Annotated in this window: 54 protein-coding genes and 1 tRNA gene (2 of these 55 cut by a window edge); 35 read left to right on the top strand and 20 right to left on the bottom strand. The window is 61.5% G+C overall.

Annotated elements, in window-relative coordinates; genetic code table 11:
- From EGJ68_RS13935 to EGJ68_RS13925, 3 genes are all read left to right on the top strand, one after another.
- Positions 1–87 carry the final stretch of an efflux RND transporter permease subunit gene (locus EGJ68_RS13935; protein WP_123035168.1) on the top strand. 3,090 nt of this gene lie to the left of the window's left edge, so 87 of the gene's 3,177 nt are visible here — the last part of the coding sequence; its start codon lies off the left edge, out of view; its stop codon occupies positions 85–87.
- Position 88: 1 nt separating this feature from the next.
- Positions 89–1,105, top strand: a complete 1,017-nt coding sequence (locus EGJ68_RS13930; RefSeq protein ID WP_123035167.1) for an amidoligase family protein — start codon at positions 89–91, stop codon at positions 1,103–1,105.
- An 84-nt stretch (positions 1,106–1,189) separates the two neighbouring features.
- Positions 1,190–1,462 carry a DUF3144 domain-containing protein gene (locus EGJ68_RS13925; RefSeq protein WP_233248828.1) on the top strand — a complete coding sequence of 91 codons (273 nt, stop codon included), beginning with the start codon at positions 1,190–1,192 and terminating at the stop codon, positions 1,460–1,462.
- A 52-nt stretch (positions 1,463–1,514) separates the two neighbouring features.
- On the opposite strand, the gene EGJ68_RS13920 is transcribed toward EGJ68_RS13925, so the two are convergent.
- The 4 genes from EGJ68_RS13920 to EGJ68_RS13905 all read right to left on the bottom strand — a co-directional run bounded on the left by EGJ68_RS13920 (position 1,515) and on the right by EGJ68_RS13905 (position 6,776).
- Positions 1,515–3,830, bottom strand: a complete 2,316-nt coding sequence (locus tag EGJ68_RS13920) for a putative bifunctional diguanylate cyclase/phosphodiesterase (protein WP_233248827.1) — start codon at positions 3,828–3,830, stop codon at positions 1,515–1,517.
- Entirely contained in the window at positions 3,827–5,359 is a 1,533-nt protein-coding gene (locus tag EGJ68_RS13915) for an FMN-binding glutamate synthase family protein (protein ID WP_123035166.1), read from the bottom strand. Before EGJ68_RS13915 ends, EGJ68_RS13920 begins: the two co-directional genes overlap by 4 nt.
- A 35-nt stretch (positions 5,360–5,394) precedes the next feature.
- Positions 5,395–6,366, bottom strand: coding sequence for an ELM1/GtrOC1 family putative glycosyltransferase (locus tag EGJ68_RS13910; protein WP_158283669.1), 972 nt, complete (start codon positions 6,364–6,366; stop codon positions 5,395–5,397).
- Positions 6,367–6,473: 107 nt separating this feature from the next.
- Complete coding sequence (locus EGJ68_RS13905) at positions 6,474–6,776, bottom strand: hypothetical protein (RefSeq protein ID WP_123035164.1); 303 nt, start codon at positions 6,774–6,776, stop codon at positions 6,474–6,476.
- Positions 6,777–6,965: 189 nt separating this feature from the next.
- On the opposite strand from EGJ68_RS13905, the gene EGJ68_RS13900 reads away from it, so the two are divergent.
- Both EGJ68_RS13900 and EGJ68_RS13895 read left to right on the top strand, forming a co-directional pair.
- Entirely contained in the window at positions 6,966–7,685 is a 720-nt protein-coding gene (locus EGJ68_RS13900; RefSeq protein ID WP_233248826.1) for a Coq4 family protein, read from the top strand.
- Positions 7,686–7,795: 110 nt separating this feature from the next.
- Entirely contained in the window at positions 7,796–9,040 is a 1,245-nt protein-coding gene (locus tag EGJ68_RS13895) for an MFS transporter (protein WP_123035163.1), read from the top strand.
- Between the two features lie 13 nt (positions 9,041–9,053).
- On the opposite strand, the gene EGJ68_RS13890 is transcribed toward EGJ68_RS13895, so the two are convergent.
- Positions 9,054–11,252, bottom strand: a complete 2,199-nt coding sequence (locus EGJ68_RS13890) for an NAD(P)/FAD-dependent oxidoreductase (RefSeq protein ID WP_123035162.1) — start codon at positions 11,250–11,252, stop codon at positions 9,054–9,056.
- Positions 11,253–11,276: 24 nt separating this feature from the next.
- Positions 11,277–11,705 carry a lipocalin-like domain-containing protein gene (locus EGJ68_RS13885; RefSeq protein ID WP_158283668.1) on the bottom strand — a complete coding sequence of 143 codons (429 nt, stop codon included), beginning with the start codon at positions 11,703–11,705 and terminating at the stop codon, positions 11,277–11,279.
- A gap of 227 nt (positions 11,706–11,932) precedes the next feature.
- Here EGJ68_RS13885 and EGJ68_RS13880 point away from each other — a divergent pair, with 227 nt between their 5' ends.
- On the top strand, positions 11,933–14,278 hold the full coding sequence (locus EGJ68_RS13880) for a TonB-dependent receptor (protein ID WP_123035160.1): 2,346 nt from the start codon (positions 11,933–11,935) through the stop codon (positions 14,276–14,278).
- Positions 14,279–14,375: 97 nt separating this feature from the next.
- Here the strand turns inward: EGJ68_RS13880 and EGJ68_RS13875 are convergent, their stop codons facing one another.
- On the bottom strand, positions 14,376–16,112 hold the full coding sequence (locus EGJ68_RS13875) for an N-acyl-D-amino-acid deacylase family protein (RefSeq protein ID WP_123035159.1): 1,737 nt from the start codon (positions 16,110–16,112) through the stop codon (positions 14,376–14,378).
- A gap of 191 nt (positions 16,113–16,303) precedes the next feature.
- Here EGJ68_RS13875 and EGJ68_RS13870 point away from each other — a divergent pair, with 191 nt between their 5' ends.
- Complete coding sequence (locus EGJ68_RS13870) at positions 16,304–17,701, top strand: DUF1254 domain-containing protein (RefSeq protein WP_158283667.1); 1,398 nt, start codon at positions 16,304–16,306, stop codon at positions 17,699–17,701.
- A 22-nt stretch (positions 17,702–17,723) separates the two neighbouring features.
- Here EGJ68_RS13870 and EGJ68_RS13865 read toward each other — a convergent pair whose 3' ends face one another.
- From EGJ68_RS13865 to EGJ68_RS13855, 3 genes are read right to left on the bottom strand one after another with little or no spacing between them, the layout of a single operon-like run.
- Positions 17,724–18,938 (bottom strand): FAD-dependent oxidoreductase, encoded by a 1,215-nt coding sequence (locus EGJ68_RS13865; protein WP_123035157.1) that lies wholly within the window; start codon positions 18,936–18,938, stop codon positions 17,724–17,726.
- Positions 18,935–19,354 carry a sugar 3,4-ketoisomerase gene (locus EGJ68_RS13860; RefSeq protein WP_123035156.1) on the bottom strand — a complete coding sequence of 140 codons (420 nt, stop codon included), beginning with the start codon at positions 19,352–19,354 and terminating at the stop codon, positions 18,935–18,937. Before EGJ68_RS13860 ends, EGJ68_RS13865 begins: the two co-directional genes overlap by 4 nt.
- A complete protein-coding gene (locus EGJ68_RS13855) occupies positions 19,351–20,190 on the bottom strand; it encodes a glycosyltransferase family 2 protein (protein ID WP_158283666.1) in 840 nt (279 codons plus the stop codon). Before EGJ68_RS13855 ends, EGJ68_RS13860 begins: the two co-directional genes overlap by 4 nt.
- A 262-nt stretch (positions 20,191–20,452) precedes the next feature.
- On the opposite strand from EGJ68_RS13855, the gene EGJ68_RS13850 reads away from it, so the two are divergent.
- From EGJ68_RS13850 to EGJ68_RS13840, 3 genes are read left to right on the top strand one after another with little or no spacing between them, the layout of a single operon-like run.
- Complete coding sequence (locus EGJ68_RS13850; protein WP_123035154.1) at positions 20,453–20,833, top strand: hypothetical protein; 381 nt, start codon at positions 20,453–20,455, stop codon at positions 20,831–20,833.
- A 12-nt stretch (positions 20,834–20,845) separates the two neighbouring features.
- Positions 20,846–22,027 (top strand): phospholipase D-like domain-containing protein, encoded by a 1,182-nt coding sequence (locus EGJ68_RS13845; protein WP_123035153.1) that lies wholly within the window; start codon positions 20,846–20,848, stop codon positions 22,025–22,027.
- A 42-nt stretch (positions 22,028–22,069) separates the two neighbouring features.
- Positions 22,070–23,440, top strand: coding sequence for an MBL fold metallo-hydrolase (locus EGJ68_RS13840; RefSeq protein WP_123035152.1), 1,371 nt, complete (start codon positions 22,070–22,072; stop codon positions 23,438–23,440).
- A 5-nt stretch (positions 23,441–23,445) separates the two neighbouring features.
- Here the strand turns inward: EGJ68_RS13840 and EGJ68_RS13835 are convergent, their stop codons facing one another.
- The 3 genes from EGJ68_RS13835 to EGJ68_RS13825 all read right to left on the bottom strand — a co-directional run bounded on the left by EGJ68_RS13835 (position 23,446) and on the right by EGJ68_RS13825 (position 24,661).
- Positions 23,446–23,844, bottom strand: coding sequence for a DUF2177 family protein (locus EGJ68_RS13835; protein ID WP_123035151.1), 399 nt, complete (start codon positions 23,842–23,844; stop codon positions 23,446–23,448).
- Positions 23,845–23,882: 38 nt separating this feature from the next.
- Positions 23,883–24,365 (bottom strand): DUF4112 domain-containing protein, encoded by a 483-nt coding sequence (locus tag EGJ68_RS13830; RefSeq protein ID WP_233248825.1) that lies wholly within the window; start codon positions 24,363–24,365, stop codon positions 23,883–23,885.
- Between the two features lie 209 nt (positions 24,366–24,574).
- A tRNA-Leu gene (locus EGJ68_RS13825) sits at positions 24,575–24,661 on the bottom strand.
- Positions 24,662–24,851: 190 nt separating this feature from the next.
- Between EGJ68_RS13825 and EGJ68_RS13820 the strand changes: the two genes are divergently transcribed.
- The 6 genes from EGJ68_RS13820 to EGJ68_RS13795 are packed head-to-tail and all read left to right on the top strand — an operon-like array spanning position 24,852 to position 28,669.
- Positions 24,852–25,109, top strand: coding sequence for a hypothetical protein (locus EGJ68_RS13820; protein ID WP_027948663.1), 258 nt, complete (start codon positions 24,852–24,854; stop codon positions 25,107–25,109).
- 47 nt (positions 25,110–25,156) lie between these two features.
- Positions 25,157–26,227 (top strand): tRNA preQ1(34) S-adenosylmethionine ribosyltransferase-isomerase QueA, encoded by a 1,071-nt coding sequence (queA, locus tag EGJ68_RS13815; protein WP_123035150.1) that lies wholly within the window; start codon positions 25,157–25,159, stop codon positions 26,225–26,227.
- A 14-nt stretch (positions 26,228–26,241) separates the two neighbouring features.
- On the top strand, positions 26,242–27,345 hold the full coding sequence (gene tgt, locus EGJ68_RS13810) for a tRNA guanosine(34) transglycosylase Tgt (protein ID WP_456298013.1): 1,104 nt from the start codon (positions 26,242–26,244) through the stop codon (positions 27,343–27,345).
- A 3-nt stretch (positions 27,346–27,348) separates the two neighbouring features.
- On the top strand, positions 27,349–27,957 hold the full coding sequence (locus tag EGJ68_RS13805) for an NUDIX hydrolase (RefSeq protein WP_123035148.1): 609 nt from the start codon (positions 27,349–27,351) through the stop codon (positions 27,955–27,957).
- Positions 27,954–28,478, top strand: coding sequence for a gamma carbonic anhydrase family protein (locus tag EGJ68_RS13800; RefSeq protein ID WP_123035147.1), 525 nt, complete (start codon positions 27,954–27,956; stop codon positions 28,476–28,478). The genes EGJ68_RS13805 and EGJ68_RS13800 overlap by 4 nt, the downstream gene beginning before the upstream one ends.
- Positions 28,478–28,669 (top strand): DUF1289 domain-containing protein, encoded by a 192-nt coding sequence (locus EGJ68_RS13795; RefSeq protein WP_123035146.1) that lies wholly within the window; start codon positions 28,478–28,480, stop codon positions 28,667–28,669. Before EGJ68_RS13800 ends, EGJ68_RS13795 begins: the two co-directional genes overlap by 1 nt.
- Before the next feature lie 4 nt (positions 28,670–28,673).
- Here EGJ68_RS13795 and EGJ68_RS13790 read toward each other — a convergent pair whose 3' ends face one another.
- Positions 28,674–29,951 (bottom strand): HlyC/CorC family transporter, encoded by a 1,278-nt coding sequence (locus EGJ68_RS13790; RefSeq protein WP_123035145.1) that lies wholly within the window; start codon positions 29,949–29,951, stop codon positions 28,674–28,676.
- Between the two features lie 74 nt (positions 29,952–30,025).
- A complete protein-coding gene (locus tag EGJ68_RS13785; RefSeq protein WP_123035144.1) occupies positions 30,026–30,829 on the bottom strand; it encodes a cytochrome C assembly family protein in 804 nt (267 codons plus the stop codon).
- A 98-nt stretch (positions 30,830–30,927) separates the two neighbouring features.
- On the opposite strand from EGJ68_RS13785, the gene ffh reads away from it, so the two are divergent.
- The 14 genes from ffh (at position 30,928) to EGJ68_RS13715 (ending at position 45,521) form a co-directional block, all read left to right on the top strand.
- Complete coding sequence (gene ffh, locus EGJ68_RS13780) at positions 30,928–32,307, top strand: signal recognition particle protein (protein ID WP_027948670.1); 1,380 nt, start codon at positions 30,928–30,930, stop codon at positions 32,305–32,307.
- A 159-nt stretch (positions 32,308–32,466) separates the two neighbouring features.
- Positions 32,467–32,718, top strand: coding sequence for a 30S ribosomal protein S16 (gene rpsP, locus EGJ68_RS13775; protein ID WP_123035143.1), 252 nt, complete (start codon positions 32,467–32,469; stop codon positions 32,716–32,718).
- Between the two features lie 16 nt (positions 32,719–32,734).
- On the top strand, positions 32,735–33,271 hold the full coding sequence (gene rimM, locus EGJ68_RS13770; protein WP_123035142.1) for a ribosome maturation factor RimM: 537 nt from the start codon (positions 32,735–32,737) through the stop codon (positions 33,269–33,271).
- 29 nt (positions 33,272–33,300) lie between these two features.
- Entirely contained in the window at positions 33,301–34,044 is a 744-nt protein-coding gene (gene trmD / locus EGJ68_RS13765; RefSeq protein ID WP_123035141.1) for a tRNA (guanosine(37)-N1)-methyltransferase TrmD, read from the top strand.
- Between the two features lie 45 nt (positions 34,045–34,089).
- A complete protein-coding gene (rplS, locus tag EGJ68_RS13760; protein WP_123035140.1) occupies positions 34,090–34,449 on the top strand; it encodes a 50S ribosomal protein L19 in 360 nt (119 codons plus the stop codon).
- 101 nt (positions 34,450–34,550) lie between these two features.
- The gene (gene xerD / locus EGJ68_RS13755) at positions 34,551–35,456 is read left to right on the top strand and encodes a site-specific tyrosine recombinase XerD (protein ID WP_123035139.1); all 906 of its coding nucleotides are present in this window, start codon (positions 34,551–34,553) and stop codon (positions 35,454–35,456) included.
- A gap of 96 nt (positions 35,457–35,552) precedes the next feature.
- On the top strand, positions 35,553–36,302 hold the full coding sequence (locus EGJ68_RS13750) for a DsbC family protein (protein ID WP_123035338.1): 750 nt from the start codon (positions 35,553–35,555) through the stop codon (positions 36,300–36,302).
- A gap of 118 nt (positions 36,303–36,420) precedes the next feature.
- On the top strand, positions 36,421–37,617 hold the full coding sequence (gene alaC, locus EGJ68_RS13745; RefSeq protein ID WP_123035138.1) for an alanine transaminase: 1,197 nt from the start codon (positions 36,421–36,423) through the stop codon (positions 37,615–37,617).
- Positions 37,618–37,649: 32 nt separating this feature from the next.
- Positions 37,650–38,957, top strand: coding sequence for a homoserine dehydrogenase (locus tag EGJ68_RS13740; protein ID WP_233248824.1), 1,308 nt, complete (start codon positions 37,650–37,652; stop codon positions 38,955–38,957).
- 11 nt (positions 38,958–38,968) lie between these two features.
- The gene (gene thrC, locus EGJ68_RS13735; protein ID WP_123035136.1) at positions 38,969–40,366 is read left to right on the top strand and encodes a threonine synthase; all 1,398 of its coding nucleotides are present in this window, start codon (positions 38,969–38,971) and stop codon (positions 40,364–40,366) included.
- An 11-nt stretch (positions 40,367–40,377) separates the two neighbouring features.
- Positions 40,378–42,120, top strand: a complete 1,743-nt coding sequence (recJ, locus tag EGJ68_RS13730) for a single-stranded-DNA-specific exonuclease RecJ (RefSeq protein WP_123035135.1) — start codon at positions 40,378–40,380, stop codon at positions 42,118–42,120.
- Between the two features lie 102 nt (positions 42,121–42,222).
- Positions 42,223–43,321 (top strand): peptide chain release factor 2 gene (prfB, locus tag EGJ68_RS13725; RefSeq protein WP_123035134.1). Its coding sequence is split into 2 segments (ribosomal slippage): positions 42,223–42,297 and positions 42,299–43,321, totalling 1,098 coding nucleotides; the frame shifts between segments, so codons are not numbered across the junction.
- A 9-nt stretch (positions 43,322–43,330) separates the two neighbouring features.
- Complete coding sequence (gene lysS / locus EGJ68_RS13720; RefSeq protein ID WP_123035133.1) at positions 43,331–44,827, top strand: lysine--tRNA ligase; 1,497 nt, start codon at positions 43,331–43,333, stop codon at positions 44,825–44,827.
- Positions 44,828–44,912: 85 nt separating this feature from the next.
- Positions 44,913–45,521 carry a hypothetical protein gene (locus tag EGJ68_RS13715; RefSeq protein ID WP_233248823.1) on the top strand — a complete coding sequence of 203 codons (609 nt, stop codon included), beginning with the start codon at positions 44,913–44,915 and terminating at the stop codon, positions 45,519–45,521.
- Here the strand turns inward: EGJ68_RS13715 and EGJ68_RS13710 are convergent.
- The 3 genes from EGJ68_RS13710 to EGJ68_RS13700 are packed head-to-tail and all read right to left on the bottom strand — an operon-like array spanning position 45,469 to position 48,810.
- Positions 45,469–47,004 carry a sensor histidine kinase gene (locus EGJ68_RS13710; RefSeq protein WP_123035132.1) on the bottom strand — a complete coding sequence of 512 codons (1,536 nt, stop codon included), beginning with the start codon at positions 47,002–47,004 and terminating at the stop codon, positions 45,469–45,471. The genes EGJ68_RS13715 and EGJ68_RS13710 overlap by 53 nt on opposite strands.
- Complete coding sequence (locus EGJ68_RS13705; protein ID WP_123035131.1) at positions 47,001–47,375, bottom strand: response regulator; 375 nt, start codon at positions 47,373–47,375, stop codon at positions 47,001–47,003. Before EGJ68_RS13705 ends, EGJ68_RS13710 begins: the two co-directional genes overlap by 4 nt.
- Positions 47,368–48,810 carry an adenylate/guanylate cyclase domain-containing protein gene (locus EGJ68_RS13700; protein ID WP_199228052.1) on the bottom strand — a complete coding sequence of 481 codons (1,443 nt, stop codon included), beginning with the start codon at positions 48,808–48,810 and terminating at the stop codon, positions 47,368–47,370. Before EGJ68_RS13700 ends, EGJ68_RS13705 begins: the two co-directional genes overlap by 8 nt.
- Before the next feature lie 212 nt (positions 48,811–49,022).
- On the opposite strand from EGJ68_RS13700, the gene EGJ68_RS13695 reads away from it, so the two are divergent.
- Complete coding sequence (locus EGJ68_RS13695; protein ID WP_027948688.1) at positions 49,023–49,670, top strand: Crp/Fnr family transcriptional regulator; 648 nt, start codon at positions 49,023–49,025, stop codon at positions 49,668–49,670.
- 10 nt (positions 49,671–49,680) lie between these two features.
- On the opposite strand, the gene xseA is transcribed toward EGJ68_RS13695, so the two are convergent.
- Entirely contained in the window at positions 49,681–51,036 is a 1,356-nt protein-coding gene (xseA, locus tag EGJ68_RS13690) for an exodeoxyribonuclease VII large subunit (RefSeq protein ID WP_408609913.1), read from the bottom strand.
- A gap of 79 nt (positions 51,037–51,115) precedes the next feature.
- Here xseA and guaB point away from each other — a divergent pair, with 79 nt between their 5' ends.
- The 3 genes from guaB to EGJ68_RS13675 all read left to right on the top strand — a co-directional run bounded on the left by guaB (position 51,116) and on the right by EGJ68_RS13675 (position 55,280).
- A complete protein-coding gene (guaB, locus tag EGJ68_RS13685) occupies positions 51,116–52,585 on the top strand; it encodes an IMP dehydrogenase (RefSeq protein ID WP_123035129.1) in 1,470 nt (489 codons plus the stop codon).
- A gap of 12 nt (positions 52,586–52,597) precedes the next feature.
- Entirely contained in the window at positions 52,598–54,175 is a 1,578-nt protein-coding gene (gene guaA / locus EGJ68_RS13680) for a glutamine-hydrolyzing GMP synthase (RefSeq protein WP_123035128.1), read from the top strand.
- A gap of 802 nt (positions 54,176–54,977) precedes the next feature.
- Positions 54,978–55,280 (top strand): HigA family addiction module antitoxin, encoded by a 303-nt coding sequence (locus EGJ68_RS13675; RefSeq protein ID WP_123035335.1) that lies wholly within the window; start codon positions 54,978–54,980, stop codon positions 55,278–55,280.
- Between the two features lie 384 nt (positions 55,281–55,664).
- On the opposite strand, the gene EGJ68_RS13670 is transcribed toward EGJ68_RS13675, so the two are convergent.
- A complete protein-coding gene (locus EGJ68_RS13670) occupies positions 55,665–56,111 on the bottom strand; it encodes a hypothetical protein (protein WP_123035127.1) in 447 nt (148 codons plus the stop codon).
- Between the two features lie 135 nt (positions 56,112–56,246).
- Between EGJ68_RS13670 and EGJ68_RS13665 the strand changes: the two genes are divergently transcribed.
- Positions 56,247–56,651: the 5' portion of a Crp/Fnr family transcriptional regulator gene (locus EGJ68_RS13665; protein WP_123035126.1), read on the top strand. Its footprint extends 294 nt past the window's final position; only the first 405 of its 699 coding nucleotides appear in the window; its start codon is at positions 56,247–56,249; its stop codon lies beyond the right edge, outside the window.

Here is a 56,651-nt window from a genome sequence, read left to right as displayed (position 1 = left end):
GTTACCCTGACGCTGCTTCCCGCCCTGACGGTGATGGTGTTGCAGTGGCAGCAGCGCCGGCTTGCGAGATCTGCAGGAGTTGAATGACATGAAGTCCGCACTGGATGACCACTACCGGTCTGCGCAGTGGCCAATGCCGCCTGAGGCGCTCACTGCAGAAGGCGAGGCGCGCAGGGTGGGTGTGGAGCTCGAGTTCTCGGGGCTTCGGCTGGAGAAAATAGCGGCATTGATACGCGAGCAACTCGGCGGGGAGCTGGAGTCCGTTTCGCCCTATGAAAGTGTGGTGCGCAACACCGATCTCGGCGACTTCAAGGTCGAGCTTGATTCCGCCTGGCTCAAGCGCCGCGGCCGGGAGCGGGGTAGCGATACCCCTGACGAACTGAGTATGCTCGGCGAGAGCGTGCTCAAACTCGCGGCTGAACAGCTGGTGCCGTTTGAAGTGGTCAGCCCGCCCATTTCCATGGCGGACCTTTGGCGCCTGGGCGCATTGTTGCGGGTACTGCAGAGCAGCGGTGCCCGCGGTACGGCTGACGCGCCGCATTATGCTTTTGGCCTGCACCTGAACCCGGAGCTGCCGGGCCTTGATGCCGCCACGATTCTGAACTACCTGCGCGCGTTCTGCTGTCTGTCCGATTGGCTCCGTGTGCGCAGCAAGGTCAATCTGAGCCGCCGCATCACGCCCTATATCGATCCCTACGACAAAAACTATGTGAGCCAACTCCTCGCGGCTGATTATGCGCCCGATCAGGCGCGGTTGATTGCTGACTATCTGGCGGCGAATCCCACGCGCAATCGCGCCCTGGACATGTTGCCCCTGTTTGCCCACCTCGACGCGTCGCGTGTGCGTGATGCCATTGCGGATGGCCGCGTGTCTTCGCGGCCTACGCTGCATTATCGGCTGCCCAACTGCGAGATTGATGACCCCAGCTGGTCGCTCGCGCGACCCTGGCGCGATTGGCTGCAGGTAGAGGCGCTGGCCTGCGACCCGCCGCGACTGGAAGCTGCCATGCAAGCTTATCGCAAACATCTGGGGGGCTTCAGCAGCGGACTGTTTGGCGACTGGGCCCTGTCCAGCGCGGATTTCCTGTTACCGGAATTGTGCTGAGGAGTGATTCTGGCTTCGCGCCGGTGAAGCAGGGCGTGTCTGGTGCTAAACTGGCGCAAATGACTTTAAGGAGAATGCCGACCCATGAGTGCAGCTGACGCGGAAAATCATCAACAGTGCATGGAACGTTTTATCGCACTGGCAAATACCATGAAGAATGAGGGCGTATCCACGCGAGTGGTTTCCGCCGCCTTGATGACCGCCTCCGGGGTGTATGCCACCTACTCCGTGGCCGGCAACTCCGGTGGCCTGCATGAGTCGGGGGTCGAAAAAGTGGCCGCCGCCTACAAGCAGAACCTGGAGAACATCCAGCGTTTGAAGCGCGCTGAGTCCGGTGAGGGCCAGGGCGATGCGTGAAGCGATCGCCGCCGGTTAAGAGAACGGCGCCGTGTCTTGGATTTGCACCGCTTCATAGGTCCGCGCGGATCTCGCGAATCTGCTCAAGGAAGTGGCCCGGCGCCAGCATGGTCTTCAATTCCTCGGCAGTCACCGGGCGGCTGAACAAATAGCCCTGGATAACATTCGCCCCCTGGTCCGTCAGGAAGTTGAACTGCTCGCTGGTTTCCACACCTTCGGCGACCAAGTCCAGGTTCATCGACTGGCCCATGGCGATAATGGCGCGCACGAGGCTGGCATCATTGTCACTCTTGTCGAAGTCGATCACAAAGCTGCGGTCGATTTTCAGTTCGTCGAGAGGGAAGCGGCTCAGGTAGCTCAGCGAAGAATAGCCGGTGCCGAAATCGTCGATCGATAGCCGCAAGCCCATCGCTTTCAGTTCACGCAGTGCGCGCACCGTGGATTCACTGTCCTCCACCAGAATGCTCTCGGTGAGCTCCAGTTCAAGGGAGGAGGCCGGCAGCCCGCTGGTTTGCAGTATTTCGCGTACCGTGGGACAAAAGTTGCGGGTGAATTGCAGCGCCGATACGTTCACGGCGACCTTGGGCAGTGTGAAGCCCTGTTGGCGCAAGTCGACCAGGTCGCTGCAGGCCTGCCGGATACCCCAGCTCCCCAGCTCTCCGATCAGGCCAATTTCCTCGGCGACCGGAATAAAGCGGAAAGGCGGAATCATGCCCTGCTCCGGATGCTGCCAGCGAATCAGGGCCTCCGCGCCGATCACCGTGCCGGTGAGTGTGTCTACTTGCGGTTGATAGTGGAATAGCAGCTCGTTCCGTTCCAGCGCCTTGCGCAGGTCCGTCTCCAGACGCAGGCGCTCAACGCCGGCGGCGTCCATGTCCGGCGTGTACACGACATAGGTGTTCTTGCCCTGCGACTTGGCGTGGAACATCGCCGTGTCGGCTGCTTTCAATAGCCCCTCGAGTTCGCTGGAATGGTCGGGCGCCATGGCGATACCAATGGAAGGCGTTATCACCAGTTCGTGGTCATCAATCACCACGGGCTGCAGCAGGGTATCAAGCAGGCGCTGCGCGACGGTGCGCACGGCCTGTTCATCCTCAATCTGGTTCAGTACCACCGTGAACTCATCGCCACCCAGGCGCGACACATCAATGCGCGAATCCGAGTCGACAAAGTGTGCGACCACGTCGCTTTCCCGCACACAGGCGGCCAGGCGCCGCGCGACTTCCTTCAACAGTGCATCGCCTGCACTGTGGCCCAGTGAATCATTGACGCGCTTGAAGTTGTCCAGGTCGAGAAAAAGCAGGGCGAGCTTTTCATTGTTGCGTTTGCTCAGGCGCAGCAACAGGTCCAGTTGCTCCGTGAACAAGCGCCGGTTGGGCAGAGAGGTGAGGCTGTCGAAATACGCCATCTGGCGCAGGCGGTCTTTGGTCTCGGTGACCTGCCGCACGGCCTGGTTCAGTTCCTGGTTGCGCTGCGAAAGCTGCGCGGTGCGCTCTTCGACCTTCATGCTCAGCAGCTGGTGGTCAACGCCGATCTGCGTCTTGTAATTGTGCAGGCCGCCGATGATGGCGTTTAGTACATTGGCAATTTCCTTGACTTCGCCTTCGCCGTCTATGGTCAACGGTTCGCCCACGTTGCCGGCGGTGATGTCATCCGCCATGCGCGCGAGTTTGGCCAGGGGGCCGGTCAGTTTGCGCGTATAGCGTGTGACAATCAGACTGCCGATCAGCAGCAGGAGCAGGGTGATGCCGGCAATGGTGCCAAGCGTTGGCAGTAGCGACACCAGCAGCATGCTGCGGCTGATACCCACGTGCACGAAGCCGGCCACAAACCGGCTGCCCGTCGGTTGTGCGAGCGACGCCCCAAAGTCGCGCCGCGTGAGGTCCTCGCGCAGGGGATTCAGGCCCGACAGAATAGGGATGGAAGCATTCAGCACCTGTTCGCCGCCGGTGACCGATGCCATCAGCCTCGCCGCCTCCGGAGGTGGCAACCCCTCTTGCTCTGTTAAACCTGTCTTGTCGTGACTGGCCCCCCCGCGCAGCACGTTCAGCGCTGGCAGTTTGCCTTCAATATCCTCAATGGCGGATTGTTCCGCCACTTCGATGCCGTCAACGGTATCAATACGCACATAGCTGATGGCGGGCGACAGGGTCTGCAGGCGTTCGAGAAAGTCGTGCAGCGTGCGGCGCTCCCGCAGCTGCAGGTCGGCGGCCAGTGCAGTTTCCCGCGTGATTTCCGTCGTCAGGGTGTTGATCAGGCTATCGCGCAGCAGGAAGTACTCCCGTATACCCGTGGCGGTAAGGATCAGCAGTGCCATCACACTGGCAGTGCTGACGACCATGAGGTTGATGCGGCCGGCGACAGTCAATGGATTGCTCCCTTGCCGCTACCGTTGCCGGTGTCGGACTGAGGTGAGGTGTAAACCTCGGACAGTGGCACCGGCAGCCCCTGCGGATTGATGATCCGGGCGTGACGCCGATCGAGCAGGCGTGGCTCGGGGACACCGCAGGAGTGCGCGATGATTTCCACTTCGTGCATAAGGTTGGTGGCGTAGCTGGCAACGCGAACGGCCTTGTCACTTGGGTCCAGGCCGCGCTGCAGGTCGGGGTCGTGTGTGGTTACCCCGGTGGGACAGGTGTTCTTGTTGCACTGCAGTGCCTGAATGCAGCCCAGTGCAAACATGAAGCCGCGCGCGGAGTTGACGCAATCGGCGCCCATACAGAGGGCGGCAGCCACACCGGAGGGATTGATCATCTTGCCGGAGCAGATCACGCGCACGCGGTCGCGCAGGCCATACTGCAGAAGCTTGTCGACCACCAATGGCAGGCTGCTGCGCAGGGGCAGGCCCATCAGGTCAATGAGACTTTGAGGCGCCGCGCCCGTGCCGCCATCGGCGCTGTCGATAGTGACGAAATCCGGGGCGTATTCCAGCCCCCGCTGATTGATGTGCTGACAGAACTCATCCAGCCAGCTGCTTTCGCCGAGTGCGAACTTTATGCCGGTCGGCTTGCCGGTGACCTCACGTACGTGATGAATCATGTCCAGCAGGTCGTCTATGTTGCGAACCTCTGGATGCCGATTGGGGCTTATCGAATCCTGGCCTTCGGGAATGCCACGTGTGCTGGCAATCACGCTGGTGACCTTTGCCCCGGGAAGAATGCCACCTTTGCCGGGCTTGGCACCCTGGGAAAGCTTGATTTCAAACATGCGCACCTGTTCGTGGCTGGCGACGTCGCGCAGCCGCTCATCGCTCAGTCGGCCTTCGTCGTTGCGCACCCCGTATTTGGCAGTACCTATCTGGAAAACGATGTCGCAGCCGCCTTCGTAGTGAAAGGGCGAAATGCCGCCTTCGCCGGTATTCAGCCAGAGTCCTGCTCTGGCGGCGCCGCGGGACAAGGCGCGCACCGCGGGCTCGGAAATGGCGCCGAAGCTCATGGCCGAAATGTTGAAGAAGGAAAATGTGCTGTAGGGCGTGCGGGCGTAGCCCTCGCCGAAGACGATTGCGGTGCGGGCCGGCACCTCCTCGTCGAGGGGAGGGATCAGCGCATTGAGGAAAATGAAATCGCCGGGTTGATTCAGCGGCAGGGTGGAGCCGAAAGCCACGGTCGAATCCAGATTCTTGGCGGCTCGATACACCCAGGAGCGCTGTGCGCGATTGAAAGGCAGTTCTTCCCTGTCCTGGGCGAAAAAATACTGGCGGAAAAACTCTCCAATGAACTCGAAGAAGTAACGGAAGCGGCCGAGGACGGGGTAGTTGCGGCGGATGCTGTGGGTGGTCTGTCGAACGTCGACAATGTACATCCAGCAGACGGCAACCACCAGCCCCAACAAGCCGAGCGCAAACACGAAGGCGAAGGCGTCCAGAAAACCGGCGGTAAAGTGTTTCAGGGTTTCCATGCGCTGCCCTTTTTCTGTGCAGGTTTAAAGGTACGTTATTTGCCCCGTGTGGAGCAATGGCCTTGATGGCTCCACACGATAAAGCGGGCGCGGAGTGCGGCCGCAGCGCGTTGTGACTCACGTAGCGGGGTCCGGGGGGGCGGCATGGACTTGCTGTGTTCCAGGGTGGTGAGCTCCGTCACGTGGCCATCGGCGATGAGCTTGTCCAGCCCAGCCTGCAGGCGGTTCGGTTTACGCGCCTGCAGGTCGAGCACGCCGACAGCGGCGCCGCTGCTCAGTGCCTCGTAGAGCATTGCGGCGCTATCGGCGGTTACCCAGATAACACCGCATTGATCGTACAGCGCCGTCAGGTGTGCGGATGACGTTTCAGCTGCGGGGAGTACCTGGCACCGGTCATCTTGCAGCGTGCTCAGCATCGGCACGAAGTCGTTCGGCGTGCGACGCGATGTCGCGATCTGCCAGTTGACGTCGGGCAGGTTGCGACGCAGGCGCTGAATCTGCTCGACGACCTGCTCTGCGTCCCAATGAAAGTGGCGCGATGGCCCGCCGATGAGTATCAGTCCCCGTGAGGGGTCTATGCGGGTGGCGGGTCGAAGGGGGTTGAGCGGCCCACGGGTGACGATATTTCGGCGCGACATCTCTAGCCCATCGTGTTCCGGTACGATGCAAGCATCGAACAGCGGGCGCAGCACACCCGGGTTCATCAGGGCAACCAGTTTGCCGCCATGCCACCAGCGTGCTTTCAGTCCCGCCCAATGGGTGCGCCTGCCACACACCAGAATCAGCTCGGGCCGGGGCAGGTCAGCGGCACCAGACCGGTAGGGAAGCCAGTATACCGCTGCGTTTTGTTGCTCCTGCAGTGCTTTCGCGAGGCCTTCCAGTTGCCGCCTGTGACCGCTTGTGGCGTCGTGTATGCACCAGACCACGCGCGGCCAGCTACGTCCCTGCTCCTTGCGGCGGGTCTCCTGCCGAAGTGGCGTGTGCCTGGCGGTCCTCAATATGGACACATGTCGCTCCCGGTGACTGGCGAAAATCCTCCAGGGTCCAGATTAGCGCTGCAGACGCCGCTTGTAGACGTTAAATGACAAAAAAGTGGGAAAACCCCGGCCCTTGCCTAGCGCAGCTGGTTGCCCCAATGCCGGCAGCGCAGCGCATTGAAACGATCCTTTATTGCGCGCCGCTGCCGTTTCCAGCGGTCCATCTGGCTAGCAGAGGCGCCGTGCTGTCGGCGATCGTCCAGGCGTTCTATCTGTTGCTGCAATGTGCGGCAGAGCTGCAGGCTGGCGTCCGGCTCCTGCCCCTGTGACAGCGCCGGCAGCAGGAGCAGCAACAGGGCGAGGAGCGGCGCGGCACGGCAGCCACGCCTGAGCGCGTACGGAAGGGCCGCAGAGAAATAGGGTGTGCAGGGTTCTGTCATGGGGTTCTCCTCCGGGATGGTTGGCTCTGCACAGTGTAGATGCGGCTGCGTGCCGGCAATGCGGCGTGGGCGTATTTGACGGAATGCGACCGCGCTGTGACGCGCAGCGCGATAGCGCAGCTGGGCCAAACTGGTATGCTTGCGCCATCGGGCGGGGTAACGTTTGCCAGTGTGGCAGGAGTGGCAGAGATGCTGACGGCGCTTTCCAGGAATTTTGTCAACCGGGTGAGGCCTCTGGAGGCGTTCATGTCCGTGCGCCGCCTGATTGCCAACCCGGATGCCACCGAAGAGGTTTTCCGTGTTATTGAGGCGCTCAAGGGTGACAGCATTACCCGGGCGGTAGCGCGGTTGCGCGATGTGCCAGAGGGGCGCAACCTGCTGGCCTCCCGCACACAGATTCTACCCCTGCTCTGTGAGCGCGAGCGCCTGCGCGCTCTGCCTGAGGGTACCGTGGGCCGCGCTTATCTTGAACTCATGGAGCGCCAGGGTATTAGCGCGCAGGGGCTGGTGGCGGCCAGCGTCTCCGAAAACCGCCATGCGGCACTCACGGCGGACGAACAGTGGCTCGCAGACCGGTTGCGTGACATACACGATCTGCAACACGTGCTGACCGGGTATGGCCCCGATCCCCTCGGCGAACTCTGTCTTTTGTCCTTTATGACGACGCAAACCTACAATCGGGGCATTGCATTTATTGTGTTTATGGCACGGCGCAATGCGCGCAAGCGTTTTCCCGGCATAGATCTCGATGCCTGTGTGGAGGAGGGCGCCGCGCTTGGTCGCGCATGCCGCTGGCTGCCTGCCCTGCGCCTGGAGGACCTGCTCGGCGAGCCCTTGCAGGAGGTGAGAGTGCAGCTGGGCATGCCTGAGCCGCAGCGCTACTGGCAAGCCCGCGCCAGCTTTGCCTGAGCGGTTTATCTTGACCCGCGCGCGAACACCTCATTAAACTTAACCGCGGTATAAAAATCATCTAACGCTGAGGTTGCCACGGTGTTCATTCTGTTTGAGGTATTCGGCGCATGATCCGTGCGCAGCACTGGCCCTGGTTGCAGCTTGTCGTCGCCTTTCTGATTCAGGCCACCGGCACAGGCGCCCTGAGCTATTCCTACAGCGTGATTGCGGTACCCCTGGCCGAGACCTACGATGCCAGTCGCATGACACTGATGCTGGGGCTTACCTGCATGACACTCGGAGCCGGCATGGTGTCGCCGCTGGCGGGGGTCGCAATTGATCGCCTGTCGCTGCGCCTGATCATCATCTTCGCGATATTGATGACGGCAGCAGGGTTCGTGGCGCTATCCCTCACCACCGCAATGTGGCAGGTGCCGGCCATTTACGGCCTGATCTTCTGTTTTGGCTATGTGCTGTTGGGGCCGCTGTCGGCCTCGACTTTGCTGGCTCGCTGGTTCACCCGTCACCGTGGGCTGGCATTGGGTATTGCAGGGGCGGGCACCTCGTTCGGCGGTTTCCTGTTTCCACCGCTGATTACCTGGCTTACCGAGTTGCTGGGCTGGCGGCTTGCGCTGCAGGTCTTCGCCGGGGTGATCGCGCTGATTGCCGTGCCCGTGGCACTGCTGGCGGTGGACCGCCCGGCGAGCAAAGGTTACACCCCACCCGCTGATGGCGCCGCCGAGCATGAGGCACACAGCGGTGAACGCTTCAATTCGACCGATGCGATCCTGCGCCACCGCGGTTTCTGGCTGATCGCCGTGTCGGTGGGTTTCATGTTCGCCGCCTTCACGGCGACGGTGGGCAGCCTCATGCCTTTCATTCTTGATACCGGGGCAACGCGCGAACAGGGGGCGATGTTGATTGCCAACCTGGCGTTGGCCGCGGTGCCGGGTACGTTGCTTTTCGGCTGGTGCGCCGACCGCTTGGATGTGCGCCTTGCTCTTGCGGCGATCATGGTATTGATGGGGATTGGCCTGGCGCTGTTCTGGGGGGGGCCGGATATGCCGAGGTTGGTCGCGGGCAGCCTGATTCTGGGCCTCGGGGGTGGCGGCATGTTACCGGTGTGGAGCTCCCTGCTGGCGCAGGTCTACGGCGTGCTGAACTACGGCCGGGTCATGGGGCTGATGGCGCCGGTATTGCTGCCCTTCAACCTGCTGACGCCGCCGCTGGCAGGCTGGGTGCGCGATGTCAGTGGTTCCTATGACCTGGCGTTCATGGGTTTCGTATTGCTCCTGCTGCTGGCCATCGCGATGATTCCGTTGATCGAGCGCAGTGGTTCCACGTCGCGACGGGCCTCAGCTGCCGGGGGGTAAGCCGCGACCGGTTTCAGCCGGTCGCCTGAGCGCCGCTGGTGCCGTCGCTCGATGTGGCTGCCTCGGCCGGGCTTTGGCCCGCATTGATGGCGTCGACCACCGACTGCGCGTTGCGTATTGCCCCCTCGATATATCCCACCCCGGTACAGTCGCCCGCTTGATGCACCGCAAAGCCATGCTTGCGCAATAGCTGCGCGACGCTGGAGTCGCCGCTGGCGCCTTTCGCCACGATCACCTGTTGCGCTTTCACCCGCTGCGCGTTGCCCGCGGCGTCTGCGAAAGTCACGGCATCCGCTTCAATGCGGATATTGGTCGCGGAGGGCTGCAGGGTGACGCCGTGCTCACGCAGCTCCGCCAACAGGCGCATGCGGCGCACAATGGGCAGGCCGGCGCCAAAGCGCGGCACTTCGTCGACCACGGTAACCACGCGCCCGCGCTCGAGGAGAAACTCGGCCAGCTCCACACCGACCAGCTCACCGCCAATGATGACAATATGCTTTCCCAGCGGCATCCAGGCGTGGGTCAGCTTGCGTACCAGGTCCAGGTTGGCGCTGAGGCCGGTGGCCGCGCCGATGCGGGCAGCCAGCCGCGTGAGGCCTGACGTGCGGGATTTGAGTCTGGCTGAGCTCTCCCCCAGGATCAGTTTGCGCATGTCATCGCCACTGAAGACGTGGTGCTGCTCGTTCCCGGGTATCTCCGGCAGGTCGCGTTTGGCCCCGGTGGCGACGATGACAGCGTCTGCGCCCAGTGAACGCAGCAACTCGGGTGTGGCCTCGGTATTCAGGCGCAGGTCTACATCCGCCTGGCTCACTTCCCGGCGCAGCCAGTTGAGGAAGCGCTGGTTGGGTTCGTAGGCCAGCGACGCGAACTGCAAGGTGCCCCCGAGTCGCGGGCCGCGTTCCAGGAGCGTGACCTTGTGCTGATCACGCGCAAGCAGGCGCGCGGCTTCCATGCCGGCGGGGCCGCCACCCACAATAACGATATGAAGCGGGGTGCTGGAGCGGGGACGCACGATACGCAGGTGCTCCACCCCAACCTCTGCATTGACCGCGCAGCGCGTGGCATCCCCCGTATAGATGGCGCTGGCGCAGGTGATGCAGTAGACGCAGGGCCTGATCGCTGCGATGTCGCCTGCCGCGAGCTTGTTGGGCAGCGCCGGGTCGGCCAGAAGCTTGCGTCCGAGACCGAGAAAATCGAAAGTACCTTTCTGCAGCTCTGCCTCGCCGACATCCAGCTCAATGCGCCCGGAGGCGATCAGCGGAATCTTCACGACCTGCCGCAGGGCGGCGGTGGCAGGCAGGTTGGCCCCGGGAATTTGCGGGATATTGGATTCCGAGTGCAGTTTGCCATAGGCGGTTTCGTGGTAGGCGCTGACTGTGATGGCATCAGCGCCCGCCTGCTCGACGAGTTGCGCTGTGCGCTTGGCATCCTCGAGCGTAATCCCGCCTTTTTTGCCAACTTCACGCGAGTCGAGTTTGACCCACAGCGCGAAGTCTTCTCCCACTTCCGCGCGTACCGCATGGATGACCTCCAACAGCAGGCGCGCACGGTTTTCCACGCTGCCACCATAGGCATCGGTGCGTGTATTGGTTTTCGGGGATATGAAGGACGACAGTATGTAGCCGTGGCCGCCATGGATTTCGATGCCGTCAAAGCCGGCTTGCTTGGCGCGCCGTGCGCCCTCGGCAAACTGTTGTACGACCAGCGCTATATCGGCCTGTTCCAGCACCTTGATCTGTGGTGGGCTGCTCATGCCGGCAGACATTTTCGCCAGTTCTTCGGGCAAGAAGTAGCTCAGGAAATCCGCATCCTTGACCGGGGTGGGCATCGCCGGCGCCCAGAGTGGATGTCCATCCCGTGCGCTGTCCCCTGCCACCAACCCACCGTGGTGTAGCTGCACAGCGGCTTTGGCCCCGTGGCGGTGTACGGCTTTGACCAGCTTCTCCAGGCCCGGTAGAAAGCGGTCTTCGGAAATGCCGACCTGCCAACGCTGCACCCGGCCCACAGGCAGAGCCACGCCGGTGGCGCCGGTAATTACCAGGCCAACACCGCCGCGCGCCTGTTCCTCGTGATAGGCAATCAATCGGTCACCTGCGCTGCCATCGCTCTCGGCGAAGTTGACCCCCATGGCGGTGACGATCATGCGGTTCTTCAGTTCAAGCGCACCGATTCGGGCGGGGGACAGAAGTGTGGGGTACTGCGATGTGCTCATGCGGGGGTCTCCATACGCTGATGTTCAGCCGGTGCGGCGCCACAGCAAGGTGGGCACGTAGCCCTGGGCGTTGGCGGCGGCGGTCAGCGTCAACTGATGGTTGTCGAGGTGGTAGGTTCGCGGGAAAACGGCGCCGGCCCAGCTCAATACGGAAGCCCCCTGTACGAAATGCGTGACTTCGCGGCGGGCATCGTTGACCTCGAAGCGCCCGAAGTAGCTGGAATAGCAGGCGTAGGACAGCGCCAGATCTGGCGTCACGCCGACGGGCAAGCTTTCGGGGGAGGGAGGCTCCGCGCCGGGTTGCATCAGGTGCACTGACAGCTCACCACCTTTGCCATAGAACAGCAGGCCACGCGGTGTGAGCCCCATGGGGTGGAGGGTGGAGCCCTCCGCAGTGGCCAGCGTGTAGGACATCAACTCCCAGCAGCCCACCAGTGCTTGCGCGTCATGCATGTTGCTCTGAACCTTTGTGCTGATCGGCCCGACAGCATACTCCACAGCGCGCTCGGGCTCCCCGATTCAGGCCTCTGCAGGGGGTGTAACAGCCAGTGGATACCAGTTATTTGTACTGCGCTGGCGTGCTGTCTGTAATGTGGGTGTTTCTGGTGGCGCTGGCGCTGATTTGCGGAGTACAGTCGGAATATTAATAAGCATAATTTTTATTACTGGAGGTTTGCCCAATGCGTCATCTCTCGTCCGTATCCCTGCTGGCATCGTCGATTGCCCTTGCCATCAGCGGCGGTGTCGCTGCGCAGGAAAACCAGCGCAATATTGCGCTGGAAGAAATCATCGTCACGGCGCAAAAGCGCGAGCAGAATCTGCAGAGCGTTCCCATCGCTGTAACCGCGCTGAATGCACAGACGCTGAACATGTTCCGCGTGACCAACACCGAGGATCTCAGCAATCTGGCGCCTAACCTGAATATCCAGAATCAGGGGCGGGGCACGATACCCCAGATCAACATTCGCGGTGTGTCCTCGGGCGTGTCGGCCGCTGAAGTGGACCCGAAGATCGCCACCTACCTCGACGGCGTGTACATCGGGCGTACCATTGGGTCAATCTTCGATATGGCCGACATCGAGCGTGTGGAAGTCCTGCGTGGTCCGCAGGGCACACTGTTCGGTCGCAACGCTACGGGGGGCGCTATCAGCATTACAACTTCAGCGCCCACCGGCGAGTTTGGCCTGTCACAGGACATTTCAGTCGGTAACCTCAACGCACAGCGTTTCCGCACGATTTTGAACCTGCCGTCGATGGGGCCCTTGAGTGTCAAGCTGAGCTACCTGTATGACAAGAATGACGGCTATTCTGACAACTTGATCGCCGGGCGCACACTGGACTTGCGCCTGCGCAACCCCGAAATGGGCGTGCTCACCTACGCCGAGAACCTGGGCAGCAAGAATGTCGAGGCTTTCATGTTGGCCGCCAACCTCGATTTCGACACGGTGACCGTGGACTACCGCTTCGACTACACGGATAGCGTAACCGTGGGTGCGCCCGTGCAGCAGGTGGGTATTATTGGTGCGACAGCGCCGCTGGTTGGTGCTATCAATCAGTTTCAACCGTTATATGGCGGCATTACCAACTTGAGCACCACACCTCTCGAGGACGTCGCCGCCGCGACCAGCGAGGAGCCTTTGCTGATTCAGGGGCATAACGTGACCCTGAGCTGGGAGATCAACGACAACCTCAGCCTGAAGAGCATCACGGCGTATCGGCAGATGGACCAGCGCCCGGCAATCTACGACCTGGGCGCCACCGGTGGCTGGAAGTTCTCCGCCGCACAACTCGGCGCGCTGTTGCAGGGTGATGTCGGGGGCATTCTGGCCAACCCGCCCGGCCCCAACGACTCGCTGTTTACCCTGTTGACCGCACGGGCGCTCGAGCAGGAGCAGTTCAGTGAGGAGCTGCAGTTAACCTGGGCGACGGACAGCTACACGCTGGTGGGCGGCGTGTTCTACTTCCAGGAAGAAGCAGAAGCACGCAACGTACTCGGCGTGTTGCAGCCGGTTGCCAACGGTGTGGTGATTCCCACGCCCTTTGACGCCATCTTTGGCAGCGGCGTCAACTCAACGGACACCGACAACAGTTCCTGGGCGGTATTCGCCGAGGGTACCTTCCACGCCACAGAGAAACTCGACGTCACGCTGGGCATACGGCGTACGGAAGACGAGCGTGAAATCGACCTCGTGGATATCAGTGCCACATCGGGTGGCGGCAGCCTCGGCGAAGGGCTGTACACGCTCGAATACGGCGAGACCAACTACAATGTCGTGCTCAGCTACAACTGGGCGGATGATGTAATGAGCTACGCCAAGGTGAGCACGGGTTTTGTTGCTGGCGGTATTCTCAACGGTATTTCCTATGAACCCGAGTCTATCACCAACTACGAACTGGGCCTGAAGTCGCAGTTTATGGACAACCGCCTGCGTTTGAACGCCGCGGCGTTCTTCATGGATTACGAAGATCTTCAGGTACAGCTATTCGAGGATGGCGTGCAGAGCTTCGAGAATGCCGGGCAGGTGGAAGTAACCGGTATCGAACTGGAACTGGACGCCATTATCGGAGAAGGTCTGACCCTGAGCACCACACTGGGTGCCTATGATTACGAGTACAAGGAATACATTCGCGGTGGCGTCGATGTCGCCGACCAGGTGCGTCCGATACGCGCGCCGGATTTCAACACGCGCATTTCGCTGCAGTATGACTTCGCCCAGAAAGTCGCGGGCGGTGCGCCGTTCATGCGCCTGGACAGTCGCTATCTGGCAGAGGGTGAGAACACGGCGTTCGCCAGTGGTTTTCCCGAGGCTGACCGTCTGTCCCAGCGCGAGGCCTACTGGTTGTTGAATGCACGCGCTGGTGTAATGGAGATTCCCATGGGCTCCGCAGTCAGCAGCATATCGTTCTGGGTGAAGAACCTGCTGGACGAAGATGAGATCAACGTCTTCGGCAACGAGGTCATCAACATGACCGCACAGTACAACATGCCGCGCACCTACGGCATCGATTTCAATATCACCTTCTAGGATAGTCTGGCAGGTCGGCCTGCCCCGTTCCCGGGGCAAGGTCGACCAGTTGCGGAGGTATCAAGTGACTTGCGAGTCGCTGCTGCGTTGACGTCCGCTAGACAGGGCTTTTGGCTATCTGCTGTGGCCCACGCACCAGACGTCCTGGGAACAAACCCGTTGCTTGTCCATTGCGCTGCACTACCTGGCCGTTGACCAGCGTGGCGGTGTAGCCGTTGGCGTCCTGGTGCACTCTGCGCCCGTTTGCCGGCAAGTCGTACTGTATGCGCGGCGGCAACAGGGTCAGCGCTTCAAAGTCGATGATGTTGATATCGGCGCGATACCCTGGCCGCAGCAGGCCGCGATCATTCAGGCCTACGGCATCCGCGGTGTCGTGGGTGAGCCCCCTGATGACTTCGGGCAGTGCCAGCCGCTCTCCTTTGTTCCGGTCGCGTGCCCAGTAAGTCAGTAAATGGGTGGGCAGGCTGGCGTCGCAGAGAAACCCCAGGTGCGCACCGCCGTCTCCCAACCCGTACAGGCTATGTGGGTGCCGAAGCATGTCCAACGCGGCGTTCAGGGTGCCATCGGCGAAGTTGACCACGGGCAACATCAGTACGGCCTGGCCGTCCTGTTCCAGCATCAGGTCATAGGCGCAGGCGGCAGGGCTGATACCGCGGCGCGCCGCAATTGCGCTCACGCGCTGTGTGGCGTCGGGCTCGTAATCGGGCTGTTCACCCAGTGGGTACATCAGATCCCAGCTGCGTAGCAGCATTTCTCCCGGGAAGTCGGATGGCTCCGGCGTCTCCTCAATGATGTGTGCGCGCACGGCGGGGTCGCGCAGCGCGGCGCGGCGTTCTTCGGGCGCCAGCGCGAGCAGTGACTTGAACGTGGGTGTGTAGCTGAACGGGTTGAAGCTGGCTTCAAAGCCCATGAGTATGCCAACGGGTCTGCCGCTGACCTGCGCCTTGACCGGTAACCCATCCCGCTGACAGTCCTCAACCCAGTCGAGCACGGTGCGCCACTTGTCCGGTGCGTTGTGCCACTGCATTACCGTCAGCGAGAGGGGGCGTTCGGTCTGTTCCGCAATCCGGCGCAGCATGGCGAGCTCGGTATCAATATCGGTGAAATCCGATACCAGCTGCAGCACGCCGCGCCCGCTGTCGCGCAAAGCTCGACCGATGGCGATAAGCTCCTCTTCCGCCGCATCCAGTGTGAAGATCGGGGTCCCGTCGCTGGCGCGATGATTGATGGTGCGTGACGTGGCGAATCCCAGGGCACCGGCATTAATGGCCTGCGCTGCCAGCTGCGCCATGCAGGCGCGGTCTTCAGCGCTGGCCGCTTCCCGCGTCACAGCGCGTTCGCCCATGGCGAACACGCGCAGGGCCGCGTGCGGTATCTGCGTGGCGATGTCGGCATCGTACTCACGTTGCTCCAGCTGGTCGAGGTAGTCCGGAAAGCTCTCCCAGGTCCACGGCAGGCCGGTGGTCAGTACCACCTCGGGTAAATCCTCCACCCCTTCCATGAGCGACACCAGGCGCTGTCTATCGCCTGCTTTGCAGGGGGCGAAGCCGACGCCACAATTGCCCATCAAAACAGTCGTGACGCCGTGCCGGGAGGAGGGCGTGACGCTGTTGCTCCAGGTAACCTGCCCATCGTAATGTGTGTGGATGTCGACAAAGCCCGGCGTGACCAGCTGGCCTGCGGCATCGATTTCCTCTGCTGCCTGCACCACAAGCGCGGGACCCACAGCAATAATGCGGCCGTCGCGGATGGCAACGTCAGCCTCGAACGCGGCCTGGCCACTACCATCCACGACCTGTCCGTTGCGAATTACAAGGTCAGCTTGTTGTGTCATGGGATTTTTCCTGAAAACGTGTTTTTCCCAGAGTTTATCAGACATGCACTGTTGTCAGAGATGCACAGACAGGTGATGTACATTTTTTAATGCGGGCAGCGCTTGCTCATGTAGCGCCATTGCCTGAGTATCCTCTCACCGCATGGCGTGTTAATGCTGGTTCGTATAGCGCTCAAAAAAAGAGGTAGGCAGTGAATCAAGTGACAAGGATACAGCAGCGAAGAAGATGGACGTGGTATCTGCTGGCCGCCTGCCTGTCTTTGCCAGTGGTTGCGGCGCCACCCACCGATCCTGCCCAGATTATCGCCCATCGTCAGGAGTCGCTGGCGTATGCGGCAGGCTTGCAGGCGTATCTCTACGGCTACCCCGTGGTCGATTATTTCCGGGTGATGCGCGACCAGACAACGCCGGGGCGAGATGCCAAGGGCGTGTATGCGCCGCTGAACGAGATTGTGTTGCAAAAGGGCCTGGCCAGGCCCGGTGGCCTGTATGCCGGGCGTGGACCCAACAGCAGCACCCTGTATTTCACCGCTTGGCTCGACGTATCCGTTGCACCCCTGCGGGTGTCGGTGCCCGATACGGAAGGGCGCTATTACGTGCTTACCTGGGCTGACATGTACTCCGAGGTGCAGCACACGGGGCGCCGCACCACCGGCACAGATGCGCAACGGCTGTTGGTTGTAGGGCCAGAGTGGCGCGGGGACGTACCGCCGGGTGTGCATCTGGTGCGCTTGCGAACGCAGCAGGGGTATTTGCTGGGGCGTATTCTGGTGGAAAGTGACGCCGATCTGGCTGAGGCCAGCAGTCTGATGGGAGCGATTGAGTTGGAGGGGGGGAGTCAGCACGTTGATATCGGCGCTTTGCCCAGCGTGGAAGACCTCACATCACTGGCATTTTTTACCCATCTCAACCACTTCCTGCGTAGCAATCCGCGTCTACCACATGAAGCGCAGTTGATGGCGCAGCTCAATCAGGTCGGCTTGGGCCCGGCGGCAAGGTTCAGCCCCGAGGCGATACCGGACGGGTTGCGTCGGGGACTGCAGCGGGCGGTAGAGGACGGCTACCGCATTCTGGCGGATTCAGCGCGCGCGGCGCCGACGCATACTGGTTGGAGCAAAATTTCCAACGAAACATACGGGACTTATGGTTTCGACTACCTGCGCCGGGCAACGGTGGAGTACCACGGCTTCCTCGGCAATACGCCGGAGGAAACGGTTTACCTGTCTGCACTCACGGATGCGGAAGGTGCGCCACTCATTGGAAATAACCGCTACGAAATCGTATTTGAACCCGGCGCCCTGCCGCCCGTTGCCGCCTTCTGGGCGCTCAATGTGTACGATGCGCGCACGGTAGATTTGATTCCCAACGACAGAGGGCGCTATGCGATCACCGATGTCATGCCGGACTTGAAGCGCCGCGCAGATGGCTCCGTTGTTGTGCGTCTGCAACAGGATCCACCCGCTGATGGGGGCGTGAACTGGTTACCCGTCAACGATGGACCCCTCTTTGTAACGCTGCGTTTCTTCGAGCCGGAAGCGAGTGTACTGTCGGGAGACTACGAGCCGCCGCCCATTCTGCGATTGCCCTGAAAAACCGGGCGTGGCGTGTTGTTTAACCGCACAACGCCTGAACAAGATTGCGCGCTGTCCAGGGCGCTGTAGCGTATTTTCCGGTGTCAATGCTCAGGTAGTTGCCCGAGCGTGTGACACCATAGTCAGAGCGCTTGTGCAGTGATGCCGCCGGATCGGATAGCTCACCGCGGCCCGCTGCAAATACCCAGCCACCCTCAACCCGGCTGCTTTCAATTTCAGCGCGAATATCGCCGACCCAGGGCAACAGCGACTGCAGCGTGTCCAGCACCGTGCTGGTCAACAGGGCGGGATCCGGCAAGTCGAGTGTGTGCACAGGCGGTGGTTCCACCGCTGAGCTGTCGACTCGCAGGCCTGCGGGATACCACGAGAGGTAGAAGTCGCGTCCGTTGTAATTCTTGATGTCGCCAAATGGCCCCGTTGCGATAATTGCGCAGGGAGTCTGTATAGCGCGCTTGGTACGCAGAAATATGGATTGGCGATAGCGATTCGACCAGATCCCGCAAGGCGTGATGCCAGCGCTCTGATCAATAACCATGCGGCCATGCCACAGCGCGTTGACGACATGGCTGTAGGTCTCTGTGTCGCCGGTGTTCGTTGCCACCGTCCACGGCCCGTGTACCGATTCCCCAGCGGGGTGGGCGGCGAGCACGCGCTCCCCCATGCGCAGGTGAATCAATGGTTCAGCCGCCACCGCCGCCTGAAAACGGTTTGCAATCCAGGTCGTCTCGACGGAGCGCTCAGGTACGTGAAACCCTGCCACAATCTCTTTCGAATCGCTGTTGGCCGCCAGCTCTGCCGCCGAGAGACGGTGGCTGGTGGCGCCTGAGACATCAGTCAGATAGTGGTGCGCATCGGGATGTGCACGCACCAGCTCGCTGACCCGATCGAGGTACTGCGCCATATCATCGGCGGCGACTACCGAGTCGCGATGGCACAGGTAGATGTCATCCTGTGCGGTAATAACGGGGTCTAGAGACGTTGCCAGCAGGTCTTCAGCCAGCGGCTTGAACAGCAGTCCCCCGCTCAGTACATGTTGCGCGGAGTGCAGTGAGCTGTCTGCTGAATAAATATAGCCGAGGTGAATTTTGCCTTCATTCCAGCGGCTGGCACCAGTGAAAGGTTCAGGGGCTTCATCGAACAGCGTGACCGCAATCCCCTTGCGCGCCAGATACAGGGCAACCGAGCAGCCCATGATGCCGGCGCCCAGAACGGCGATATGGCGTGTTGCCTTCACGGGACGGGTTCGCCCTGCAGGAAATAGGAGCTGGCGTCATAGCGGTCGCTGGCGAGCACCAGAAGCACGCTGTGCTGCTCGACATAGGTTTGCTCGCCCCACACCCCTGCGCTTACCAGTAGCGCCGGACCGTTGCTGTCCAGCGTGACCTGCACGCGCTCGCTTCCGCATTGCAGCGTGACATCGATTCGCCCCGCCAGGCAGACCAGTAACTGCTGGCCGCGACGATGGCCGTGTCCACCGCGTTGTGTGCCGGGATCTGCTTCCGATACGGTAAATAGCCGTTGTGGTGTGAAAGGCAGCTGGTCGAACTCCAGTGGTAGCAGGCACCCCCTTGCATCGCGGTGGCGCTGCAGGTGCAACAGGCGCGCTTTGCCATCAAACCAACAGGCCTGTGTGGTGGCAGCACGTGTCATGCGGGTGAAGCGCTCTGCGGTCGGTTCTGGTCCAGGTAGTGCACCAGCGGCGCGCCAATATCCAACTTGGCAGTACTGCTGAGGCCGGAGTTCCACAGCTCGCGCAGGCAGGCGCAGAGCACTTCAAAGCGCTGGTGGGGTGTGAAGGCCCAGCTGCGTGACAGGCTGCCGGGCTTATAGTACTTGAAGCACAGGGTTTCCGGCACGCGCACAAAGTTGCCCAGCAGGCTCATGTGGAACAGCCAGGGCATGTCCGTAGAAAATTCCCCGGCGCCGTGCAACTTCAGTCCACCGATCTGGCGTACTTTCTCCAGGCGAAAAACACCGCGGTTGGGAACCCACCATTTGAGCCCACCGGCCAACATCAGGTGTCCTCGCTCCGCAGGATTGGTGATGCCGTCGAGTTCATTCAGTACCCAGTGCTCCTCGCGGCCATCGGTGTGCGTTAGATGAACATCCGAAAAACTGACTACGGCATCAGGATCGTGATTCAGTGCGGCGGCCAGCCGCTCGACATAGGTGGGCGCTATAACATCATCGTGAAAGGCGAAAAGTGCATAGTCGGCGTCCGCCAGTGCAAGCAGTGCATTGCAATTGCCGACATAACCCCGGCGTTGTTCTTGCCGGACCACACGAAAGCGCGGGTCAGCTTCAGCATGTGCGCAGCAGAGTTCAAACGTGCCATCGTCACAGTCGTCTACCGACACAATAACGCTGAACTGTGTATAGGTTTGCGCGGAGAGGGAATCGAGGGTTGCCTGGATGAAGTCGGCTGCCTGCCAGGCAGGTAACAGGGCACAAACGGAGGCGTGTGCCGTTGTGGGATCTTGATTCATGGTCCGCTGAATCCCTTGCGGGTGGTTTCTGATTTCCCGGCATGTCCGGTACGTGCTCGACATTTAAGCACGCTGGTCGCCTGTTATGTCGTTTTACCCGGTAAATTTTACAGCGTGGGTGCAAAAAGTACACGCGATATGCACAGGCGGATGTCGATTTGGCGCGGCCTGCGCCATTGAGGCGCACTGGCATAGCAATTGCAGCACCACCGGGGTACGGGCAGGACGCCTGCCGCTACTGTAATGACCATCTGGAGGCGATATGACAAGCACAGGCAATGAAAAAGATAGCTATGAACAATTCATGGGGGCCCTTGAGGTGACCAACGACGCGCTCACCGAGTTGCGCGATACCCCGGTCATCAAGAGCATCGCTGAACTCATGGACAAGCAGGCGGAAGGTCGCAAGTTCGGGGTGGCGGTGTACGAAAATGATGCCGAGAACCCGCACGACTATTTCACCGTGCGTATGCATAACAGCAAGCTGCAATTGGCATCACACGGCAAGGATGCCCCGGATATCGACTGGAAAGTGTCAATGGATTATCTGCGTGATATCAATCAGAACCCGAGGAAGTATATTGAGGATCCGTGGAAGCTCGACGTCGAGTGGTTGAAGAACCGGTTGCAGGACGGCGCCTAGCAGGGAATTCCCGTGGTAAACCCCGTTCCTGAGCAGCACCCGCTGCCGGCAGTTGGCCGTGACGTCAGCAAACGGTTGGGGCTTCCGGTGCAATCCGGGCATCGGATAGACGTGCTGATCAATGGTCATGAGATTTTTCCGGCCATGCTGCAGGCCATTGTGGGTGCCAGGCGGGAAATCTGTTTTGAAACCTTCATCTACTGGTCAGGCGATATAGCGCAACGGTTTGCCAGCGCGCTCAGCGACGCTGCGCGGCGTGGCGTAGCGGTTTATGTCCTGCTGGATTGGTGGGGTGCTCAGGAGATGGATGAGCAGCTGATCGAGCAGATGCGGGGTGCAGGTGTGCGTGTGCGTCACTTCAACCCCCTGCGCTGGTGGCAGCTACAGCGCATGAACTACCGAACGCATCGCAAAATACTGGTGGTCGACGAGGAAGTCGCGTTCACCGGCGGGGTCGGCATTGCGGAGGAGTGGTGCGGCAACGCAAGAGGCCCGCATGAGTGGTATGACCTCCATTATCGGATGACGGGCCCCGAAGTGGGAGAGATGCGTGCAGCGTTCGCTGAAGTCTGGAGCGAGGTGTTGCAGCAGCCTCGCCTGCCGGCAGCCTCACCCCTCTCGCCAAACCTGAAGCATGCGGGTGGCGACGCCGCGCAAGTGCTCAGCAGTGCGCCCAGGAGCGGGAGTGAGCGCGTCTATCAACTGTTCCGATACGCCATTGAGTCCGCGACCGACTCATTTCTCGTGATCACGGCGTACTTCGTGCCTGACCGGGAAACGATTGCCGCACTCATTGCCGCTGTCAGGCGAGGGGTGAACGTACAGGTGATGGTTCCGGGTCCGCATATCGATTCCCAGGTCGTCCGTTATAGCTCGCGGTCCTCTTGGGGGGAGTTGCTGCAAGCGGGGGTGCGCATTCACGTGTTTACCCCCACCATGCTGCACGCGAAGGCGACGATCGTCGACTCAGAGTGGGTCATTGTTGGCTCGGCAAATTTCGACAACCGGTCTTTCGCGCTCAATGACGAAATCCTCGTGAATGTCTTCAGTGAGGCGTTTGCTGCCGTTCACTCGACAATTTTTCGCGAGAATCTGGAGCGTTGTGAAGCGCTGGATTACGAGAAATGGCGAAAGCGCGGTGTTCTCACCCGCGTCAAGGAACTCTTTTCCGACCTGCTTCGCCCGCAGTTGTAGCAGGTCCCCATTTCAACCCCTTGATTCAGGAGGAACGTGACCATGAAGCTGGAACGACTCGAAACGCCGGGCATTGCCCATTTTTCATACCTGCTGTCGGACGGGGCCAGCGCGCTGGTGGTCGACCCGCGGAGGGACATCGATGTCTACCTGCACAAAGCGCAGGAGCTTGGAGCGAAAATCACCCACGTGCTGGAAACCCATCGTCAGGAAGACTTTGTAATGGGGTCATCACATTTGGCGCGTGTGACCGGAGCCCAGGTGGTCAACGGAACACATGAATGCTTTGGGCGAGGCGATGTGCGCCTGGGGGATGGCGATGAGTTCGACTTCGGCTCACTGCGCGTGAAAGCGCTGAGCACGCCGGGGCACACGCCGGAGAGCATGTGCTACGCCGTATTCAGCGCCGATGCCAGCGCCGCATGGTGTGTTTTTACCGGAGATACTCTGTTTTTCGGCGAAACGGGCCGCACCGACCTGCCAGATGCAGCAAAGTCCGTAGAGAATGCGGCGCTGTTATACGACTCGGTGCACGAGAAGCTGGCCGACCTCGGTGATACCGCATTGGTCATGCCAGCGCATGGTCCTGGCTCGGTTTGCGGCAGCGGCATGGCGGAGCGACCGATGTCCACACTGGGTGAGGAAAAGCGCTATAACGTGGTGTTTACCAAAGACCGCGATACCTTCGCCCGCGATAAAGGCAGTGAGCGACTGCCGCGGCCCCCCTATTTCAGGATTATGGAACGGCTCAACCTCGAAGGCGGCAAACCGCTGGACAAGCCACTGGGTATGGTCAGCATGATGGGCCCGGAAGAGTTCGCGCGTGGCATGGGCGGCGCTACAGTCTACGATACGCGGGAACCGGAGGCCTTTGCCGGCGGGCATGTGGAAGGTGCCTACAGTATCTGGCTGGATGGCTTGCCGGTGTTTGGCGGTTGGATGGCAGACGAAAATGACCCTGTCATGCTGGTGACCGACCGTGGAGAAGACATTGCCGAGGCTGCTGCGCACCTTGCCCGGATCGGGCTGGATAACGTTGTGGGTGCGCTGGCTGATGGCTTCGGGAATTGGCGCAAGTCGGGACAGACTGTGCAACGTTCCGGCGCCATTACCCCCACTGAATTGAACGCTGAGGGCGCCGCCTACCAAGTTCTTGATGTGCGCGAGCCGGATGAATTTGCGGCCGCTCACATCGAAGGCGCAAAGTCGCTGTATGTTGGTCATCTTGAGGATGGTGTTGCCAGCCTCGACCTCGATAAACAGGCGCCGGTGATAGTGACCTGCGGCGTAGGTCATCGCGCCGGGCTGGGCGTGAGTATCCTGCAACGTGCCGGATTTCAGGATGTGCGCAACCTGATTGGCGGCATGAGCGCCTGGCTGACAATGGGGTTACCGGTGGAAGAAGGCGATTAGGACGGCTATGGCCGCGCCGCTGCCCAGTAACCCAGGCCCGCGGATGCTGCAGTGAGAAAGGCGCCCCAGAGGATGTCTGAGCCAACCAGGCCCAGGCTCCAGCGGTGCAATATGGCGTAATTGGTGACGGTGTAGGTCCCGTAGGCCAGCGCACCCAACACCGCGCCGTTGATGAGTGCGATGCGTAACTGCCCCGCGTTCACCGCTGGTGTGACCGCCAGCATCACGATGCCGGCCGCATAAAAGAGATAGAAGATGCCGGCGGCGGCAAAATTCGGGCTTTCGCGCATCAGTTCGCCCAACTCCTGACTATAGTATTTGCTCACAACGGCCCCGATCCATACAGCATCAATGGCAAGAAAAGCGATCAGGACAGTCAGGTAGGGCTTCAGAAATGTAATCATTGTTGCTTACTCCATTGCGTTGTCTGTTAGGCCTGCGCTCAGTTCCCCGTGAGCAGTTGGAACAAGCTCACGCCAATAAAGGTGACGGCAGCCAGTAGCGCGAACAGTAGGAGCAACCCGATAGCCAGCGTAGCCGCAATGACCCAGCGGCTGCGTCGCTGTGCGCCACGGGCGTCGTGCTCGCAACGCTGCAAAAGCTTGACGTTGCGCTGGTTGGCCTTGAAGGCGAAGTCGAACAGGTCGCCCAAGAGCGGTATGGTGCCGACAAGCGATTCAACGGCGACATTGCCCGTCATGCGCAGCAATACGGCGCCGGGGGCACCGCTGCGCCAGGCGGCAAAGATGATGATTGAGGACAGGGCCGCACCGACTGCATCGCCGAGACCCGGAATCAGGCCAATGATGCCGTCCAGCCCAATACTGCGGCCGAAGGGCAGGGGAATACTGCTGTCGAGTAGCCATGCGAAGCGGGCGAGGCGGGGGTTACTGCCGCTTTTCCCTGTGTTTGAGCTGCTCATCATCACGCCCTCTGCTGATCCTGCCAGTAGCGCAGCCGATCTTCAGGGTGAGGTGCACACGTTGCTCGGCCAGTTAAGATGATACCGGAGTTTGAGGGTAGATGTTGTTGGCCCTAGGCTAGCGTGCCGCAGGACAATGTTTGGTACCGGAGGCCGGACTCGATGGTCCGACATATCGGCCGGCACGCGCTAGCGTGCCGCAGGACAATGTTTGGTACCGGAGGCCGGACTCGAACCGGCACGCTTTTTACGGCGGGGGATTTTGAATCCCCTGTGTCTACCAATTTCACCACTCCGGCAAAGAGTGCGGGTGCCGCAGGGCAGCCCGTGGAGAGGGCGCGATTATAGCAACCCGCGCTGTTCCTGCAATGATTTTCCTTAACCTTCAGGCGGTTTGCGGGTAGACTTCGCCCGGCTTGTGCGGATTGCCGCACGGGCATGGGTGGCGCCTCCGGGGCCGACATTCTGAGTATCGAAGGAGAAAAGAGCATGGCAATGAAATTGGTCAAGAAGACGGACGAGTACAGCATTTTCCAGCGTGGTGACGAGCGCTATGCAGTGAAGGATGCCAACCGCAAGCCGGTCAACGGCGAGGAAAAAGTGCGGATTCTGTCTGCTGAAGGCCTGGTAAAAGCGCCGGCACCGAAGCCGGTGGAAGCACCCGCAGAGGAAGCAACCGAAGAAGCGACTGAGGAAGCGACTGCCGAGGCAGACGCACCCGCGGCGGAAGGCGATGCCGAAGCCTGAGCGTCCACTCGGAGCAGGGAGCCGGCTTGAGGCCGGCTTTTTTTTCGATGCAACTTGACGAATTCCACTACGCACTGCCACCGGAGCTGATCGCCCAGTATCCGCTGCAGGACCGCAGCGCCAGCCGCTTGCTGGCGCTTGACGGTGCCTCCGGGGCCACGCGGCACCTGGCTTTTACGGATTTACCGGGCTGCCTGCAGCCTGGTGACCTGCTGGTATTCAACAACACGCGGGTGATTCCGGCGCGGCTCTGGGGGCAGAAAGCCACCGGTGGCCGGGTAGAGATACTCATCGAGCGTGTTACCGGTGAGCATACGGCGCTGGCCCATATCCGCAGCAGCAAGTCGCCCCGGCCGGGGGGGGTGATTCGCCTTTCCGCCCAGCCGGGTGAGGCTCCCGGCCCCTTGCAGGTTACAGTAACCGGACGCGACGGGGCACTGTTCAAGCTGTTATCGCCGCCCGGCGTTCCGCTGCACGCCATACTGGCAGATATCGGGCACATGCCCTTGCCGCCCTATATAGAAAGGGGCGATGAGGCCGCCGACCAGGAGCGCTATCAGACAGTGTACGCAGAGCGCGCCGGTGCCGTTGCCGCGCCCACGGCGGGCCTGCACTTTACACAGGCTCTGCTCGAACAGCTTGCCGCCGCGGGTATCGAGCGCGCAACGGTTACTTTGCATGTGGGGGCCGGCACGTTTCAGCCGGTGAGAGTCGATAATATCCGCGATCATCACATGCACGCCGAGTACCTGGAGGTGGATGCCGCGCTTTGCGCTGCGGTGGAGACGACCCGTGCCCGCGGTGGGCGCGTGGTTGCGGTGGGTACGACTGCGGTGCGTTCGCTGGAGTCTGCCGCCTGCGGTCAGGGCCGGGTAGCGCCGCTGACCGGCGACACGAATATCTTCATCTACCCGGGTTACCGCTTTCAGGTTGTCGATGCCATGATCACCAACTTTCATTTGCCGGAGTCGACGCTGTTGATGCTGGTCAGCGCTTTTTCCGGCCGCGAGTCGATTCTCGCCGCCTACCGGGAGGCGATTGAACAGCGTTACCGGTTTTTCAGTTACGGGGATGCCATGTTCCTGACGCCTCAGCCCGATGCCGTGGGGCCACGATGAGCCGCGAGTGCCACATGCAGTTTGAACAGTTGGGTACCGATGGCGCAGCGCGCCGCGGGCGTCTCACCTTTCCGCGCGGCACCGTGGAAACACCGGCGTTCATGCCGGTGGGCACCTACGGTACCGTCAAGGGCATGCTGCCGCGTGATATTCACGCGGTAGGTGCGGAGATCATTCTTGGCAACACGTTTCACCTCTGGCTGCGCCCGGGAACAGACATCATCGAGCAGCACGGTGACTTGCACGACTTCATGGGCTGGGAAGGTCCCATCCTCACGGATTCAGGGGGCTTCCAGGTCTTCAGCCTGGGCGCCATGCGCAAGATCTCCGAGCAGGGGGTGCGTTTTCAGTCGCCGGTGGACGGATCCAAAGTGTTTCTCGATCCGGAGACTTCGATGGCGATCCAGCGCAAGCTCGGTTCCGATATTGTGATGATCTTTGACGAGTGCACACCGTATCCGGCGACCGAGGCGGAGGCGCGTGCATCCATGGAGTTGTCTCTGCGCTGGGCGCAGCGCAGCCGCGCCGCACATGGCGATAGCGCAGCCGCCCTGTTCGGCATTGTTCAGGGGGGGATGTATGAGAGCATGCGGGCCGAATCCCTGGCCGGGCTGGAGGCCATCGGTTTCGACGGTTACGCCATCGGCGGGCTTTCCGTCGGGGAACCCAAGGAGGATATGATCGCGGTGCTGGAGGCCCTGCAGTACAGCTTGCCGGCGCATAAGCCGCGGTACCTCATGGGCGTGGGCACACCCTCCGACTTGCTGCAGGGCGTGCTGCGTGGCGTGGACATGTTTGACTGCGTGATGCCCACCCGCAACGCACGCAACGGTTTCATTTTCACCTCTCGGGGGGTGCTCAAGCTGCGCAATGCCCGGCACAAAACCAGCACCTTGCCGCTGGATGAGCACTGCGACTGCTACACCTGCCAGAACTTTTCCCGCGCCTACCTGCACCACCTCGACAAGTGCAATGAGATACTCGGCTCGCAGCTCAACACCCTGCACAATCTGCGTTACTACCAGAACCACATGGCCGGCATTCGCGCCGCAATTGAGCAGGGCAGGCTGGCGGCGTTTGCAGATGACTTTTACGCGGGGCAGGCCGAAGGTGTTTAGTTCGTGAGCACGTCCGCGCAGCTGTTTGAGCGGTTGCGGACAGGCTTGCCCATGCTGCGCGCGCCCTGGGCCGGCAGTGGACGTCAGGCGGGGGTGCTGGTGGCGCTGACCGACGAGGAGCATCCCCGTGTGCTGCTGGGCAGGCGCGCCCTGCATTTGTCCCTGCACCCGGGTGAAATCGCTTTTCCCGGTGGCAAGCGGGAGGTGCACGATGCCGGCCCCTGGGATACCGCACTGCGCGAGGCCTTCGAGGAGGTGGCATGCCCGCCCGAAGCGGTGTGCCCTCTGGGCGAGTTGCCGCCCCTGCTCACGCGCAGCGGTTATACCATTCATCCCTGCGTAGCGAGTATTCCTGCCTCGCTGACACTGCGCGCGGACCCCGGTGAAGTTGCCGAACTGATATTGCCGCGGCTGGATTGTTTCACCAACCCGGCAGGCTGGCACGTACGCTACATGAACGAACCCACCAGCGGTCAGGCACTGCCGGTGCCACATTTTCGCCTGCCGCATGATACGGTATGGGGCACTTCGGCCCGCGCACTGTTGCTGCTGGTCAACCTGGGCCTGCAGGCAGAGCTGGATGTGTCGACATTCAAGGAGAATTTGGAATGAAGTACAGCCTCGATGGGCAGTCGGTAACGCTGGTAGGCGATGGGCACTTTATTGCGCCCAATGCGGCAGTGATTGGTGATGTCACCCTGCACGAGAACAGCAGTGTCTGGTTCAGCTGTGTACTGCGCGGTGATGCAGAACGCATTGAAGTGGGCGCCGGCAGCAACATTCAGGATGGCGCCGTACTCCATGCAGACCCGGGTTTCCCGATGGTCGTCGGTGCCAACGTCACAGTGGGCCACAAGGCGATGCTCCACGGTTGCACGATTGGCGATGGTGCGCTGGTGGGCATTGGCGCCATCGTGCTGAACGGGGCGAAAGTGGGTCGCAATTGCCTGATCGGTGCGGGGGCGCTGGTGACGGAAGGCATGGAAATACCGGACGGCAGTTTAGTGCTGGGCGCGCCGGCGAAAGTGAAGCGGCAGTTTTCTGCCGAAGAGCAGGCGGCTGTGGGCCTCAATGCCGAGCATTATGTGCAGAATGCGGCGCGGTTTCTGCGCGGCTTGCAGGAGCAGGCGTGATGACGCAAGCCGAACCCGCGTCGCCCTGCATCTCCGTCTGCCTGCTGGACGAGAACGATATCTGCCTGGGTTGCTATCGCAGCGCCGATGAAATTACGGACTGGTTTATGGCCAGCCCGGAGCAGAAGCGTGACATGTTGCTGCGCGCTGCAGACCGGCGTCTGGCGGACGATAAACCGCAGCTGCGCTAGTCAGTCAGTGCCGGGCTCTGCCTTTGCCGTCAACGGCGGAGGCGAGGACCGATTGCACCACATTGCCCTGCAGCTCCAGAATTTCCAGCCGGTAGCCGGCGATCGCCAGGCAGGCATTGCCCGCCGGGAATGACTCCAGGTATTCCAGAATCAGGCCGCTCAGGGTTTTGGGCCCGTCGGTGGGCAGGTCCCAGTCCAGGGCCTTGTTGACGTCGCGCAGGTTGGCATTGCCGGCAATGATGTAGCTGCCGTCGCGTTGGGCGAAAATGCTGTCCCCGGTGTCGCTCATGCGCGAGGTGAATTCGCCGACGATCTCTTCCAGAATGTCTTCCAGGGCAACTATACCCATCACCTCGCCGTATTCGTCCACCACGATCGCCAGGCGCAGCTTGTTCTTTTGGAAGTGCAGCAATTGCGTGTGCAGTGGCGTGCTTTCGGGGATGAAGTAGGGTTCGTCCATCTCTCGTTCCAGTGCCCCGCGGTCCAGGCCATGCTTGTCGATGACCCGGCTCAGGTTGCGCAGATGCAGCACGCCGACGATGTTATTGATGTCGTCGCGCCAGACCGGCAACCGGGTGTGAGTGGAGGCCTGCAGACAGCGCAGGATTTCATCATCGCTCTCGTCCAGATCGATACCGTAGACGTCATTGCGCGGTACCATCACATCGTCCACGCTGACTTCCTCAAGGTCGAGGATATTCAGCAACATACCGCGATGTCGGGGTGGAATCAGCGCGCCGGCCTCAGTCACGATGGTGCGCAATTCCTCGGAAGAGACATGTTCTTCCTTGGCGGCGCCGGCATCGACGCCAAGCAGGCGCAGGAGTCCGTTGGTAACCCCGTTCACCAGCCACACCACCGGGTACATCGCCTTCATCAGAGGCAGCAGAATCACACTGGCCGGGAAGGCGATGCGCTCCGGGTACAACGCGGCGATGGTTTTCGGGGTGATTTCGGCGAACACCAGGATCACCAGTGTGAGGCAGATGGTGGCGATGGCGATACCCGCATCGCCCCACAGGCGAATGGCGATGACGGTGGCAATGGCGGAGGCCAGAATATTGACTGCGTTGTTGCCGATCAGGATCAAGCCAATCAGCCGGTCCGGGCGGTCCAGCAGCTTGCTGGCGCGCCGTGCGCCGCGATGCTGCTGCTTCCTGAGGTGCTTCAGCCGGTAGCGGTTGAGTGACATCATGCCGGTTTCCGAGCTGGAGAAGAAACCAGACAGGAGAATGAGAACAACCAGGATGGACGACAGGAGACCCAGCGGGGCTTCGTTCAAAGCGGGGGCGAACCTTTGGCGTGAGCGGACCGGTTATCTTGAAGAAAAAGGCAGGTGGGGGCAACCCCTGTGGGTCATCCGCGCTGCAGTAACAGTTCCAGGACCAGTTTCGAGCCGAGGAAAGCCAGCATCAGCAGAATAAAGCCCCCGATGGTGAAGCGCGCCGCGGTCTGGCTGCGCCAGCCGAGTTGGTAGCGACCCCAGAGCAGGGTGGAGTAAATCACCCAGGCAACCAGCGTCAGCACGGTTTTATGCACCAGATGCTGGGCAAAGAAATCGTCGACGAAGAGGAAGCCGGTAGCGATAGCCACAGTGAGTAGCACAACGCCCATCCATACCAGCTCGAAAAGCATGGTTTCCATGAGTTGCAGCGGTGGCAGGAAACTGACGATGCCGGTGGCGCGGTGCTGTTTCAGTTGCCGGTCCTGTATCGCGACCAATACGGCTTGCACCGCGGCGAGGGTCAGTACCGCATAGGCCAGAATGGAGGACGCAATATGCAGCAGCAGGCCGTGGCCGAGTGCCTCGGGTGTGCTGCCGGTTTGCGGTGCAAAGGCTGAAATCAGCACCGTCGAGGCGGACAGTGGCAGCAGCACAATCAGCAGATTCTGCAGCGGCCAGCGTACCAGCCAGGAGATGCAGGCAAGGTTGATGACAAACGAGATCAGCGCGAGGATGCGGTAGAGGCCGAGGTGCACGCTGTGCTCGTCGAAAATGCTCGACCACGCCACCAGGGCGTGACACACCAAGGCAATGGCGCCCAGCGCGATGACCGAGGTGCTGAGGCGCGGCTTGCGCTGCAGGATGTGCATCAGGTGGAGCCCTGCGGCGGCCAGGTAGAGCAGCGCGGCAGCAATGGCGAGCAGTGGCAGTGGCATGGTTGGGGCTTGGACCCGGGTGACGTATACTGCGCACCTTTGTACCGATTTGTCCGGCCATTGGCAATAGTGGCCGCCTGCTGCCGAGAGTTCCGCTGATGTTCGAGAGTCTGTCCGATCGCCTGTCCCAGAGTTTGCGCGCCATTACCGGCAAGGCGCGGCTCACCGAGGACAACATTCAGGAAACGCTGCGCGAAGTGCGCATGGCGCTGCTGGAAGCGGATGTCGCGCTGCCGGTGGTGAAAGATTTTGTCGAGGCGGTGAAGCAACGCGCCCTGGGGCAGGAGGTCAGCAAGAGCCTGAGCCCGGGCCAGGCGTTCCTGCGCATTGTGCAGGCGGAACTGGAAGCGGTGATGGGCACGGCCAACGAGGGGCTGAACCTCGCCACGCAGCCGCCGGCGATCATTCTCATGGCCGGCCTGCAGGGCGCGGGCAAGACCACCTCGGTCGCCAAGCTGGCGCGCCTGCTCAAGGAACGCGACAAGAAGTCGGTGACGGTAGTGAGTGCCGACGTGTATCGCCCGGCGGCAATCAAGCAGCTGGAGACCCTGGCGGCAGAGGTGGGCGTGGACTTCTTCCCCAGCGAGGCCCAGCAGGCGCCGGTGGATATTGCCCGTGCGGCCATGGAGCACGCCCGTATCCGTTTCAGCGATGTGCTGATTGTGGATACTGCGGGTCGGCTGGCGGTCGACGAGGCCATGATGGCCGAGATTGCCGAGCTGCACCGGGTTACCCAGCCGGTGGAAACCCTGTTCGTGGTCGACGCCATGACCGGCCAGGATGCCGCCAATACGGCCAAGGCCTTTGGCGAAGCGCTGCCCCTCACCGGTGTAATCCTGACCAAGGTGGATGCGGATACCCGCGGTGGTGCCGCACTGTCGGTGCGCACCATCACTGGCAAGCCGATCAAGTTCCTCGGGGTGGGTGAGAAAACCCAGGCGCTGGACCCCTTCCACCCGGACCGCCTGGCATCGCGTATCCTCGGCATGGGGGATGTGCTCTCGCTGATCGAGGAAGCGGAGCAGAAGGTCGACAAACAGAAAGCCGAGCGGCTCGCGCGCAAGGTGAAGAAGGGCGGTCGTTTCGACCTGGAAGATTTCCGCGACCAGCTGCAGCAGATGAACAACATGGGCGGTATTACCGGCATGCTCGACAAACTGCCGGGTATGGGCAACATGGCGCAGATGGCGCAGCAGAACCTCGACATGAAGATGTTTGCGCGCATGGAGGCCATGATCAACTCCATGACGGTGAAGGAGCGGCGCAACCCGGATCTCATCGCGGGTTCGCGCAAGCGCCGCATCTGCCTGGGTTCGGGCACCCAGGTGCAGGACCTCAATCGTCTGCTCAAGCAGCATAAGCAAATGCAGAAGATGATGAAAAAGATGAAGGGTGGCGGCATGGAGCGCATGATGCGCGGCCTCGGTGGCATGATGCCGCCGGGCGGCGGCGGTGGGGGTGGTTTCCCCTTCCGGTAAGCCCGCAGAATCCTTGAAAAATTCCGCTGTGCGGGGCTTTCAAAACCGGCCGAAGTTCCGTATGATACGCCACCTTTGCGGCCGTAGTGCCGGTGTTTGTCGTGGATGAGGCGGCAGGTTAGCCGCAGATCCCGACTCATTTTCAGGAAATTACGGAATATGGTAACAATTCGTCTTTCTCGTGGTGGTGCCAAGAAGCGCCCTTTCTATCATCTGACGGTGACTGACAGCCGCAAGTCACGCGACGGTCGTTTCATCGAGCGCGTGGGCTTCTTCAACCCGGTCGCCCGTGGTCAGGAAGTGCGTCTGAATGTCGACGCCGAGCGCGTGGCGTTCTGGCAGAGCCAGGGTGCACAGCTGTCCGATCGCGTGGCCAAGCTGGTCAAGGAAGCGGGCGCAGCAGCGGCCTGAGCCAGCGTCGCCGGGCATGAGTGAGGCCGCTGAGCGCCTGGTCATCGGCCGTATAACCGGCTGTTATGGCATCAAGGGCTGGGTACGGATTCACTCATACACTGAACCGATGGAAAATTTCCTCGAGTTCAGTGGGTTCAAGGTGCAGCGGCGCGGCGCTTATGAAGCCATCGAGTTCGATGGCGGGCGCAGGCAGGGCAAGGGGCTGGTGGCCCACATTCGCGGTGTTGATGACCGCGATCTTGCCGAGTCCTTCCGGGGTCTTGAGGTGAGCGTTGCCGGCAGCGCGTTACCCGAGCTGGAGGAAGGCGATTACTACTGGCACCAGCTGCAGGGTTTGCAGGTGTGGTGCCATACGGATAGCGGACAGGTGTTGCTCGGCGTAGTCGACTACCTGATCGAGACCGGAGCAAACGATGTGCTGGTGGTGAAGGCCTGTGAGGGCAGTACCGACCAGCGGGAACGGCTCATTCCCTGGCTGCCCGGCACCACGGTGCGGCAGGTGGACGAGGAGTCGGGAAGGATCGAAGTGGATTGGTTTCCGGAAGACTAGGAGCCGTTCACGGGAGGCGGGTGGCACACATGCATATTGCTTTGGTGAGCCTGTTTCCGGAGATGTTCGACGCGGTCAGCGAGCACGGTATAACCGGGCGCGCGGTGCAGCAGGGGCTGGTGGGCCTGAGCCACAGCAACCCCAGGGACTTCACCGAAGACCGCCACCGCACGGTGGACGATCGCCCGTTTGGCGGCGGCCCCGGCATGGTGATGAAAGTGGCGCCTCTCGAGCAGGCGATTCGCGCTGCCAGGGAGCAGGCGAAGCAGCCAGCGCGGGTAATCTACCTGTCCCCCCAGGGGCGCAGGTTCGATCACCGCAAGGCGGTCAGCCTGGCGCGGGAGTCTGCCCTGGTGTTGATTGCGGGGCGCTACGAGGGCATTGATGAGCGCCTGATCGAGCGCGAGGTCGACGAGGAGTTATCCATCGGCGACTACGTGCTCTCAGGTGGAGAGCTGGCGGCCATGGTGGTCATGGACGCGGTGATCCGGCAGTTGCCGGGTGTGTTGGGCCACGCGCTGTCGGCGCAGGAGGATTCCTTCGCCGACGGATTGCTGGATTGCCCACATTACACCCGCCCGGAGAATTATCGGGAGCAGGCGGTACCGGAGGTTTTGTTGAGCGGCGATCACGAGCGGATTCGTCGCTGGCGCCTCAAGCAGGCGCTGGGTCGCACGCTGGATCGGCGCCCGGATCTGCTGGAGGACAGGGCCCTGACGGCCGAGGAACAGGAATTGCTGGCTTTGTACTGCCAGGAACGGGATTTGAGTTGATTCGCTAGCTGTGAAGCTACGCACGGTAAATGACAGGAGCGCACCATGAGCACCAACAAGATTATCTCTCAGCTTGACGCTGAACAGATGCAAAAAGATCTGCCCGAGTTCAGCCCCGGTGACACGGTGGTGGTGCAGGTAAAAGTGAAGGAAGGCAACCGCGAGCGTCTGCAGGCGTTTGAGGGCGTGTGCATTGCCAAGCGCAGCCGCGGCCTGAACTCTGCCTTCACCGTGCGCAAGATCTCCCACGGTGTGGGCGTCGAGCGTACCTTTCAGGCGTACAGCCCCCTGGTGGACAGTGTGACCGTCAAACGTCGCGGTGACGTGCGTCAGGCCAAGCTGTACTACCTGCGCGAACTGTCTGGTAAAGCGGCTCGTATCAAGGAAAAGCTGACCGCCAGGTAAGGCGTGCAAGCAGTATCGAAAGCGGCCCACCTGGCCGCTTTTTTTGTGCCTGCGTATCCGGCAGTTCTGTGCCGTGGCAAACGGTGCTAGGCTAGCGGCCCATGCGTGCCCAGCCCGATTCACTAGACCCAGCCATTGAGCAATATCTCGATGCGCTGTGGTTGGAGAAAGGCCTGAGTGGCAATACGCTGGACGCCTACCGCCGCGATCTCGGCCACTATCAGCAGTGGCTTGCGGGCCGCAAGGCGAGGCTCCTCGAGGCCGATCGCGTCGACTTGCAGGCCTACCTCGCCGCACGCCTCGGCAAGGGACAATCACCGCGGTCGACAGCGCGCTTCATGTCCTGCGCGCGCGGCTTCTATCGCTATCTGCTGCGCGAAGGGCGCCTCGACGCGGACCCGACATTGGATATCGACAGTCCGCAGCTGGGGCGCCCGTTGCCCAAGTCGTTGTCGGAGCAGGATGTGGAGCGCCTGTTGGCGGCGCCGGATACCGGTGATGCCCTGGAGTTTCGTGACCGCGCCATGCTGGAGCTGCTCTACGCCTGCGGTTTGCGGGTGTCGGAGCTGACCGGGTTACAGCTGGTGCAGGTCAGCCTGAATCAGGGCGTGCTGCGGGTATTTGGCAAGGGCAGCAAGGAGCGACTGGTGCCCATGGGGGAGGAGGCGTTGAGCTGGTTGCAGCGTTTTCTGGTGGGTCCGCGCCAGGAGCTGCTCAGGGGGGTGCCCAGCGAGGCCGTGTTTCCCAGCCGTCGCGGCAGCATGATGACTCGCCAAGCCTTCTGGTATCGTATTAAAATCTATGCGCGGCGTGCGGGGATCAGTAAACCACTATCGCCGCACACATTGCGTCACGCGTTTGCCACGCACTTGCTGAACCACGGCGCAGACCTGCGTGTGGTGCAGATGTTGCTGGGGCACAGCGACCTGACCACAACCCAGATTTACACCCACGTCGCCCGGCAGCGCATGCAGGAACTGCACGCCCGGCATCACCCGCGCGGGTGAACAAGCGCCGTGGAACTTGTCACAAGCCGTGTGTTCCAAACTGCCGCGGCACCACGAACTCCGGCGGCAGAGGCCGTCCGTAACCGAGGAATGTTCATGATCAACCGAGTCCTAACTGTTCTGCTGGCCTGCCTGTTTGCGGGTGCTGTTGTCTCCGTCAGAGCTGCCGACCCTGTGCCTGCGGACGTGGCGGACTCCCTGCGTCAGATGCTCGAAAGCCCGGCCGATGGGCTCAAAGTGGCGACGATTGAACCCAGTGAAATTGAGGGCATGTACGCGGTACAGCTGGTCGACGGCCCGCTGGTCTATGCCAGCCGCACCGGTCAGTTCTTTATTGTGGGCGACCTGTTCACGGTGGGGCCTGCGGGTTATGTGAACCTCGCGGAGAAGCGCCGCGATGGTGAGCGCGCCGAGCGGCTCGCGACACTCTCGCCGGCTGACATGATCATATTCCCTGCCAAGGGGGAGACACGGTCCCATATCACGGTATTCACCGATGTCACCTGTTTTTACTGTCAGAAGCTGCATCGCGAAGTCCCGGAGCTGAACAAGCGCGGCGTCGAGGTGCGCTACCTCGCCTATCCGCGTTCTGGCCTGGCCTCCGAGGGGTATCGCAAGCTGGCAACGGCGTGGTGTGCCAATGACCGCGCCGACGTCCTCACGCGCCTGAAGAACGGCGAGTCCGTGGCCGAGAACGTGTGCCAGGGTTCCCCCGTGGCCGACCAGTACCAGCTCGGCCAGTCGATGGGCGTGCGCGGTACGCCGGCCATTATCACGGCCAGCGGCCAGATGATTCCCGGTTACCAGCCCGCGGACGAGCTGATGGGTACGCTTGGCCTGCAATAGCCCCCGGCCGGCGTGTTTAGCCGGCTCCCTCCGTTGACAGCCACGGGTGTACTCAGTACTGTTTGCCACCTTTTTAGTTTGCAGCCTGTAGCGGGCTGCCCAACCGAGTCCCTGTGCCGTGGAAGACCAGTTTCAGCGCATACAGCGCTTGCCCCCCTATGTGTTCAATATTATCGGTGAACTGAAGCAGCAGGCGCGTGCGGCAGGTGAAGACATCATTGATTTCGGCATGGGCAATCCCGATCAGCCAACGCCTTCGCACATCGTCGACAAGCTGGTAGAAACAGCGCGTCGGGGCGACACCCACCGCTATTCGCAGTCCAAGGGCATACCGCGCCTGCGCAAGGCTATCTGCGACTGGTACCAGCGCCGCTACGACGTCACGCTGGACCCCGCCACCGAGGCCATAGTTACGCTCGGTTCCAAGGAAGGCCTGGCGCACCTGGCGCTCGCCACCACCGGCCCGGGTGATGCGATTCTGGTGCCGAATCCGGCGTATCCCATTCACCCCTACGGTTTCGTGATTTCGGGCGCGGATATCCGCCACGTGCCGATGGGCGATGAAAACAGCTTCTTCGATGAGCTGGAGAACGCCATCCGCAACAGCTGGCCGCGGCCCAAGATGCTGGTGCTGAGCTTTCCCTCCAACCCTACCGGGCAGGTGGTGGAGCTGGAGTTTTTCGAGCGGGTTATCGCCGTTGCCCGTGAGCACCAGATCTGGGTGGTGCAGGATCTCGCCTACGCTGACCTCTGCTACGACGGCTACGTCGCGCCGTCGATTCTGCAGGTGGAGGGCGCACGTGAGGTGGCGGTGGAATTCTTCAGCATGTCCAAGAGCTACAATATGCCGGGTTGGCGGGTGGGCTTCTGCTGCGGCAACAAGCAGCTGGTCGGCGCGCTGGGGCGCATGAAGTCCTATCTCGACTACGGCATGTTCACGCCTATTCAGGTGGCCGCGATTGCCGCGCTGGAGGGTGACCAGAGCTGTGTGCAGGAAATCACGGCCATGTATAAAGCGCGTCGTGATGTGCTGTGCAGTGGCCTCAATGCACTGGGTTGGCCGGTCACGCCACCCCGGGCGACCATGTTTGTCTGGGCACGCATTCCTGACTTCTATCAGGAAATGGGGTCGCTGGAATTCAGCAAGAAGCTGTTGCAGGAGGCACAGGTGGCGGTGTCGCCGGGCGTCGGTTTTGGTGAATACGGTGAGGGCTATGTGCGTTTTGGCCTGATTGAAAATGAACACCGCACGCGTCAGGCCCTGCGTAATATCAAGCGCATGTTCCGCGCCGATGGCCACGTGGGAACGGTGTGACGATGCATGATGAAGCAACAGGGGGATCTCCAGTGCAACCCGTGAGAATCGGAATCTGCGGCCTGGGTACAGTAGGCGGCGGCACCTTCAACTTGCTGCAGGAAAACGCCGAGGCGATCGCCGCGCGCGCGCAGGCGCCTCTGGCCGTCGTGCACATTGGCGCGCGGCGCGACAATCCTGCCTGCGATACCGGCAGTGTGCGAGTCAGCCGGGACATTTTCGATGTCGTGGCCGACCCGGACGTTGACGTGCTGGTGGAATTGATCGGCGGCACCACCGTTGCCCGTGAGCTGGTGGAAGCCGCCATCCGCGCCGGCAAGCACGTGGTGACGGCCAACAAGGCGCTCATTGCCGAACACGGCAATGCGCTGTTTGCGCTGGCGGCGGAGCATAACGTTGCAGTGCGCTATGAAGCCGCGGTAGCCGGTGGTATCCCCATCATCAAGGCGTTGCGCGAGGGCCTGGCGGGCAACCATATCGAGTGGCTGGCGGGCATCATCAACGGTACGGGCAACTTCATCCTCAGCGAGATGCGCGAGCACCGCCGGGAGTTTTCCGATGTGCTGGCGGAGGCGCAGGCCCTGGGTTACGCCGAGGCAGACCCCACCTTTGATGTGGAGGGCATCGATGCCGCGCATAAACTGGTGATACTCGCCTCTATCGCTTTTGGCATCCCGCTGCAGTTTGAATCCGTGTACACCGAGGGCATTACGCGCCTCACGCCCCAGGATCTGGATTATGCAGAAGAGCTGGGGTATCGGGTGAAGCACCTGGGTATTGCCAAACAGGGGCCGAGCGGGGTGGAGTTACGCGTGCACCCCACGCTGATTCCTGAAGATCGTCTGCTGGCCAACGTGAACGGTGTCAAAAACGCCGTTTTGGTTGAGGGCAGTGCGGTCGGCCCCACGCTCTATTATGGCGCGGGTGCGGGCGGCAAGCCGACCGCTTCGGCAGTCGTGGCGGATCTGGTAGATCTGGCGCGCGACCTCAGCGCCGGCCAGGTGAGCCGGGTACCGTCCCTGTCGTTCTCCAATGAAGCACTGCGTGATCTGCCGATTGTGCCGATGGCCGAGGTCGAAACACCCTGGTACCTGCGTATGGAAGCCGAGGACCGCACGGGTGTGTTGTCGCGCATCGCGACCATCTTCAGCGACCACGGCATCAGCATTGAAGCGCTGATCCAGAAGGCGCCGGCGGCGGGGCAGGCGACGGTCCCGCTGATCGTGCTGACCAATCGCGCGGCACAGGGCCGCGTGGATGCGGCCGTGGCGGAAATCGAGGCGCTGGACACGATCACCGGCCAGGTGGTCAGGATCCGGGTCGAGCCGCTGGACGGCTAACAGGAGCAAACATGCAATACATCAGCACTCGGGGCCAGGCCCCCGCCCTGAACTTCGAGGAGGTCCTGCTGACCGGCCTCGCCTCCGATGGCGGCCTGTATGTGCCGCAGACACTGCCGCAGTTCAGCCGCGACGAGATCGCCGCCATGGCGGGTATGGACTATGCGCAGCTGGCGCAGCGCATCATCGAACCTTTTGTCGGCGACTGTATTCCCCGCGAGGATCTGCGCGAGATCATCGCCGATACGTACGCGGTGTTTCGCCACGGTGCGGTCGCCCCGCTGGTGCAGATTGGCCACAATCAATGGGTGCTGGAGCTTTTCCACGGGCCCACGCTGGCTTTCAAGGACTTCGCGCTGCAGTTGCTGGGGCGCCTGCTGGACTATGTGCTGGAACGCCGCCACCAGAAAGTGGTGATCATGGGGGCGACCTCCGGAGACACCGGTTCCGCGGCCATCGAAGGCTGCAAACGCTGCAAGAACATCGACATTTTCATCCTGCACCCGCACGACCGCGTATCCGAGGTGCAGCGGCGGCAGATGACCACGGTGGTGGGTGACAACATTCACAACATCGCCGTGCAGGGCAACTTCGATGACTGCCAGGCCATGGTCAAGGCCAGTTTCGGTGATCGCAGTTTCCTGCCGGACGACCGCCACCTGGTGGCCGTCAACTCGATCAACTGGGCGCGCATCATGGCGCAGATCGTGTATTACTTCTATGCCGCCGTTGCCTTGGGCGGTCCGGCACGGCCCGTGGCGTTTTCGGTGCCGACGGGCAACTTCGGTGATATTTTCGCCGGCTACCTGGCGCACCAGATGGGCCTGCCTGTTGCGCAGCTGATCATCGCCACCAACCGCAACGACGTGCTGCACCGGGTGATGACCACGGCTACCTACGGCCGGCAGTCGCTGGAGCACACGCTGTCGCCGAGTATGGACATCACCGTGTCCAGCAACTTCGAACGCCTGCTGTTTGATTTGTACGACCGTGATGGCCATGCCGTGGCTGCCATGATGCGCGATTTCGATGGCGGCGATGTCCACTTCACGGATACCGCGATGCAGCGCGCCCGCGCCCTGTTTTCCAGCTATCGTGTGCCCGACGAGGAAACCTGTGCGCAAATTGCCGCCGTGTGGCAGGAGTCTGAGTACCTGCTCGATCCGCACAGCGCGATCGGGGTAAAGGCAGCGCTGGCCTCGGGCATCGGTGACGGCATTCCGGTGGTGACCCTCGCGACCGCGCACCCGGCGAAGTTCCCTCAGGCGATTCAGCGCGCGGTGGTGGGTTGTGAGCCCCCTTTGCCGTTGCATCTCTCGGACCTGTTTGACCGCACAGAGCGCTTTGAAGTGCAGCCCTGCGACCTGGCCGCCGTGCAGGCCTTCATGGCGAACAACCTCGGCGCCTGAGCGCCCATCGGATGATTCGACGGGTTGTTCGGCGCGCGCCGGAAGCGGTGCCGCTGCTCTCCTCGGGTGAATTGTCACCGCTGTTGGCACGGGTCTACGCCAACCGCGGCGTCAGGCAATCCGCCGAGTTGCAGATGTCCCTGCAGGAGCTGCTGCCACCGGATACGCTGACGGGAACCGATGCGGCAGCGCGCCTGCTGGCCGACGCGCTCGCTGCCGGACAGCGACTGCTGGTCATCGGTGATTTCGATGCCGACGGCGCAACCAGCACGGCAGTGGCGCTCGGCGCGCTGCGCGCGCTCGGTGCCGCGCATGTTGACTACCTGGTGCCGAACCGTTTCGAGTACGGTTACGGCCTCACCCCCGAAATCGTAGCGCTCGCGGCGAACCGGCAGCCGGACCTGATCATCACCGTGGATAATGGCATTGCCAGCATTGACGGCGTGCTGGCGGCGCGCGCGCTGGGTATTGTCACGCTGGTCACCGATCATCACCTGGCAGGCAGCGAGCTGCCGGCCGCAGAGGTCATCGTCAACCCGAACCAGCCGGGTTGTGGCTTCGCCAGCAAGGCACTGGCCGGCGTAGGCGTGATCTTCTACGTCATGCTGGCGCTGCGCGCCGAGCTGCGCCGTCGCGGCTGGTTTCAACAACAGGCGCTGCCCGAACCGAACCTGGCCGAGTATCTGGACCTGGTGGCGTTGGGGACTGTGGCCGATGTGGTGCCACTGGATCGCAATAACCGCATTCTGGTGGCCGCGGGGTTGCAGCGTATTCGGCGCGGCCAGGCGCGTCCGGGCGTTCTCGCCCTGCTGGAGGTAGCCGGCCGCGACCCCGGCAATGCCGTGGCCTCCGACCTGGGTTTCACGGTGGGGCCGCGTCTCAATGCCGCCGGACGGCTGGATGACATGTCCATCGGCATCGAATGCCTGCTGGCGCCCAATCGCGCCGTCGCCAGTGACTATGCGGGCCGTTTGCAGCGCCTGAACGAAGAGCGCCGCCGCATAGAGCAGGGCATGCAGGAGGAAGCCCTGGCACTGCTGGAGGGCCTGGGGCCCGTGTCCCGTGAGGGCGGTGTGCCGGCGGGCATTACGCTGTATGAACCCGGCTGGCATCAGGGCGTGATCGGCATCCTCGCCTCGCGGGTGAAGGAGCGGCTGCACCGACCGACTATCGTATTTGCCGACGCAGGCGCCGATAGCGACGACCTGAAGGGGTCTGCGCGATCCATCCAGGGTATCCATGTGCGCGATGTGCTGGATGCCGTGGCAACGCGCCACCCGGGGCTGCTCACCCGCTTTGGCGGCCACGCCATGGCCGCCGGCCTCACCTTGCCACGGGCTCACTACGCTGCATTTGCGGCGGCTTTCGTGGCGGAAGTTGAGCGACACGGGCGGGACCTCGACCTGGAGGCGGTGCTGGCGTCGGATGGTGAGCTTGAGGCGGCGGACTTTGATCTCTCGCTTGCTGAAACCCTGCGCCTGGGCGGGCCCTGGGGGCAGCACTTTCCGGAACCGCTGTTCGACGGCCGGTTCCGCATCGTGCAGCAGCGGCTGGTGGGGGGCAAACACCTCAAGCTGGTGCTTGGCCGGCCGGGGTCAAGCGACGTATTCGACGCCATCGCCTTCAATGTGGACCTCGATCTGTGGCCGGATGAGAGCAGGGAATGGGTACACGCCGCTTTCCGGCTGGATGTAAACGCCTTCCGAGGGCGGCGTACCTTGCAGCTTATGGTCGAGCAGCTCGAAGCGCTGTAGCGTCCAGGCAGCCTGTTCCGACCCTGTGCCGCGCGGTCGCCTGTGGCCTGTTTTTGTTCGCTACGGTACACTGCGCGCCTTTTCCTGCAGGACTCGCTCACCATGTTAGAGATCAACCCGTTGTTACAAACCCTCAAGGATATCGAGGCACGCACCGCCGTGCTGAGGGGGTATCTTTGACTTCGATACCCGTAAGGAACGTCTTGCCGAAGTAGAGCTGGAGCTCGCCGAACCCAGCGTATGGGATAAGCCTGAGCGCGCGCAGGAGTTGGGCCGTGAGCGCGCGGCGCTGGAAAAAATCGTCTCCACTATTGAGCACCTGGACGGTGCTACGGGTGATGCCGCCGACCTGCTGGAACTGGCAGCGGTGGAGGATGACGAGGGAACAGTCGCCGAAGTGCGCGCCGATATCGACGCGCTGGTCAAACAGTTGGAGCAGCTGGAGTTTCGGCGCATGTTCTCCGGCGAAATGGACCCCAACAACGCCTACCTGGATGTCCAGTCCGGCTCTGGCGGTACGGAGGCCCAGGACTGGGCGGAAATGCTCTTGCGTATGTACTTGCGCTGGGGCGAAGCGAGCGGCTTCAAGACCGATTTGATCGAAGTGTCGGCCGGGGAAGTGGCCGGTATCAAGAGCGCTACGATTCACTTCGAGGGTGAGTACGCCTTCGGCTGGTTGCGCACGGAAACCGGTGTGCACCGTCTGGTGCGCAAATCACCGTTCGATTCCGGCAACCGGCGCCACACGTCATTCGTTTCGGTATTCGTGGCGCCTGAGATTGACGACGATATCGAAATCGACATCAACCCCGCGGACTTGCGCGTGGATACCTACCGCTCCAGCGGCGCGGGCGGTCAGCACGTGAACAAGACCGATTCCGCCGTGCGGATCACGCACAACCCGAGCGGCGTTGTAGTGTCCTGCCAGACCGAGCGCTCGCAGCACCAGAACCGGGACCGGGCGATGAAAATGCTGCGCGCCAAACTGTACGAGCTGGAGATGCTCAAGCGCAGCGAGGCCAAGCAGGCCACCGAGGACAGCAAGGCCGATATCGGCTGGGGCAGCCAGATCCGTTCCTACGTACTGGATCAGTCGCGTATCAAAGACTTGCGCACCGGCGTGGAGACGAGCAATACCCAGGCGGTGCTGGACGGGGATATCGATCTGTTTATCGAAGCCTCACTGAAGAAAGGGCTGTAGGACACCATTATGAAAGAGCAGGATCAGGCCGTGCGCGGCCCGGACGAGGAGAACAAGCTGGTCGCCGAGCGGCGCGGCAAGCTGCGCCAGCTGCGCACACAGCGCAACGCCTTCCCCAACGACTTCCGGCGCACGGGCTGGGCAGCTGACCTGCAGCGCGAATACGGCGCGAGCAGCAAGGAACAGCTCGAAGAGGACGACCAGCGCTTCGCTGTCGCCGGGCGTTTGATTCGCAACCGCGGCGCGTTCCTGCTGATTCAGGATGGCTCTGGTCAGATCCAGCTGTACCTCAACCGCAAGGGCCTCGACGAGGCGACCCTGGCCGAGATCAAGAGCTGGGACCTGGGTGATATCGTTTGTGCGGAAGGGCCTGTGCACAAGTCAGGCAAGGGCGATCTGTACATCAACATGAACAGCGCGCGCCTGCTGACCAAGGCGCTGCGCCCCCTGCCGGATAAATACCATGGTCTGTCAGACCAGGAGCTGCGCTACCGCCAGCGCTATGTAGACCTGATTGTAAACGCCGAGTCCCGCGCCGTGTTCACCCTGCGTTCGCGCATTGTGCGTTTCATCCGTGACTACATGGACGGGCGCGGCTTCATGGAGGTGGAAACCCCCATGATGCAGGTCATTCCCGGCGGTGCGGCGGCCAAACCCTTCGTTACCCATCACAATGCGCTGGACCTGGACATGTACCTGCGCATTGCGCCGGAGCTGTACCTCAAGCGCCTTGTAGTCGGTGGTTTCGAACAGGTGTATGAAATCAATCGCAACTTCCGCAATGAAGGGCTTTCGACCCGGCACAACCCTGAGTTCACCATGCTCGAGTTCTACTGGGCCTACGCGGACTACCGCGACGCCATGGACCTCACCGAAGACATGCTGCGGCAGCTCACGGCCAGCGTGCTGGGTGATACGCGGGTGGTCTACCAGGGCTCGGAGTACGACTTCTCGCGGCCCTTCCAGCGCATGACGGTGGTCGAGGCCATTCTCAGCCACAACCCCGGTATGGACGCCGAAGCGCTGGCGGATGAGCAGGGCGCGCGCGCCATTGCCGAGGAGCTGGGTATTCCGCTGAAGCCGAGCTGGGGGCTGGGCAAGGTGCAAATCGAGATCTTCGAGAAAACCGTTGAGCACCGGTTAGACCAGCCGACCTTTATCACTGCTTATCCCACCGAGGTCTCGCCGCTTGCCCGGCGCAGCGATGCTGATCCCTTCGTGACCGACCGATTTGAGTTTTTCGTCGGCGGGCGAGAGATCGCCAATGGCTTTTCGGAGTTGAATGATGCCGAGGACCAGGCGGAGCGTTTCCGCGCCCAGGTCGCCGAGAAAGATGCCGGTGATGAAGAGGCCATGCATTACGATGCGGATTATATTCGCGCACTGGAATACGGCATGCCACCCACCGCGGGTGAGGGTATCGGCATCGACCGGCTGGTCATGCTGCTGACCGATGCGCCGTCGATTCGCGATGTCCTGCTGTTCCCGCACCTGCGCCCGGAATGAGGTCAGCCTTACCTGCTCGCGCCTTAGCGGTGTTCACGCCGCGGTGTTACACTGATGGTCTGGGGTTCAGTGCGAGGGTATTCCCGTGAGTAATCTGTCGGCGCCGCTGCTGTTGGCGAGTATGTTGCTTGGCTTATCGGCCTGCGCCACCGTGCCGGAAGCGGCTGACCCTCCGCAGCAGGCACAAGCCGCCGAGGCTGGCGTGCCGGCCGCCCCTGCCCCGGAGCTCACCCTGAACCTGCCCTCGCAGTCCGAGTGTGCCTGTGCCACGCCCGCCAGCCGCGACTACACCTTTCTTGAGCGGGGCTATCGTGCTTTGAGTGAAGGTGAGGCCGTCGCCGCGCTGCAGCACTTCCAGCGCTACAAGCGCCTGGAGGTGGAGCCCGCCGCGCAGTGGGAGGCGGATATCGCCATTGCCTATCTGGGCATGCTGCCGGATAGCCCGTTCTACGACCACGACGCGGCCGAGGCGACCTTCCGCAGGCTGGTGGCGCAGTTCACCGCGGAAATGCAGGTGCACCCGACTGCGCTGCTCATGCGCGACTCACTGGCCGCTTTCGCACTGCTCAATCGGCATATTTCCGATCTGGAAAGCAGCAACGCGACGCTGCGTGAAGATCTGCAGAAACGCGAGGAGGCGATCAAGCGTTTGCGGGAGCTGACGTTGGGGCCTTCGCGGGCAGTTCAACCGTAAACGCAGAGCCCATACCGGGCGTGCTCTCCACGCGGATATCGCCGCCCATCAGCTCGCAGTACTCCCGGCAAATCGCCAGCCCCAGGCCCGTGCCGCCATAATTGGCACTGGTGGTATTTTCGGCCTGTACGAAGGCATCGAATATACGCGCCTGCTGCGCGGCGTCCATGCCGATGCCGGTATCGCGCACCGTAAACTGCCAGCAGCCCTGCCCATTGCGGTGGGAGGGCGTCGCCGTGAGGTGCACGTCCCCATCGCGGGTGAACTTGCAGGCGTTGCTCAGCAGATTGAGGAAGATTTGCCGGAAGCGCGTAGCGTCGTTGTGCAGGGGTGGCAGGGTGGTCCAGTCCGGCACATGCAAGCGGTTGTTGCGGTCGCGAAGCAGCGGGGTCATGGCATCGCATACTTGCTGCAGGATATCGCCTGTTGCAAAAGTCTCCAGATGCAGCGTCATCTTCCCGGTTTCGATTTTCGACAGGTCGAGGATGTCGTTGATCAGGGCCAGCAGTTGGCGCCCCGAGCGCACAATTTTTTCCAGGTCGCTGTGAAACTGCTCGCGGTCCACTTCGCCGGGGTCCCCCAGCTCGTCCTGCAACATTTCGCTATAGCCGATAATGGCGTTGAGTGGTGTGCGCAACTCGTGGCTGACATTGGCGAGGAAGCGGCTCTTGGCCGCGTTGGCATCATCGGCGTCGTCCTTGGCCTGACGTACATCCTCGATGGCCCGGCGCAACTTGTCTGACATGTCGTTGAAGGCCTTCGCCAGGTCGCCCAGTTCGCCGCGGTCGTCGAAGTCGTCGATGCGGTAGTCCAGATCACCCATGCCGATGCGCTGGGTGCCGCGCTTGAGCCGTTTCAGGGAGCGCTTGGTGTAGCGCAGCAGGAAGAAGCCGAGTAACGCGGTGAGAAAAATGGTGGCGACAAAACCGATTACCGTAATGCGGTCGGTGAGGGCAATGGTGCGATCGATGATGGTAGAGCGTTGCGCGGCGATGAAGGCCTGGCGTTGCTCCAGCTGGCGCAAATGCTCGAGCGTTTCCACGAAGGGCAGGGGGTCGTCAATGTCGCTATCGAAATCGGGATCGTTGAAGTTGCGGTAGAAGGCCAGCCAGCTGTCCAGCAGGTAGCGGCTGGCCTGTTGCAGGCGCTCATACTGGGGCCGTGTGACTTCGCTGGTCAGTGCGCCGAGTTCGCTGAGTTTACTGTCGATGGTGGCGATGTCCGTTTCCGCGTCCACCAGTTCTTCACTGTCCAGCTTGTCGCCCGTGGTTTCGCGCAGGGTTTCCAATACCAGAATCTGCTGGCGCTGGTTTTCGAGCAACTGCGCCGCATCTGTCGATAGCTGTGCCGCGGTGACCGAACTGCGGTAGGCGAGCATGCTCTCCTGCCGCGCATAGCTCCCCCAGAAGTGTGTTCCCACGTTGATCGAGAACAGCACCAGAATGGTGCAGAGGGAGAGCGTGAGGCGGCGACGCAAGCTCATGCGGGCAGCAACCGGCGAATTTTGCTCAGCAGGTCGGGGAAATCGATCGGCTTGGTGGCATAGTCATCGCAGCCCGCGGCCAGTGCACTTTGCCGGTCGGTCTCCATGGCGTGCGCGGTGAGGGCGATGATGGGGATATCGCTCAGCGACGCGTTCTGGCGCGCCGCACGGCAGGCACTCCAGCCGTCCATCACCGGCAGGTTCATATCCATCAGCACCAGTGCGGGTTGTGCGCTGGCCATGAGCTGCAGGGCCTGCTCGCCATCGGCGGCGGTGATTACGCTGAGCCCGGCGCGGGTCAGACGTCGGCTCAGCATCTCGCAATTGATTTCGTTGTCTTCAACCAGCAGGATCGGCGCCTGTTCAGCCATCACGGTACTCCTCGATGCGGTGCACCACCACCGTCTGGTCGAGCCCGCGGGCCTCCAGCTCGCGGCGGTCGCTCAGCGTGTAGCGGCCGCTGAGCTTCACCGCGGTGCTGTCCGATATGAGTATTTCGCCGCCCCGGCAATGGTCTTCAATGCGCGAGGTGACATTCATGGGGTGGCCGACGAAGCCATATTTGCTGCGCCGTTCGGAACCGATGTTGCCGGCGATCACAGCGCCGGTGTTGAGGGCGATACCGGTGGTCAGAGCGGGCAGGCCGGCGGCGGCGTTGTCGGTGTTGATGCCCTGCATGGCGGCCTGCATGGCCAGCGCGCAGCGGACGGCGCGGTCGGCGTCGTCATCGCGCCTTTGCGGGGCGCCGAATACCGCCAGTATGGCATCGCCGATGAATTCGTCGATCGTGCCGCTGTGTGCCATGATGATGTCCGTCATGGTGCCGAGGTAGCGATTCAGCATGGCGACCACCTCTGCCGGGCCGAGGTGCTCGCTGAGGCTGGTAAAACCGCGAATATCCGACATCATGATAGTCACCTCGCGCAGATCGCCGCCCAGCTCCAGGCCTTCGGGGCGCTCAAGGATGTCGGTGACGATCTCATCGGACAGGTAGCGCCCGAAGGTGGCGCGGATGAATTTCTCATTGCGTTCAAGCTGCTGCCGGTACTGCTCCTCACGGTCGTGCCAGCGTTTGCGTTCAATACCCGCCTTGATCCGCGCCTGCAGGAGCACCGGGTTGAAGGGCTTGAACAGGTAGTCGTCGGCGCCGGCTTCGATGCAGGCAATGATACCGTCCATGTCCTGGCTGCCGGAAATGACGATGACCGGTGTGGCGCGCCAGTCCGGATTCGCCTTGATACGCCGCAACACCTCGCGGCCGTCCATGTCGGGCATCATCAGGTCGAGGAGGACGACGTCGACATCCGATTCCGCCAGCGCGCGCAGTGCCTCGGCACCGCTGGCGGCGGTCACCACCAGGTGGCCGGACCGTGACAGGTAGCGGGCCACCAACTCGCGGTTTTCCGCCAAGTCGTCCACGGCCAGTATAAAGCCGGGCTCCGCCGCCATAACGGGTGGGCGTTGCGCGTCCGCACCGTTGGTGGCGCTCGCGGCGGCGTTCGCGGTAGCTTTCAGGAGCCGCGTGAGGCTGTCGTTCAGCGCCGGCTGTTGCGCACCGATGTCCTCCTGCAGCATTTCCGCATAGCCGCGCATGGCTGAGATCGTGTTCATCAGGTCATGGTGACTGTGTAGCGCTGCCAGCTGTTCTTCCAACGTGCTGGCGAGGCTGAAAATACGCTGCAGATCCTCGAGTGCGGAGGGCGGCATGGCTTCACCACTGGCGCTGGCCTGCGCGCGCAGGTCGGTAACAGCGCCGCGCACAATATGGCTCCAGAGGTCGGGCGAGTCTGTGCTGTGGTTGCTCACGTGGCGCGGGTTCCGGGTCGCATAGTGGCCTGCAGTATAGCGATGCGCGGATTACTGTGGAAATCGGACTTTCATTCGTTATATAAGAAGGGTGGTGATGCTTGCCGGTACCGGGTGGTAATTGCCCTGACAGGTGTGTTTGCCGTGACACTTGAGGTAGTATGTGGACATGGCTTCAGGGACAGGCTTTGCATGAGGCAGGAATAACAAGCATGTTGCAGCAAGTAGAAATATTTCAGGGGCTCTCGCGAGAGGAACTGGACGCACTGGCCAGCAGCAGTACCAGCCGGTCATTTCCGAAGAACACCGTCGTGATCCATGAAAATGATCCGGCCGATTCGCTGTTCGTGATCGAAAGTGGCAAGGTCAAGGTCTACTGCAGTGACAAGAACGGCAAAGAATTCATCATGAACACCCAGGGCGCCGGCGACTATTTCGGTGAGCTGGCGTTGCTCGACGACTCTTTGCGGTCTGCCTCGGTGCGTACGGTAGAGAAGTGCTCCTTCTGTATCATCTTCAAGGAAGACTTTAATCGCGTGCTCGATGAGCACCCGAGTATTGCGCGCAAGCTCATCAGCAACCTGGCCCAGCGTGTGCGCAAGCTCACGGCGGACGTCAAGAGCCTGGCACTGCAGGATGTGTATGGTCGCGTCGCCAATGTGCTGATGGACCTGTCCGAAGAGCGCGGCGATGGCACGCTGTTCATCCCGGAAAAACTCACCCAGCAGGACATTGCGGACCGGGTGGGTGCTTCACGGGAGATGGTGGCGCGCATCTTGAAGGACCTCACCATCGGCGAGTACATTCGTTTTGAGGGCCGCCACATCATCATTAATACCCGGCTGCCCGCCAAGTACTGAGTGGGCGGGGCTAGCGCTTCGCCAGTACCTGTAACCGTAGCTCGCCCCGGGCCAGCCGGGCGTCCAGCTGCGAACCCTCCCGCACGCTGTCGGCATCCCGCACAACAGCCCCGTGTTCGTCACGCAGAATACTGTAGCCGCGGGTCAAGGTGGCCAGCGGGCTGACTGAATCCAGCAATTGGGAGAGGTGGCTCAGGCGGGATGCCGCGCCGCGCAGCTGCTGTTGCACCCCGCGCTGCAGGCGCTGGTCCAGCTGCATCACCTGATTAGTCAGTGTGTGCAGGCGCGCTTCGGGTGAGCGCGCCCGGATGCGATGCTCCAGTACTGCCAGCCGCCCACGCTGTTCACGCAAATGACCGCGCTGGGCTCGCAGCAGGCGCTGCTCCAGCTCGTCCAGCCTTTGCGATTGTTCACGCAGCAGCTGGCCGGGGTGGCGCAGGCGCTGCCGCAGGTGATACAGGTCGCGACCGGCCCGTTCCAACCGCAGGCGCATGCGCCCGACCATGGCCTGTTCAAGCCGGTGCAGCAGGGCGGCGCGCTCGCGCTGGTCGGGGCTCAGTAGCTCCGCCGCGGCAGAGGGGGTGGGCGCGCGCTGGTCTGCCACCATATCGGCGATGCTGATATCGACCTCGTGGCCCACTGCGCTCACCACGGGCAGCGCGCTGGCGGCAATGGCCCGCGCAACCACCTCTTCATTGAAAGCCCAGAGATCCTCCAGCGAACCGCCGCCGCGGGTTACGAGCAGGGCGTCGAAGTGCGCCTCGCCCGCCGCCTGCCAGCGATTGGCCTGTGCCAGGGCGGCGGCGATCTCGCCGGCTGCGGCCTCCCCCTGCACTGCCACCGGCAACAGCAGAACCCGCATGCCGGGGCAGCGCCGTCGCAGGACGGTGAGCACGTCGTGAATGGCGGCGCCGCTGGCGGAGGTAATCACGCCCAGCGTGCGCACCTCCGCCGGCAGGGCGCGTTTGCGCTCCGCGGCAAACAATCCCTCCACCTGGAGCTTGTCGCGCAGGCGCTCGAATGCTGCTTGTAGCGCACCTGCCCCCGCGTGCTCCAAGTGCTCCACAATGAGCTGGAATTCGCCGCGACCTTCATACAGCGAAACCCGGCAGCGCAGCCTTATGGCCATGCCATTGGCGGGTTTGACGCGCATATGCTGGTTGCGATTGCGGAACATGGCACAGCGCACCTGTGCACCGCTGTCTTTGAGGGAGAAATACCAGTGGCCGGAGGAGGGGGCGGCAAAGTTGCTGATTTCACCCTCAACCCATACGTAGTCGAAGTGGCTTTCCAGCAGGCGCCGCGCTTCACGGTTCAGTTGGCCGACGGTCAGCGTGGGCAGATTGCCGGAAGTAGGGTGTTGCAGCACGGACTTTGGTTTACCTGTAGTGGCCAGAAGATTTATAATTGCACGTTTAGCTGCTACCCGCCAGCCGGAGATTCCCATGTTGCGTATCGCCCAGGAAGCCCTCACTTTCGATGACGTATTGCTGCTGCCCGGGTACTCCGATGTCATCCCCAGTGATGTATCGCTGCGTACCCGGCTCACCCGCGGCATCGAGCTGAATATACCGCTGGTGTCGGCGGCCATGGATACAGTGACCGAAGCGCGCCTGGCCATTGCCCTTGCGCAGGAAGGCGGCATCGGCATCATCCACAAGAGCATGACCATTGCGGAGCAGGCCGAGCAGGTGCGCCGCGTGAAGAAGTTCGAGAGCGGCGTGGTCAAGGACCCCATCACCATCCAACAGAACGCTTCGCTGGCAGAGCTGCGGGAACTGACCAACGCCCACGGCTTCTCCGGGGTGCCGGTGCTCAATGGCAAGGATCTGGTGGGCATTGTGACGCGCCGCGACACCCGCTTCGAGTCCGACCCGACCAAATCCGTGTCCGAGCTGATGACGCCCAAGGACAAACTGGTCACGGTTCGCGAGGGGGCCAGCTCCGAGCAGGTCCAGCGCCTGCTGCACCACCACCGTATCGAGAAGATTCTCGTGGTCAGCGAGAATTTCGAACTGCGTGGCATGATTACGGTGAAGGACTTCGACAAGGCTGAGAGCTTTCCCATGGCCTGCAAGGACTCGTACGGCCAATTGCGGGTGGGCGCTTCGGTGGGTACCAGCCCCGACACGGGTGACCGTGTGGCGGCCTTGATCCGCGCCGGAGTGGATGTGCTGGTCGTCGACACGGCACACGGCCACTCCCGCAATGTCATCGACCGCGTACGGCAGATCAAGGCTGACTTTCCCTCGGTTCAGGTAATCGGCGGCAATATCGCCACCGCGGCCGCGGCGCTGGCGCTGGCCCAGGCCGGTGCGGATGGTGTCAAAGTCGGTATCGGTCCGGGGTCGATTTGCACCACACGCATTGTGACCGGCACCGGGGTGCCGCAGATCAGCGCCATTTCCAATGTGATTGCGGCGCTGGCAGAGCACGATGTGCCCGTGATTGCCGACGGTGGCATTCGTTTCTCGGGTGACATCGCCAAGGCGCTGGTGGCCGGTGCCCACGCGGTGATGATGGGCAGCATGTTCGCCGGCACGGAAGAAGCACCTGGCGAAGTGGAGCTCTATCAGGGGCGTACTTACAAGGCCTACCGCGGCATGGGCTCACTGGGCGCCATGTCGCGTACCCAGGGGTCCTCCGACCGCTACTTCCAGGATGCCGGAAAAGGCGCAGAGAAGCTCGTGCCGGAAGGTATCGAGGGTCGCGTGCCCTACAAGGGCCCAGTGTCTGCGATTATTCACCAGCTGATGGGCGGTGTGCGTTCCGCCATGGGCTATACCGGCAGCCCTACCATCGATGACATGCGCACCCGCCCCGAGTTTGTGCGGGTTACCGCCGCGGGCATGTCCGAAAGCCACGTGCACGACGTCTCGATCACCAAGGAAGCGCCGAACTACCCGGTGCGCTAGGGCCCAACCGCAATGACAGCAGATATTCACGCCAGCCGGATCCTCATACTGGATTTCGGGTCCCAGTACACCCAGCTGATTGCGCGTCGTGTGCGGGAGGTGGGCGTATACAGCGAGATACGCGCCTTCGACATGAGTGAAAGCGAGATTCGCGAGTTTGCGCCCAGCGGCGTTATCCTGTCCGGCGGCCCCGAATCCGTGCCTTCCCCCGGCTCACCGCGGGCACCGGTCTGCGTGTTCGAGCTGGGCGTGCCGGTGCTGGGCATTTGCTACGGCATGCAGACCATGGCGGAGCAGTTTGGTGGGCAGGTAAGCGCATCGCCGACCAGTGAATTCGGCTACGCACAAATTCGCCTGGTGACCCAGGCCGGGCTGTTCCACGACATCCGGGATCACTTCGACAGCGCCGGCAACAGCTTGCTGGATGTGTGGATGAGCCACGGAGACAAGGTCGTCAAGCTGCCACCCGACTTTGAGCTGGTGGCGGCCACCGACAGTTGCCCGATTGCCGGCATGGCACACCGCAGCAAGCCCTTTTACGGCATCCAGTTTCACCCCGAAGTGACCCACACTCTGCAGGGCAAGCGCATCTTCGAGCATTTTGTGCTGGAACTGTGTGGTTGCGAGGCATTGTGGACGCCGGCCAATATTGTCGAGGATGCGATCGCGCGCGTGCGCGATACCGTGGGCAGCGGCAAGGTGCTGCTGGGCCTGTCGGGCGGTGTGGATTCGTCCGTCGTGGCGGCGCTATTGCACCGAGCCATTGGCGACCAGTTGACCTGCGTGTTTGTCGACAATGGACTGTTGCGCCTGAATGAGGGCGACCAGGTCATGGAAATGTTTGCGCGCAACATGGGTGTGAAGGTCATTCGTGTGAATGCCGAGGACCTTTTCCTCGGCAAGCTCGCCGGCGAGGCGGACCCGGAAGCCAAGCGCAAGATCATCGGCAACACCTTCATTGAGGTATTCGACGAAGAAGCCACCACGCTGAAGGATGTGAACTGGCTGGCGCAGGGCACTATCTACCCGGACGTGATTGAATCTGCCGGTGCGAAAACCGGCAAGGCGCATGTGATCAAGTCACACCACAACGTGGGTGGCCTGCCGGATGACATGGCGATGGAGCTGGTTGAGCCGCTGCGCGAACTGTTCAAGGACGAGGTGCGGCGCATCGGCCTCGAACTGGGGCTGCCCTACGACATGGTGTACCGCCACCCCTTCCCCGGCCCGGGCCTTGGCGTACGGATTCTTGGCGAAGTGAAAAAGGAATACGCCGAGCTGCTGCGGCGCGCCGATGCCATCTTCATAGAAGAGTTGCATCGCGCCGACTGGTACCACAAAACCAGCCAGGCCTTTGCCGTGTTTCTGCCGGTGAAATCCGTGGGCGTGGTGGGGGATGGTCGTCGCTATGAATGGGTGATTGCCCTGCGTGCAGTGGAAACCGTGGATTTCATGACAGCGCGCTGGGCGCATTTGCCCTATGAGCTGCTGGAAACGGTGTCGAATCGGATTATCAATGAGATATCGGGTGTTTCACGGGTGACCTATGACGTGAGCAGCAAGCCGCCGGCGACTATTGAGTGGGAATGATTTCGCGTCTGGCACTGGCGGGCACCTGCAAGCAATAAATATCATTAAAGTACTATAAATATAGAGTTATTCTCCTTTTTGTCTGGCAGCGGCTGGCACGCTCTGGCACCTCCAAGCAAACTTTTTCAATGGTATAAAACATGGTGCTGTTCTCTGGAACGTCAGGGCTATGACGAAATACCATGCTACATTTTTCAGTTCATTCATGGTATTAAAATAAGCTAACTTACTGATATAGAAGAGGATATATAGAAAAATATACCGTATAGAATCATGGTATTATTTTCTACGGGAGGACTTGTGATGCTGACAGATACCAAGCTGCGCAACTTGAAGCCCAAGGACAAGATCTACAAGTGTCTATACCGCGATCAAGGCTCGCGGTCCGGGAACACCGCAGATCCTGATACCACCCCGACAGGATGCACAGACGCGGAGCGGGGCCAGCATATCTAGTCAACGCAACGCGACCATCCAAGCGATTGGTGCCACTGGCCACAGACGGAGGGCGCATGACTAAGGCTATACTCGACGTAGCTTGGTGGAAACTGCAATGTGGCGATGCAAAGCGATCATCGGCGGTTCCATGCGAAGTCGCACTGTGGCGTCAAAGAAGACAGAGGCTGCACTTGCGTGCACGATTTTGAACAGAATGACGCAGCTACGGATAGCGGATGGCTATCGCATCACGTAATGAGAACGCTTCAACATAGAGATCGACTCGTCATTGAGTCATGCAACAAGGCCGAGGCGAGGCTAAAGACATTTGTCTGGATAACCACGATTATCGATGAGGCAGGCGATGAATATTACGAAACGACAACCCGTCAGTGTGGGCGAAATGATCACAGAGGAATTTCTCATGCCTATGGGATTGACCCAGGGGCAACTTGCCGAATCGATGGGAAGTAGTCGAAAAACTGTCAACGAGTCGTGTAGAAATCGTCGCGCCGTGACGGCGGACACCGCATTGATGCTTGCCATGGTCTCTAGCGATACGGCTGACTTTTGGTTGAATTCGCAGCAGCGAAACGAGTTGGGGAAAGCGCTGAACACGCCAAAGCGCAGAGCGCGAATCGAGAAAGCCAAGCCCATCGTAGCTTGATTTCTTTCTGTGTTGGAGTGTTTCTGTGGGACCACCATGGGACCATCCTCACGCCTTCTGACGCCCCCTCATGCCGGGTCCAATTTTTAACTCTCTGATTTATAAGGCATTAGAGGGCATGACGAGGCGTAAAAATGCATGGCTCAGGGTTCGGATCCCTCGCTCTCCGCCATATAACGGGTTGATTTCATTGGAATAAGATCTCTTCCCTGCTCCGTTTGGGACCATTTTGGGACCAAACCTTCAGAAACCCCTAGAAGAGGGCTCTGCATATCTCAGACCCTGACGCCGAATTGCTGTACTTTTTCAGTCCAGACTGTGGAGCGTGCCAAAAATTTGATGCGGAAGTTGGATTCATGTACCACAAAACTGCCGAGGCGAGGGCTATTCCCCTGCGGAGTGTACCCATGCCTTGTCGCTTTCCAGGAAGAGCACCAGGTCTGGCTCCTGTGCCGAGACCAGCTCCACCAGTTTGGAATATTGACGGTTACTCATTAACACGTTGGCGATCATGATACGCACTACCGATTGCTCACCGGTTGCGGGGCAAGACTCTAGTTCCGGGCGCGCAAACCTGCTGTAGGCAATGAGCCTTCTGCCGTGTTCGATTGCACAACCGAGGCTTATCGCCAGTCCAATGACTAGTACGTGAGCGGGTGCTTTACTATTGAGCAGAGGGACCATGTACAAGGCCGCCAGGGCAGTCGCCAGCGCCAGCAGTTGCAAACGCGGAAAGTCCAGGCCTCGTATCCACCACTGGGGCCGTCGCGACAGCGGGGCCAGGGTCAATAGCAACAGTAGCAGGGTCAGGCAGTGTAGTAGTGTCAGCATAGCGCAATAGAGTTTGCAGGAAACGCGCCCCTTTGACTAACGTTTACTGGCTTCACTGCCGCATCGGCAACACATTGGGGGCTGCTGGGCGCTATACTTGAGGCACGTTTACAGAACCGAAACAGGATCAAGCGGATGGCAGGCAACAGTCCCCGTGAAATTGTGCAGGACAGTCCGTGGTTTCAAGGACTGCCGGACATCGCACTCGATGAACTGACCGCTTCTGCCACGGAGAGGGAGCTCTCTGTGTCAAGTTATATCTATGAACAGGGGCTGCCTACGCGTGAGATATGCTGCCTGCTTTCAGGCCGGGTGCGGGTATCCATTTCCAGTCCCAATGACCAGGAGTTTGCCCTGGTGGATCATGAGGCGGGTACCTGGCTGGGGTTGCCGTCGTTGCTGGGTGATCAGGAGAGGGTCATCGACGCCCGGGTCATCGAAGCGTGCCGCATACTGGTCATATCCCGCGACGTGGTGCTGGCGGTGGGAGACCGGTACCCGATCATGTACCGCAACCTGTTTCGCCACAATCAACAGACC

This window comes from Haliea alexandrii, assembly GCF_003719295.1.
Classification (GTDB): Bacteria; Pseudomonadota; Gammaproteobacteria; order Pseudomonadales; family Halieaceae; genus Haliea; species Haliea alexandrii.
Note: the sequence above shows the minus strand (reverse complement) of the source record. Positions and strands in the feature narration are given on the sequence as shown.

Excerpts from the sequence above, each read along its gene's own strand:
- EGJ68_RS13930 (WP_123035167.1), top strand. The coding sequence starts at position 89 with ATGAAGTCCGCACTGGATGACCACTACCGGTCTGCGCAGTGGCCAATG.
- EGJ68_RS13925 (WP_233248828.1), top strand. The coding sequence starts at position 1,190 with ATGAGTGCAGCTGACGCGGAAAATCATCAACAGTGCATGGAACGTTTT.
- EGJ68_RS13915 (WP_123035166.1), bottom strand. The coding sequence starts at position 5,359 with ATGGAAACCCTGAAACACTTTACCGCCGGTTTTCTGGACGCCTTCGCC.
- EGJ68_RS13905 (WP_123035164.1), bottom strand. The coding sequence starts at position 6,776 with ATGACAGAACCCTGCACACCCTATTTCTCTGCGGCCCTTCCGTACGCG.
- EGJ68_RS13900 (WP_233248826.1), top strand. The coding sequence starts at position 6,966 with ATGCTGACGGCGCTTTCCAGGAATTTTGTCAACCGGGTGAGGCCTCTG.
- EGJ68_RS13895 (WP_123035163.1), top strand. The coding sequence starts at position 7,796 with ATGATCCGTGCGCAGCACTGGCCCTGGTTGCAGCTTGTCGTCGCCTTT.
- EGJ68_RS13890 (WP_123035162.1), bottom strand. The coding sequence starts at position 11,252 with ATGAGCACATCGCAGTACCCCACACTTCTGTCCCCCGCCCGAATCGGT.
- EGJ68_RS13885 (WP_158283668.1), bottom strand. The coding sequence starts at position 11,705 with ATGCATGACGCGCAAGCACTGGTGGGCTGCTGGGAGTTGATGTCCTAC.
- EGJ68_RS13880 (WP_123035160.1), top strand. The coding sequence starts at position 11,933 with ATGCGTCATCTCTCGTCCGTATCCCTGCTGGCATCGTCGATTGCCCTT.
- EGJ68_RS13875 (WP_123035159.1), bottom strand. The coding sequence starts at position 16,112 with ATGACACAACAAGCTGACCTTGTAATTCGCAACGGACAGGTCGTGGAT.
- EGJ68_RS13860 (WP_123035156.1), bottom strand. The coding sequence starts at position 19,354 with ATGACACGTGCTGCCACCACACAGGCCTGTTGGTTTGATGGCAAAGCG.
- EGJ68_RS13855 (WP_158283666.1), bottom strand. The coding sequence starts at position 20,190 with ATGAATCAAGATCCCACAACGGCACACGCCTCCGTTTGTGCCCTGTTA.
- EGJ68_RS13850 (WP_123035154.1), top strand. The coding sequence starts at position 20,453 with ATGACAAGCACAGGCAATGAAAAAGATAGCTATGAACAATTCATGGGG.
- EGJ68_RS13840 (WP_123035152.1), top strand. The coding sequence starts at position 22,070 with ATGAAGCTGGAACGACTCGAAACGCCGGGCATTGCCCATTTTTCATAC.
- EGJ68_RS13835 (WP_123035151.1), bottom strand. The coding sequence starts at position 23,844 with ATGATTACATTTCTGAAGCCCTACCTGACTGTCCTGATCGCTTTTCTT.
- EGJ68_RS13830 (WP_233248825.1), bottom strand. The coding sequence starts at position 24,365 with ATGATGAGCAGCTCAAACACAGGGAAAAGCGGCAGTAACCCCCGCCTC.
- EGJ68_RS13820 (WP_027948663.1), top strand. The coding sequence starts at position 24,852 with ATGGCAATGAAATTGGTCAAGAAGACGGACGAGTACAGCATTTTCCAG.
- queA (WP_123035150.1), top strand. The coding sequence starts at position 25,157 with ATGCAACTTGACGAATTCCACTACGCACTGCCACCGGAGCTGATCGCC.
- tgt (WP_456298013.1), top strand. The coding sequence starts at position 26,242 with ATGCAGTTTGAACAGTTGGGTACCGATGGCGCAGCGCGCCGCGGGCGT.
- EGJ68_RS13800 (WP_123035147.1), top strand. The coding sequence starts at position 27,954 with ATGAAGTACAGCCTCGATGGGCAGTCGGTAACGCTGGTAGGCGATGGG.
- EGJ68_RS13795 (WP_123035146.1), top strand. The coding sequence starts at position 28,478 with ATGACGCAAGCCGAACCCGCGTCGCCCTGCATCTCCGTCTGCCTGCTG.
- EGJ68_RS13785 (WP_123035144.1), bottom strand. The coding sequence starts at position 30,829 with ATGCCACTGCCACTGCTCGCCATTGCTGCCGCGCTGCTCTACCTGGCC.
- ffh (WP_027948670.1), top strand. The coding sequence starts at position 30,928 with ATGTTCGAGAGTCTGTCCGATCGCCTGTCCCAGAGTTTGCGCGCCATT.
- rpsP (WP_123035143.1), top strand. The coding sequence starts at position 32,467 with ATGGTAACAATTCGTCTTTCTCGTGGTGGTGCCAAGAAGCGCCCTTTC.
- rimM (WP_123035142.1), top strand. The coding sequence starts at position 32,735 with ATGAGTGAGGCCGCTGAGCGCCTGGTCATCGGCCGTATAACCGGCTGT.
- trmD (WP_123035141.1), top strand. The coding sequence starts at position 33,301 with ATGCATATTGCTTTGGTGAGCCTGTTTCCGGAGATGTTCGACGCGGTC.
- rplS (WP_123035140.1), top strand. The coding sequence starts at position 34,090 with ATGAGCACCAACAAGATTATCTCTCAGCTTGACGCTGAACAGATGCAA.
- xerD (WP_123035139.1), top strand. The coding sequence starts at position 34,551 with ATGCGTGCCCAGCCCGATTCACTAGACCCAGCCATTGAGCAATATCTC.
- EGJ68_RS13750 (WP_123035338.1), top strand. The coding sequence starts at position 35,553 with ATGATCAACCGAGTCCTAACTGTTCTGCTGGCCTGCCTGTTTGCGGGT.
- thrC (WP_123035136.1), top strand. The coding sequence starts at position 38,969 with ATGCAATACATCAGCACTCGGGGCCAGGCCCCCGCCCTGAACTTCGAG.
- recJ (WP_123035135.1), top strand. The coding sequence starts at position 40,378 with ATGATTCGACGGGTTGTTCGGCGCGCGCCGGAAGCGGTGCCGCTGCTC.
- lysS (WP_123035133.1), top strand. The coding sequence starts at position 43,331 with ATGAAAGAGCAGGATCAGGCCGTGCGCGGCCCGGACGAGGAGAACAAG.
- EGJ68_RS13710 (WP_123035132.1), bottom strand. The coding sequence starts at position 47,004 with ATGAGCTTGCGTCGCCGCCTCACGCTCTCCCTCTGCACCATTCTGGTG.
- EGJ68_RS13705 (WP_123035131.1), bottom strand. The coding sequence starts at position 47,375 with ATGGCTGAACAGGCGCCGATCCTGCTGGTTGAAGACAACGAAATCAAT.
- EGJ68_RS13695 (WP_027948688.1), top strand. The coding sequence starts at position 49,023 with ATGTTGCAGCAAGTAGAAATATTTCAGGGGCTCTCGCGAGAGGAACTG.
- guaB (WP_123035129.1), top strand. The coding sequence starts at position 51,116 with ATGTTGCGTATCGCCCAGGAAGCCCTCACTTTCGATGACGTATTGCTG.
- guaA (WP_123035128.1), top strand. The coding sequence starts at position 52,598 with ATGACAGCAGATATTCACGCCAGCCGGATCCTCATACTGGATTTCGGG.
- EGJ68_RS13675 (WP_123035335.1), top strand. The coding sequence starts at position 54,978 with ATGAATATTACGAAACGACAACCCGTCAGTGTGGGCGAAATGATCACA.
- EGJ68_RS13670 (WP_123035127.1), bottom strand. The coding sequence starts at position 56,111 with ATGCTGACACTACTACACTGCCTGACCCTGCTACTGTTGCTATTGACC.